This is a genomic window from Ensifer sp. 22460, from assembly GCF_052044935.1.
Classification (GTDB): domain Bacteria; phylum Pseudomonadota; class Alphaproteobacteria; order Rhizobiales; family Rhizobiaceae; genus Ensifer.
In genome coordinates this window covers 107,919-165,589 of sequence record NZ_JBQENZ010000003.1, presented here as the reverse complement: position 1 = coordinate 165,589, position 57,671 = coordinate 107,919, and the positions used below count along the sequence as shown (strand labels likewise).

49 protein-coding genes (2 of these 49 cut by a window edge) are annotated in these 57,671 nt (G+C 63.9%); 33 read left to right on the top strand and 16 right to left on the bottom strand.

The window, feature by feature from the left end; genetic code table 11:
- The 5 genes in view from ftsW to ACTJKM_RS05065 are tightly spaced (at most 29 nt apart) and all read left to right on the top strand, a layout consistent with a single transcriptional unit that may run on beyond the window.
- On the top strand, positions 1–558 hold the 3' portion of the coding sequence (gene ftsW, locus ACTJKM_RS05085) for a putative lipid II flippase FtsW (RefSeq protein ID WP_057253468.1). The gene continues 597 nt to the left of window position 1, outside the view; the window shows 558 of its 1,155 coding nt (coding positions 598–1,155); its start codon lies beyond the left edge, outside the window; it ends in the stop codon at positions 556–558.
- A 3-nt stretch (positions 559–561) separates the two neighbouring features.
- A complete protein-coding gene (gene murG, locus ACTJKM_RS05080; protein WP_058326755.1) occupies positions 562–1,686 on the top strand; it encodes an undecaprenyldiphospho-muramoylpentapeptide beta-N-acetylglucosaminyltransferase in 1,125 nt (374 codons plus the stop codon).
- Entirely contained in the window at positions 1,683–3,092 is a 1,410-nt protein-coding gene (gene murC, locus ACTJKM_RS05075) for a UDP-N-acetylmuramate--L-alanine ligase (protein ID WP_057253472.1), read from the top strand. The genes murG and murC overlap by 4 nt, the downstream gene beginning before the upstream one ends.
- A gap of 2 nt (positions 3,093–3,094) precedes the next feature.
- The gene (murB, locus tag ACTJKM_RS05070) at positions 3,095–4,069 is read left to right on the top strand and encodes a UDP-N-acetylmuramate dehydrogenase (protein WP_440659984.1); all 975 of its coding nucleotides are present in this window, start codon (positions 3,095–3,097) and stop codon (positions 4,067–4,069) included.
- Between the two features lie 29 nt (positions 4,070–4,098).
- Positions 4,099–4,611 (top strand): hypothetical protein, encoded by a 513-nt coding sequence (locus tag ACTJKM_RS05065; RefSeq protein ID WP_440659982.1) that lies wholly within the window; start codon positions 4,099–4,101, stop codon positions 4,609–4,611.
- Between the two features lie 104 nt (positions 4,612–4,715).
- Here ACTJKM_RS05065 and ACTJKM_RS05060 read toward each other — a convergent pair whose 3' ends face one another.
- Positions 4,716–6,026: an MFS transporter gene (locus tag ACTJKM_RS05060; protein WP_440659980.1), complete on the bottom strand. Its 1,311-nt coding sequence runs from the start codon at positions 6,024–6,026 to the stop codon at positions 4,716–4,718.
- 323 nt (positions 6,027–6,349) lie between these two features.
- Here ACTJKM_RS05060 and aqpZ point away from each other — a divergent pair, with 323 nt between their 5' ends.
- The 9 genes from aqpZ to ligA all read left to right on the top strand — a co-directional run bounded on the left by aqpZ (position 6,350) and on the right by ligA (position 18,683).
- Positions 6,350–7,036, top strand: coding sequence for an aquaporin Z (aqpZ, locus tag ACTJKM_RS05055; protein ID WP_440659978.1), 687 nt, complete (start codon positions 6,350–6,352; stop codon positions 7,034–7,036).
- A 307-nt stretch (positions 7,037–7,343) separates the two neighbouring features.
- A complete protein-coding gene (locus ACTJKM_RS05050) occupies positions 7,344–8,270 on the top strand; it encodes a D-alanine--D-alanine ligase (RefSeq protein ID WP_057253480.1) in 927 nt (308 codons plus the stop codon).
- Positions 8,258–9,208 (top strand): cell division protein FtsQ, encoded by a 951-nt coding sequence (ftsQ, locus tag ACTJKM_RS05045; protein WP_057253483.1) that lies wholly within the window; start codon positions 8,258–8,260, stop codon positions 9,206–9,208. Before ACTJKM_RS05050 ends, ftsQ begins: the two co-directional genes overlap by 13 nt.
- Positions 9,205–10,536, top strand: a complete 1,332-nt coding sequence (gene ftsA, locus ACTJKM_RS05040; protein WP_113540714.1) for a cell division protein FtsA — start codon at positions 9,205–9,207, stop codon at positions 10,534–10,536. Before ftsQ ends, ftsA begins: the two co-directional genes overlap by 4 nt.
- 106 nt (positions 10,537–10,642) lie before the next feature.
- Complete coding sequence (ftsZ, locus tag ACTJKM_RS05035; RefSeq protein WP_440659976.1) at positions 10,643–12,424, top strand: cell division protein FtsZ; 1,782 nt, start codon at positions 10,643–10,645, stop codon at positions 12,422–12,424.
- Positions 12,425–12,758: 334 nt separating this feature from the next.
- On the top strand, positions 12,759–13,712 hold the full coding sequence (gene lpxC, locus ACTJKM_RS05030) for a UDP-3-O-acyl-N-acetylglucosamine deacetylase (RefSeq protein WP_058321246.1): 954 nt from the start codon (positions 12,759–12,761) through the stop codon (positions 13,710–13,712).
- Between the two features lie 174 nt (positions 13,713–13,886).
- Positions 13,887–14,753: an outer membrane protein assembly factor BamD gene (locus ACTJKM_RS05025; protein ID WP_057253491.1), complete on the top strand. Its 867-nt coding sequence runs from the start codon at positions 13,887–13,889 to the stop codon at positions 14,751–14,753.
- 37 nt (positions 14,754–14,790) lie between these two features.
- Complete coding sequence (recN, locus tag ACTJKM_RS05020; protein ID WP_057253493.1) at positions 14,791–16,464, top strand: DNA repair protein RecN; 1,674 nt, start codon at positions 14,791–14,793, stop codon at positions 16,462–16,464.
- A 65-nt stretch (positions 16,465–16,529) separates the two neighbouring features.
- Entirely contained in the window at positions 16,530–18,683 is a 2,154-nt protein-coding gene (gene ligA / locus ACTJKM_RS05015) for an NAD-dependent DNA ligase LigA (protein WP_440659975.1), read from the top strand.
- A 380-nt stretch (positions 18,684–19,063) separates the two neighbouring features.
- Here ligA and ACTJKM_RS05010 read toward each other — a convergent pair whose 3' ends face one another.
- Together ACTJKM_RS05010 and ACTJKM_RS05005 are read right to left on the bottom strand one after the other, a co-directional pair.
- On the bottom strand, positions 19,064–19,471 hold the full coding sequence (locus tag ACTJKM_RS05010) for a VOC family protein (RefSeq protein ID WP_057253499.1): 408 nt from the start codon (positions 19,469–19,471) through the stop codon (positions 19,064–19,066).
- 165 nt (positions 19,472–19,636) lie between these two features.
- Positions 19,637–20,530 (bottom strand): LysR family transcriptional regulator, encoded by an 894-nt coding sequence (locus ACTJKM_RS05005; protein WP_440659974.1) that lies wholly within the window; start codon positions 20,528–20,530, stop codon positions 19,637–19,639.
- A 117-nt stretch (positions 20,531–20,647) separates the two neighbouring features.
- Here ACTJKM_RS05005 and ACTJKM_RS05000 point away from each other — a divergent pair, with 117 nt between their 5' ends.
- From ACTJKM_RS05000 to ACTJKM_RS04985, 4 genes are all read left to right on the top strand, one after another.
- Entirely contained in the window at positions 20,648–21,055 is a 408-nt protein-coding gene (locus ACTJKM_RS05000) for a (R)-mandelonitrile lyase (RefSeq protein WP_058321249.1), read from the top strand.
- A gap of 23 nt (positions 21,056–21,078) precedes the next feature.
- Positions 21,079–22,536, top strand: a complete 1,458-nt coding sequence (locus tag ACTJKM_RS04995) for an MFS transporter (RefSeq protein WP_063893332.1) — start codon at positions 21,079–21,081, stop codon at positions 22,534–22,536.
- A gap of 15 nt (positions 22,537–22,551) precedes the next feature.
- Complete coding sequence (locus ACTJKM_RS04990) at positions 22,552–23,505, top strand: aldo/keto reductase (RefSeq protein WP_440659973.1); 954 nt, start codon at positions 22,552–22,554, stop codon at positions 23,503–23,505.
- A 218-nt stretch (positions 23,506–23,723) separates the two neighbouring features.
- Positions 23,724–24,113 (top strand): VOC family protein, encoded by a 390-nt coding sequence (locus ACTJKM_RS04985; protein ID WP_110878460.1) that lies wholly within the window; start codon positions 23,724–23,726, stop codon positions 24,111–24,113.
- A gap of 36 nt (positions 24,114–24,149) precedes the next feature.
- Here ACTJKM_RS04985 and ACTJKM_RS04980 read toward each other — a convergent pair whose 3' ends face one another.
- Positions 24,150–24,449: a hypothetical protein gene (locus tag ACTJKM_RS04980; protein ID WP_440659972.1), complete on the bottom strand. Its 300-nt coding sequence runs from the start codon at positions 24,447–24,449 to the stop codon at positions 24,150–24,152.
- A gap of 249 nt (positions 24,450–24,698) precedes the next feature.
- Between ACTJKM_RS04980 and panC the strand changes: the two genes are divergently transcribed.
- The 5 genes from panC to ACTJKM_RS04955 all read left to right on the top strand — a co-directional run bounded on the left by panC (position 24,699) and on the right by ACTJKM_RS04955 (position 28,030).
- Entirely contained in the window at positions 24,699–25,574 is an 876-nt protein-coding gene (panC, locus tag ACTJKM_RS04975; RefSeq protein WP_440659971.1) for a pantoate--beta-alanine ligase, read from the top strand.
- A 1-nt stretch (position 25,575) separates the two neighbouring features.
- Complete coding sequence (gene panB, locus ACTJKM_RS04970; RefSeq protein ID WP_058321255.1) at positions 25,576–26,397, top strand: 3-methyl-2-oxobutanoate hydroxymethyltransferase; 822 nt, start codon at positions 25,576–25,578, stop codon at positions 26,395–26,397.
- A 213-nt stretch (positions 26,398–26,610) separates the two neighbouring features.
- Positions 26,611–27,327, top strand: a complete 717-nt coding sequence (locus ACTJKM_RS04965; RefSeq protein ID WP_440659970.1) for an AzlC family ABC transporter permease — start codon at positions 26,611–26,613, stop codon at positions 27,325–27,327.
- A 2-nt stretch (positions 27,328–27,329) separates the two neighbouring features.
- Positions 27,330–27,644, top strand: a complete 315-nt coding sequence (locus ACTJKM_RS04960) for an AzlD family protein (protein ID WP_057253515.1) — start codon at positions 27,330–27,332, stop codon at positions 27,642–27,644.
- A 146-nt stretch (positions 27,645–27,790) separates the two neighbouring features.
- Entirely contained in the window at positions 27,791–28,030 is a 240-nt protein-coding gene (locus tag ACTJKM_RS04955; protein ID WP_112994800.1) for a hypothetical protein, read from the top strand.
- Between the two features lie 122 nt (positions 28,031–28,152).
- On the opposite strand, the gene ACTJKM_RS04950 is transcribed toward ACTJKM_RS04955, so the two are convergent.
- The 4 genes from ACTJKM_RS04950 to ACTJKM_RS04935 form a co-directional block, all read right to left on the bottom strand.
- Positions 28,153–29,988, bottom strand: a complete 1,836-nt coding sequence (locus tag ACTJKM_RS04950; protein ID WP_440659968.1) for an aminopeptidase P family protein — start codon at positions 29,986–29,988, stop codon at positions 28,153–28,155.
- A gap of 778 nt (positions 29,989–30,766) precedes the next feature.
- On the bottom strand, positions 30,767–31,642 hold the full coding sequence (locus ACTJKM_RS04945) for a 50S ribosomal protein L11 methyltransferase (protein ID WP_113514397.1): 876 nt from the start codon (positions 31,640–31,642) through the stop codon (positions 30,767–30,769).
- 158 nt (positions 31,643–31,800) lie between these two features.
- The gene (locus tag ACTJKM_RS04940; protein ID WP_058321259.1) at positions 31,801–32,400 is read right to left on the bottom strand and encodes an SCO family protein; all 600 of its coding nucleotides are present in this window, start codon (positions 32,398–32,400) and stop codon (positions 31,801–31,803) included.
- A gap of 340 nt (positions 32,401–32,740) precedes the next feature.
- A complete protein-coding gene (locus ACTJKM_RS04935) occupies positions 32,741–32,899 on the bottom strand; it encodes a hypothetical protein (RefSeq protein WP_197417268.1) in 159 nt (52 codons plus the stop codon).
- Between the two features lie 369 nt (positions 32,900–33,268).
- On the opposite strand from ACTJKM_RS04935, the gene ACTJKM_RS04930 reads away from it, so the two are divergent.
- The 3 genes from ACTJKM_RS04930 (at position 33,269) to ACTJKM_RS04920 (ending at position 36,381) form a co-directional block, all read left to right on the top strand.
- The gene (locus ACTJKM_RS04930; RefSeq protein WP_440659967.1) at positions 33,269–35,371 is read left to right on the top strand and encodes a methyl-accepting chemotaxis protein; all 2,103 of its coding nucleotides are present in this window, start codon (positions 33,269–33,271) and stop codon (positions 35,369–35,371) included.
- 2 nt (positions 35,372–35,373) lie between these two features.
- Positions 35,374–35,838, top strand: coding sequence for a chemotaxis protein CheW (locus ACTJKM_RS04925; RefSeq protein WP_057253527.1), 465 nt, complete (start codon positions 35,374–35,376; stop codon positions 35,836–35,838).
- A 240-nt stretch (positions 35,839–36,078) separates the two neighbouring features.
- Entirely contained in the window at positions 36,079–36,381 is a 303-nt protein-coding gene (locus ACTJKM_RS04920) for a hypothetical protein (RefSeq protein ID WP_082640703.1), read from the top strand.
- A gap of 145 nt (positions 36,382–36,526) precedes the next feature.
- Here the strand turns inward: ACTJKM_RS04920 and ACTJKM_RS04915 are convergent, their stop codons facing one another.
- Both ACTJKM_RS04915 and ACTJKM_RS04910 read right to left on the bottom strand, forming a co-directional pair.
- Positions 36,527–37,024: a CreA family protein gene (locus tag ACTJKM_RS04915; RefSeq protein WP_058321262.1), complete on the bottom strand. Its 498-nt coding sequence runs from the start codon at positions 37,022–37,024 to the stop codon at positions 36,527–36,529.
- A 165-nt stretch (positions 37,025–37,189) separates the two neighbouring features.
- Positions 37,190–38,434 (bottom strand): diguanylate cyclase domain-containing protein, encoded by a 1,245-nt coding sequence (locus tag ACTJKM_RS04910; protein ID WP_440659965.1) that lies wholly within the window; start codon positions 38,432–38,434, stop codon positions 37,190–37,192.
- 403 nt (positions 38,435–38,837) lie between these two features.
- Here ACTJKM_RS04910 and ACTJKM_RS04905 point away from each other — a divergent pair, with 403 nt between their 5' ends.
- The 3 genes from ACTJKM_RS04905 (at position 38,838) to ACTJKM_RS04895 (ending at position 40,830) form a co-directional block, all read left to right on the top strand.
- On the top strand, positions 38,838–39,500 hold the full coding sequence (locus ACTJKM_RS04905) for a phosphoribosyltransferase (RefSeq protein ID WP_440659963.1): 663 nt from the start codon (positions 38,838–38,840) through the stop codon (positions 39,498–39,500).
- A gap of 164 nt (positions 39,501–39,664) precedes the next feature.
- Positions 39,665–40,303, top strand: coding sequence for a cysteine hydrolase (locus ACTJKM_RS04900; RefSeq protein ID WP_113514394.1), 639 nt, complete (start codon positions 39,665–39,667; stop codon positions 40,301–40,303).
- A gap of 65 nt (positions 40,304–40,368) precedes the next feature.
- Positions 40,369–40,830, top strand: a complete 462-nt coding sequence (locus ACTJKM_RS04895; RefSeq protein WP_113514393.1) for a GNAT family N-acetyltransferase — start codon at positions 40,369–40,371, stop codon at positions 40,828–40,830.
- An 84-nt stretch (positions 40,831–40,914) separates the two neighbouring features.
- On the opposite strand, the gene ACTJKM_RS04890 is transcribed toward ACTJKM_RS04895, so the two are convergent.
- From ACTJKM_RS04890 to ACTJKM_RS04875, 4 genes are all read right to left on the bottom strand, one after another.
- Entirely contained in the window at positions 40,915–42,165 is a 1,251-nt protein-coding gene (locus ACTJKM_RS04890; RefSeq protein WP_113514392.1) for an adenylate/guanylate cyclase domain-containing protein, read from the bottom strand.
- 156 nt (positions 42,166–42,321) lie between these two features.
- Entirely contained in the window at positions 42,322–44,787 is a 2,466-nt protein-coding gene (locus ACTJKM_RS04885; RefSeq protein WP_112946570.1) for a UvrD-helicase domain-containing protein, read from the bottom strand.
- A 188-nt stretch (positions 44,788–44,975) separates the two neighbouring features.
- Positions 44,976–45,383: a carboxymuconolactone decarboxylase family protein gene (locus ACTJKM_RS04880; RefSeq protein WP_093233690.1), complete on the bottom strand. Its 408-nt coding sequence runs from the start codon at positions 45,381–45,383 to the stop codon at positions 44,976–44,978.
- 57 nt (positions 45,384–45,440) lie between these two features.
- Positions 45,441–46,262: a cyclase family protein gene (locus ACTJKM_RS04875; protein WP_093233689.1), complete on the bottom strand. Its 822-nt coding sequence runs from the start codon at positions 46,260–46,262 to the stop codon at positions 45,441–45,443.
- 318 nt (positions 46,263–46,580) lie between these two features.
- On the opposite strand from ACTJKM_RS04875, the gene ACTJKM_RS04870 reads away from it, so the two are divergent.
- Both ACTJKM_RS04870 and ACTJKM_RS04865 read left to right on the top strand, forming a co-directional pair.
- Positions 46,581–47,765, top strand: a complete 1,185-nt coding sequence (locus tag ACTJKM_RS04870; protein WP_112994809.1) for an efflux RND transporter periplasmic adaptor subunit — start codon at positions 46,581–46,583, stop codon at positions 47,763–47,765.
- Positions 47,762–50,899, top strand: coding sequence for an efflux RND transporter permease subunit (locus ACTJKM_RS04865; RefSeq protein WP_113514391.1), 3,138 nt, complete (start codon positions 47,762–47,764; stop codon positions 50,897–50,899). The genes ACTJKM_RS04870 and ACTJKM_RS04865 overlap by 4 nt, the downstream gene beginning before the upstream one ends.
- 26 nt (positions 50,900–50,925) lie before the next feature.
- Here ACTJKM_RS04865 and ACTJKM_RS04860 read toward each other — a convergent pair whose 3' ends face one another.
- Positions 50,926–51,360 (bottom strand): DUF1772 domain-containing protein, encoded by a 435-nt coding sequence (locus ACTJKM_RS04860; RefSeq protein ID WP_057253547.1) that lies wholly within the window; start codon positions 51,358–51,360, stop codon positions 50,926–50,928.
- 324 nt (positions 51,361–51,684) lie between these two features.
- On the opposite strand from ACTJKM_RS04860, the gene ACTJKM_RS04855 reads away from it, so the two are divergent.
- Together ACTJKM_RS04855 and ACTJKM_RS04850 are read left to right on the top strand one after the other, a co-directional pair.
- Positions 51,685–53,091 carry an FAD-linked oxidase C-terminal domain-containing protein gene (locus ACTJKM_RS04855; protein ID WP_113514390.1) on the top strand — a complete coding sequence of 469 codons (1,407 nt, stop codon included), beginning with the start codon at positions 51,685–51,687 and terminating at the stop codon, positions 53,089–53,091.
- A 243-nt stretch (positions 53,092–53,334) separates the two neighbouring features.
- Positions 53,335–57,072 carry an AsmA family protein gene (locus ACTJKM_RS04850; protein ID WP_440660029.1) on the top strand — a complete coding sequence of 1,246 codons (3,738 nt, stop codon included), beginning with the start codon at positions 53,335–53,337 and terminating at the stop codon, positions 57,070–57,072.
- 223 nt (positions 57,073–57,295) lie between these two features.
- On the opposite strand, the gene ACTJKM_RS04845 is transcribed toward ACTJKM_RS04850, so the two are convergent.
- Positions 57,296–57,671, bottom strand: the 3' portion of a protein-coding gene (locus ACTJKM_RS04845; protein WP_113514386.1) for a cation transporter. Its footprint extends 206 nt past the window's final position; 376 of the gene's 582 nt are visible here — the last part of the coding sequence; the start codon falls outside the window, past its right edge; the stop codon is at positions 57,296–57,298.

The window sequence follows — 57,671 nt, the reverse complement described above, 5'->3', positions numbered from 1 at the left end:
GCGCTCGGCGGTTTCTTCGTCGCCTATACGATGCTGCCGCACGTGGCGGCCCGTATCGACAAGTTCCTGACCGGCGAGGGCGACACCTTCCAGATGGATACCGCACGCGAGGCGATCATTCGCGGCGACTGGTTCGGCCGGGGTCCTGGCGAAGGCATCGTCAAGCGCATCATCCCGGACAGCCATACCGACTTCGTCTTTTCCGTTGCGGCCGAGGAATTCGGCATCGTCTTTTGCATGGTCATCGTGCTGATCTTCGCCTTCCTGGTGATGCGCGGCCTCAACCATGCCTTCCGCGAACGCAACGACTTCAACCGGTTCGCCGTTGCCGGCCTGGTTCTCCAGATCGGCATCCAGTCGATGATCAACATCGGCGTGAACCTCGAACTGCTCCCGGCCAAGGGCATGACCCTGCCGCTGATCTCCTATGGTGGCTCGTCCATGGTGGCGATCTGCGTCACTGCCGGCTTCATCCTGGCTTTGACTCGTCACCGTCCGGAGAAGCGCGCCGTGGAGCGCAGCCTGTTTCGGTCCGGCATTGGTGTGCCGGCGGAGTAAAACATGACTAAAGGCATCATCCTGCTCGCCGCCGGCGGTACCGGCGGCCACCTGTTTCCGGCGGAGGCGCTGGCCCACGAACTGAAGGCCAATGGCTATTCGGTCCATCTCGTCACCGACAGCCGCGCAGAGCGTTATGCCGGCAAGTTCCCGGCCGACGAGGTGCATGTCGTGCCCTCGGCGACGATCGGCTCGAAGAACCCGATCAGTGTTGCGAAGTCGCTGTGGACGCTGTGGACCGGCATGCGTGCGGCGCGCAAGCTGATCGCGCGGCTGAAGCCCAAGGCTGTCGTCGGCTTCGGCGGCTATCCGACCGTTCCGCCGCTGCTTGCCGCCACCGGCATGGGCGTGCCGTCGATCATCCACGAGCAGAATGCCGTCATGGGCCGGGCCAACAAGGCACTGGCTTCGCGCGTCAAGGCGATCGCCGGCGGCTTCCTGCCGGAGGGTACGGGCGCCTTTGCTGCGAAGACCGTGACAACCGGCAATCCGGTGCGCCCGGCCGTGCTGGCCGCTGCCAATTCGCCCTATGCCGCCGCCAGCGGCGACGCGCCGTTCCATCTTGTCGTCTTCGGCGGCAGCCAGGGCGCGCAATATTTCTCCAAGGCAGTCCCGCAGGCGATCTGCCGGCTCGAGGACGACGTTCGTCAGCGGTTCCAGGTCACCCAGCAGGCGCGCCCGGAAGACAGGGACGGCGTGATCGCCACTTACGAGAAGCTTGGCGTACCGGCCGAGGTTTCGCCGTTCTTCACCGACATGGCCGAGCGCATCGCCGGTGCGCAACTCGTCATCTGCCGCTCCGGCGCCTCGACGGTTTCCGAGCTTGCGGTCATCGGTCGCCCGGCGATCCTGGTGCCCTATCCCTATGCGCTCGACCACGATCAGGCGGCCAATGCCGCAGCACTCGCCGCCAAGGGTGGCGCGCGGGTGATCGCTCAAGGTGAACTCACGGCCGACCGCCTTGCAGGCATCCTCAAGGATGCGATCGGCAACCCGCAATCGCTCGCCCAGATGGCGGCAAACGCCCGGGAAACCGGCAAGCCGGACGCAGCAAGCTTGCTTGCATCCCTCGTAGAGGCTATTGCCAGCGGTTTGACAGTCGAGAAATTCAGGGAAACACGCTCATGAAAATGCCGAAAACCATCGGGCTGGTCCATTTCATCGGTATCGGCGGCATCGGCATGAGCGGCATCGCCGAGGTCCTTCACAATCTCGGCCACCGCGTGCAGGGTTCCGACCAGGCCGACAGCGCCAATGTGCAGCGCTTGCGCGCCAAGGGCATCGAGGTCTTCGTCGGCCACAAGGCCGAAAATCTCGGCGACGCCGAAGTGATCGTCGTTTCGACCGCGATCAAGAAGGACAATCCGGAACTGATCGTCGCCCGCGAGAAATTCCTTCCCGTCGTGCGTCGCGCCGAAATGCTCGCCGAGCTCATGCGCTTCCGCAACGCGATCGCGATCGGCGGTACGCATGGCAAGACGACGACGACTTCCATGGTTGCGGCGCTGCTCGAAGCCGGCAATCTCGACCCGACGGTCATCAACGGCGGCATCATCAATGCCTATGGCACCAATGCCCGCATGGGCGAGGGCGAGTGGATGGTGGTGGAGGCCGACGAATCCGATGGCACTTTCCTGAAGCTGCCGGCCGATGTGGCCGTCGTCACCAATATCGACCCCGAACATCTCGACCACTACGGCAATTTCGACGCGGTGCGCGCCGCCTTCCGACAGTTCGTCGAGAACGTGCCGTTCTACGGTTTCGGCGTGCTCTGCCTCGATCATCCGGAAGTGCAGACCATGGTCGGCAATATCGAGGACCGCAAGGTCGTGACCTACGGCGAGAACCCGCAGGCCGACGTGCGTTTCCACAACATCCGCATGGAGAACGGCACCTCGATCTTCGACATCGAGATCCGCCGTCGCCGCACCGGTCAGGTGATCCCGATGAAGGATCTGCGCCTGCCGATGCCCGGGCGCCACAACGTATCGAACGCGACTGCGGCGATTGCGGTTGCGCAGCGCCTCGGCATCAGCCCGGAAGCGATCGCCAGGGGGCTTGCCTCTTTCAGCGGCGTCAAGCGCCGCTTCACGCTGACCGGCGAATGGAACGGCGTGCGCGTCTATGACGACTACGGCCACCATCCGGTCGAGATCAAGGCGGTCTTAAGGGCCGCGCGCGAGGCCTGCCAGGGGCGAATCATCGCCGTGCACCAGCCGCATCGCTACTCGCGCCTTTCGAGCCTGTTCCAGGAATTCTCCGCCTGCTTCAACGATGCCGACACGATCCTGATCGCGCCGGTCTATGCGGCCGGCGAAGAAGCGATACCGGGCGCGACGGCCGAGGAGCTGGTGGATCGCATCAAGGCCGGCGGCCATCGCGACGCCCGTTACGTCTCCGGTCCGGAAGCGATTGCGCCGGTTGTCAGCAAGATTGCACAGCCCGGCGATTTTGTGGTTCTCTTGGGGGCTGGCAGCATCACCTACTGGGCGGCTGCCCTGCCTAAGGAACTCGCGGATATTTCAGGAATTTGAGCATGAAACAGGTCAACGGTCAGAAACTACTGGAATCGCTCGGAAGCGGTGTCAGCGCTGTGCGCGGCCGCATCACGCCCGACGCGCCGATGGATCGCGTCACCTGGTTCCGCGCTGGCGGTCTTGCCGAGCTGATGTTCCAGCCGCACGATACGGATGATCTCGTCACCTTCCTGAAGCTGGTTCCGGCCGAAGTGCCGGTCATGGTCGTCGGCGTCGGCTCGAACCTGCTCGTGCGCGACGGTGGCATTCCCGGCGTCGTCATCCGTCTCTCGGCCAAGGGTTTCGGCGATCTCGAGCTCGTCGGTGAAAGCCGCATCAAGGCCGGTGCCATCTGCCCGGACAAGAACATTGCGGCCATGGCGCTCGATCACGGCATCGGCGGCTTCTACTTCTTCTACGGCATCCCCGGCTCGCTCGGCGGCGCACTGCGCATGAACGCCGGCGCCAACGGCACGGAGACCCGTGAGCGTGTCGTCGAGGTCCATGCGGTCGACCGCAAGGGCAACCAGCATGTGCTGTCGAATGCCGATATGGGCTACGCCTATCGCCATTCGTCGGCACCAAAGGATCTGATCTTCACCCATGCGGTCTTCGAAGGTTACGCCGAGGACAAGAACAAGATCCGCACCGACATGGATGCGGTGCGTCAACATCGCGAAACGGTCCAACCGATCCGCGAAAAGACCGGCGGTTCGACCTTCAAGAACCCGGAGGGCCACTCGGCCTGGAAGTTGATCGACGAAGCCGGGTGCCGGGGGCTCATGGTCGGCAGCGCGCAGATGTCGCCGCTGCACTGCAATTTCATGATCAATACCGGCCAGGCGACCGGCTACGAGCTCGAATATCTCGGCGAAACCGTGCGCCGGCAGGTGCTCGAACATTCGGGCGTCCGGCTCGAATGGGAAATCAAGCGCATCGGCACCTTCATGCCGGGCTACGAGATCAAGGAATTCCTCGGCCGCGGCATCGCCTGAGGCTGTTGCGAGGATGTTTTGGAGAGGCCGTGGCGGCGACGCTGCGGCCTTTCGTTTATCTGGCAGGCGGCATCGCCGCGCTTTTTGGAAGGACTATGGAACAAGAAACTCTGGCCCAAATTTCGGCCGCACTGAATGCGGGCTCGACGAATTACTCCGTCTTCCTGAGGCTGTACGAGGTGCAGCCTGTCCATCCGGTAGATTCAGACGCACTTGTGCAGATGGCGCTAGGGACAGGGGCCGAACTGGGCGGAATCGAACAAATTCAGCCTGAGCTCGTGTGGCCAACAGTGAAGGACGCTCTGCTCTATGCAGGGGATGCCGGCGCTGGTCCGTCCGACCTGGTACTCAAATCCGGAAAATTCAGATCGCTGATCGATCTTTTGGGGGAGCAGATCCATGCGATGGTCAAGGGCTCGACCATGATCGAGTCCTTCTGGCTTAGGAGCGGACATCCGGCCTATCCCGTGTTTTGTGACTTCGCGCTTATCTTCCGGCATGAGGAAGGTGCAGCCATCTTCATTGGCGCGAGTTCAGACTAGGCGGAGGTTTTGCCGACAAAGCCTGCCAAAAAGGAGAGCCGCAGCGTTGCCACTGCGGCTCTTCTTGTTTGTGGTCAGCCGCGCGTTGCGCGGCCAGTCCGATATCAGGCCGAAACCTCGTCTTCCGTCGACAGCACGAGGCAAAGCAGCGTGATGGCGGCGGCTGCCAGCAGGTAGTAGCCGACGTAATCCAGGCTGTAGTTGGTGGCGAGCCAGGTGGCGATGTAGGGCGCCAGAGACGCGCCGAAGATGCCGGCGAGATTAAAGGTCATCGACGCGCCGGTGTAGCGCACCGAGGTCGGGAAGGGGGCGGCAAGGGCTGCGCCGATCGGGCCATAGGTCAGGCCCATGAGGCCGAGGCCGATGATCGAGAACAGGAAGGCGCCGCCAAGGCCGCCGGCAAGCAGCGGGGCCATGAACAGGCCGAAGACGCCGATGCCGATGGTGGTGACGATCAGGATCAGGCGGCGGCCGAACCGGTCCGAAAGGATGCCGGCGACCGGGATCATCAGGCCGAAGAAGACGACGCCGGTCATCTGTACGACGAGGAACTGCTCGCGCGAGTAGCCGAGCTTTGCCGTGCCCCAGGAGAGCGAGAACACCGTCATCAGATAGAACAGCACGAAGGTCGCGAGCGCCACGAAGGTGCCGAGAACGAGGCTGCGCTTGTGGAAGCGGAAGATCTCGGCGATCGGAACCTGCACGCGCTCGTGCTTGTCGACAGCCTTCTGGAACTCCGGCGTCTCGGTGATCTTCAGGCGGACATAGAGGCCGACGGCGACCAAGAGGATGCTGGCGATGAAGGGTACGCGCCAGCCCCAGGCGAGGAAGGCTTCGTCGCTCATGACTTCGCCGAGGATGAGGAAGGTGCCGGCCGACAGGATGAAGCCGATCGGGGCGCCGAGCTGCGGGAACATGGCGTACCAGCTGCGCTTGCCCTCGGGCGCGTTTTCAGTGGCGAGCAGCACCGCGCCGCCCCATTCGCCGCCGAGGCCGAGGCCCTGGCCGAAACGGCAAAGGGCCAGGAGCAGGGGCGCTGCGACGCCGATCGTCGCATAGGTCGGCAAAAGGCCGATCACGACGGTGGATATGCCCATGGTCATCAGTGCCGCCACGAGCGTCGCCTTGCGGCCAACCTTGTCGCCGAAATGGCCGAAGATCACGGCGCCGAAGGGGCGGGCGAAGAAGGCGATCGAGAAGGTCGCGAAGGATTGCAGCATCGCCGAGGTCGGATCGGCCGAGGGGAAGAAGAGATGCGGGAAAACCAGCACCGCGGCGGTGGCGTAAACGTAGAAGTCGAAGAATTCGATGGTCGTGCCGACGAGGCTTGCGAACAGCACCCGGGCAGGGGAGTTCACTGCCGCGTGCTTCGATGCATTGTCCTTCGGCGACAGGGAGGTTGTCGCGTCTGTCATTATCATGGTTCCTGATATGGATTTCATACCGTCTTGGGAGGCGGATGAGGCCTATTAACGCAAGTTTTGGTATGGCGAAACCCGGAAGCCGTAAGAAATGCGAACGATATTGGCGTCATGCGCAGCATTATTCCGCTGGTGCATGGCTCTCTGCGGCAGAGGTTGGGTCTGCCTGTTCCTTGGGCAATATATTGAGCAGCGCTTGGTCGATTTCACCTTTTGCGCGCGTTTGACATCGCCTTACAACCCATCTTGACCGGAATCAAATTGTGGCAAACTCTGGGCACTTGAAGCGATCGGCTTCGTTTTTCAGGAGCGAATGCATGTTCAAAAGGCTTTCTGCGGAATTTCTGGGTACATTCTGGCTCGTTTTCGGCGGTTGCGGCAGCGCGGTGCTGGCGGCTGCCTTTCCTGAGGTCGGCATCGGCCTGCTCGGCGTTTCTTTTGCTTTTGGTCTCACCGTACTCACCATGGCCTATGCGGTCGGCGGCATCTCCGGTGGACACTTCAATCCGGCCGTTTCGGTTGGGCTGATGGTCGCCGGCAAGTTTCCGTCCCACAAGCTCGTCGGCTACGTTGTCTCCCAGGTGCTGGGCGCGATCGCCGCTGCCGGCGTGCTCTATCTGATCGCCAGCGGCAAGGCCGGTTTCCAGCTCGGTGGCTTTGCAGCCAACGGCTATGGCGAACACTCACCGGGCGGCTATTCGCTGACATCAGCGCTCGCTGCCGAGGTCATGCTGACCTTCTTCTTCCTGTTCATCATTCTCGGCTCCACCCATGGCCGCGTGCCGGCCGGCTTCGCGCCGATCGCCATCGGCCTGGCGCTCACCCTTATTCACCTGGTCTCGATCCCGGTGACGAACACTTCGGTCAACCCGGCCCGCTCAACGGGGCAGGCGCTCTTCGTCGGCGATTGGGCGCTGGCACAGCTGTGGCTTTTCTGGGTGGCGCCGATCGTCGGTGCGGCAATCGCCGGCATCGTCTGGAAGATCGTCGGCGACGACGACTGAGCGTTCGTCTCATTGTCCGAATGGAGCCCGCCGCCTCGTTTGCGGCGGGTTTTTCGTTTTTTTTGCTTGTTACGCAATAGATTCAGGATTGCTCTGCAACCCTTTGATCTCCCGCTAAAATGCCTTGTCGCCTATGCGCGTGCACGCACGGCGGGTGTTTCGTTTCCCGACTAAGGTTAACGAAAGTAAACGGTTCGTTAACCATAATGCCGTTCAAGTGACCCAATGGCACCGGTGACTCGCGGGGACCGGAATCAGCCAGACGCAAGGAAACCTTGCGATAGTGGCGTATTGTTTGGGGGTTTGAATGAGCGGCAAGCATGTGGCTGTCCTGATGGGCGGATTTTCTTCGGAGCGACCGGTTAGCCTGTCGTCCGGGGCTGCCTGCGCGGATGCCCTTGAGGCCGCCGGCTATCGCGTCACCCGAATCGACGTCGATCGCAACGTTGCCGAGGTGCTCGCGGCACTCCGGCCGGACGTCGCCTTCAATGCTCTTCATGGTCCGTTCGGCGAGGACGGCACGATCCAGGGCATTCTCGAATATCTGGAAATTCCCTACACCCATTCCGGTGTGCTCGCCTCGGCGCTCGCCATGGACAAGGCGCAGGCCAAGCACGTTGCTGCCGCCTCCGGCATTCCGGTTGCGGACGCGCAGGTGATGGATCGTCATGCCTTCGGTCCGAAGCACCCGATGAAGCCGCCCTATGTCGTCAAGCCGGTCCGCGAGGGCTCGAGCTTCGGCGTCGTCATCGTCAAGGAAGATCAGTCGCATCCGCCGCAGGTGGTAACCTCGAGCGAGTGGCGCTATGGCGACCGAATCATGGTCGAGCGTTATGTCGCCGGCCGCGAACTGACCTGTGGCGTCATGGGCGACAAGGCCCTTGGCGTGACCGAAATCATCCCGCAGGGTCATGCCTTCTACGATTATGACTCCAAGTACGTAAAAGGTGGTTCTCGCCACGTCATTCCGGCACAGATTTCACCAAATATTTACCAAAAAATACAAACACTCGCTCTGAAGGCGCATCAGGCAATCGGTTGCCGGGGCGTCAGCCGATCCGACTTTCGTTTCGATGACAGTTCCTCCGGTGAGGGCGAGCTGATCTGGCTGGAAATCAACACCCAGCCCGGCATGACGCCAACCTCCCTGGTGCCCGAGATGGCCGCGCATGCCGGCTATAGTTTCGGTGAGTTTTTGAGTTGGATGGTGGAGGAAGCGTCGTGTTTGCGTTGAGGGGCAGAAGGGGCAAGAGGGTTCGTCACCTCGATGGCGCTGCAGCCGTCGATGTGGACGGCGGCCGTGTGCTGCCGCGTCCGCTCCGTCGTGTCGTGCGCTTCTTCGTCAGTCTTGGTGCCGGCCGCGTTCGCTTTCCGGCCCATACCGGCACGATCTCGGCGCTCGCCTTTTTTGCTGCGACGGGCTTCTACGGCATGTCGCTCGGCGGTCATACACAGAACTTCGCGCAAGCTTCGACCACCGCCGCGGGATTTGCGATCGAAGACGTCAAGGTTTCCGGCAACGACCAGACCTCGGAGATCGATATCCTCCAGCAGCTCGGCCTGGACGGCACGACGTCGCTGGTGGCGCTCGATATCGCCGAGGCCCGCAAGCTGATCGCGGAAATGCCCTGGGTTCAGGGCGTGACGGTGCGCAAGGTCTATCCCGGCACGATCGAGGTCAACCTTACCGAGCGCAAGGCCTTTGGCATCTGGCAGCACGGCTCCGATCTTTCGCTGATCGAAAGAAGCGGCAGCGTGATTGCGCCGCTGCGCGACAACAAGTTTGCGGCGCTGCCGCTGTTCGTTGGCCGCGATGCCGAAACGGCGGCCGCCGATTTCTACGACGAGTTTTCCCGCTGGCCGGAGATCCGCTCGCGGGTGAGGGCCTTCGTTCGCGTCGCCGGTCGCCGTTGGGACCTGCGCCTCGATAACGGCATCATCGTCAAGTTGCCGGAGCACGACGTCGCCCAGGCGATGCAAGTGCTCTCCGACATGGAAAGCCAGCACCAGCTCCTGGAGCGCGACATCGCTGCCGTGGATCTGAGGCTGCAGGATCGAACCACAGTTCAGTTGACGCCGGGCGCAGTTACCCGGCGCGAAGTTGCCTTGAAGGCGAGGGATAAAATGCTGAAGGCGCAGGAGACCGAAAAGAAGAAAGAGGGGCGGATATGAGTTTGTTCGGTTCCTCCAGCTTTGGCCTGCCGCGCCTGAAGCCGCTTTCTTCGAAGCGGTCTCACGTCGTCTCGGTGCTAGATATCGGTTCGACCAAGGTGGTCTGCATGATCGGCCGGCTGACGCCGCGCGCCGAGAGCCAGATCCTGCCGAACCGCACCCACAACGTCGAAATCATCGGCATCGGCCATCAGAAGTCGCGGGGCGTCAAGAACGGTGTCGTCGCCGATCTCGATGCGGTCGAAAGCGTCGTGCGGCTCGCGGTCGACGCGGCCGAGCGTATGGCCGGGCTTACCATCGACAGCATGATCGTCAACGTTTCGGCCGGCCGGCTGCAGAGCGACGTCTACACCGCGACGATCGATCTCGGCGGCCAGGAAGTCGACGCCAACGATCTGCGCAAGGTTCTGTCGGCCGCCGGCCAGCAGTCGCTGCGGTCCGACCGCGCCATCCTGCACTCACTGCCTACGGGCTTCTCGCTCGATGGCGAACGCGGCATCCGTGATCCGCTCGCCATGTTCGGCGACGTTCTCGGCGTCGACATGCATGTGCTGACGGCCGAGCGTGCAGCGCTCAAGAACCTGGAACTCTGCGTCAACCGCGCTCACCTCTCGGTCGAGGGCATGGTGGCGACCCCCTATGCCAGCGGGCTTGCAGCGCTCGTCGACGACGAAGTCGAGCTCGGCTGTGCCGCGATCGACATGGGCGGCGGCACGACGACGATCTCGGTCTTTGCCGAAGGCAAACTGGTTCACGCTGACGCCGTCAGCCTCGGCGGCCACCACGTGACGACGGACCTCGCGCGCGGTCTTTCGACCCGCATCGAGGACGCCGAGCGGCTGAAGGTCGTGCACGGCTCGGCGCTGCCCAATAGCGCCGACGAGCGCGATATCGTCTCGGTTCCGCCGATCGGCGAGGACGACCGCGACCAGCCGACGCATGTGCCGCGCGCGCTCGTCTCGCGCATCGTGCGCGCCCGCATCGAAGAGACGCTCGAACTCATCCGCGACCGCATCCAGCGCTCGGGCTTCAGCCCGATCGTCGGCAAGCGCATCGTTCTGACGGGCGGCGCCAGCCAGCTCACGGGCCTGCCGGAAGCGGCGCGCCGCATCCTCGCCCGCAATGTTCGCATCGGCCGTCCGCTCGGGGTTTCCGGGCTGCCGGCGGCTGCCAAGGGCCCGGCCTTCTCCACGGCGGTCGGCCTGATGATCTATCCGCAGGTCGCCGACCTCGAGACCCATGCCTCCCACGGCGGCATGTTCTCGGCGCTCGGCGCCGGCAACGGCCGCATCGCCCGCATGGGGCAATGGCTGAAAGAGAGCTTTTGAGTGACGTTCGGCGCCGACAGGGACGGCGTCGGATGAAGGAAATGTTGGACTTTGAGAGATTTGGCCGGCTCGGCAAGGCGGCCAGAAAACAGAAGGAACGGGTACAATGACTATCAACTTGCAGAAGCCGGATATCACGGAGCTGAAGCCGCGCATCACCGTCTTTGGCGTGGGTGGTGGCGGTGGCAACGCCGTCAATAACATGATCACTGCAGGCCTCCAGGGCGTCGATTTCGTCGTCGCCAACACCGACGCCCAGGCACTGACCATGACCAAGGCCGAGCGCATCATCCAGATGGGCGTCGCCGTCACCGAAGGTCTCGGCGCCGGTTCGCAGCCGGAAGTCGGCCGCGCGGCCGCCGAAGAGTGCATCGATGAGATCATCGACCACCTGAACGGCACCCACATGTGCTTCGTCACCGCCGGCATGGGCGGCGGCACCGGCACGGGTGCAGCCCCGATCGTTGCCCAGGCCGCCCGCAACAAGGGCATCCTGACGGTCGGCGTCGTCACCAAGCCGTTCCATTTCGAAGGCGCGCGCCGCATGCGCCTCGCTGACCAGGGCATTGCCGAACTGCAGAAGTCGGTCGACACCCTGATCGTCATCCCGAACCAGAACCTCTTCCGCATCGCCAACGACCGCACCACCTTTGCGGACGCCTTCGCGATGGCCGACCAGGTTCTCTATTCGGGCGTTGCCTGCATCACAGACCTCATGGTCAAGGAAGGCCTCATCAACCTCGACTTCGCCGACGTCCGCTCGGTGATGCGTGAAATGGGCCGCGCCATGATGGGTACCGGCGAAGCTTCGGGCGAAGGCCGCGCACTGGCCGCTGCCGAAGCCGCGATTGCCAACCCGCTGCTCGACGAGACCTCGATGAAGGGCGCCCAGGGCCTCCTGATCTCGATCACCGGTGGCCGCGACCTGACGCTGTTCGAACTCGACGAAGCCGCAACCCGTATTCGCGAAGAAGTCGACCCGGATGCCAACATCATCCTCGGCGCGACGTTCGACGAAGAACTCGAAGGCCTGATCCGCGTCTCGGTCGTCGCCACCGGCATCGACCGTACGGCCGCGGAGGTGGCGGGTCGTTCCGCTGACTTTCGTCCGGTAGCAGCCAAGCCGGTCGTCCGTCCGTCGGCCGCCATTCCTGCCCAGCAGCCCGTTGCCCAGCACCAGCCGGCCCCGGTTCATCAGCCGGTAATGCAGCAGCCCGTCGCCCAGCCGGTGCAGCCGGTTCAGCAGCAGCCGTCTGTCGATCACATCGCGGCTGCGATCCGCGAAGCCGAAATGGAGCGCGAGCTCGATATCGCGACCCGCGCCGCCCAGGCACAGGTCCAGGCTCCGGCTCAGCCGGCGCATGACGAGAACTTCCGTCCCCAGAGCAAGCTTTTCGCCGGTGCAGCACCGGTAGAGGCCGCTCCGGTCATGCGCCAGCCGCAGCCGCAGATGCAGCCGGTTCAGGCCCAGCCTCAGCCGCAGCCGGTGATGCGCCAGGAGCCCGTTGCTCCGGTCATGCGCCAGCAGCCGGAACAGGTTCGCATGCCGAAGGTCGAAGACTTTCCGCCAGTCGTGAAGGCCGAGATGGACCGTCGCGCCCAGCCGGCAGCCCCGATCGCGGAAGAGCGTGGCCCGATGGGTCTCCTCAACCGCATCACCAGCTCGCTTGGCCTGCGTGAGCGCGAACAGACCCCGGCGGCCGCCGACATGACGGCTTCCGCACCGACCGCTGCTTCCCAGCAGCGCCGGCCGCTCTCGCCGGAAGCGAGCCTCTATGCGCCGCGTCGCGGCCAGCTTGACGATCACGGTCGCGTTTCGCAGCAGGCGCGCCCGCAAGAAGATGATCAGCTCGAAATCCCGGCGTTCCTGCGCCGTCAGTCGAACTGATTGGAAGGCCCGTTCCTTCACCTTGCCGAATGCCCGGGCAACTGCCCGGGCATTTTTGCATTTTCTTCATCATTTCAGATGTTTGATTCAATGTTGCGGACCGTCGCAAATACGTAACAAAGCGAAACGAACAGTGATTTGGAATGGTGCCTCCAAACTCCTATTTTCAGACTCGGAATTGGGGACGCATGCGATTCGATCAAGCGCTGTCTGTTCGAAACGCAGAGGATCGGATTTTGCTCCGAGACTCTCGGGCGCCTTGTTTGTGCCCTGAAGTTCGCTGCGTCTGCCAGCAGGTTTTGGCCATCGGCCACAGGTATTGAAAGTGACGAGAATGGGAATCGAATTGCTCGGGTTTCAGACGACGATTGCAAGCCCGGTAACGCTGAAGGGAAATGGCGTTCACTCGGGTGCAGAAGTGTCGATCACCTTCCATCCGGCGGAAGCCGATGCGGGCATCGTGTTCCAGCGCGTTCTCGCCAATGGCCGGATCAGCGAATACAAGGCGGTTTCCTCGCAGGTCGGCAACACCGATCTCTGCACCGTTCTCGGCATGTCGCCGGCGACGTCGATTGCCACGATCGAACATGTGATGGCCGCGATCTATGCGCTCGGCCTCGACAACCTGACGGTCGAAGTTCACGGCGCCGAAATGCCGATCATGGACGGCAGCTCCGAACCCTTCATCGACGCGATCGAGCAGGTGGGCGTTCGCGCCCTTGCAGTCAAGCGTCGCTACATCCGCATCGTCAAGCCGGTGCGCATCGAATCGGGCGCGTCCTGGTCGGAGTTCACGCCCTATGACGGCATGCGCTTCGAGGTCGAGATCGACTTCGATTGCCCGCTGATCGGTCGCCAGTCCTGGAAGGGCGACATGACGCCGTCCGTCTTCAAGCGCGAACTGTCGCGCGCCCGCACCTTCGGCTTCATGCGTGATGTCGAGCGGCTCTGGGCTGCCGGCTTTGCGCTCGGCTCCTCGCTCGAAAACTCGGTCGTCATCTCCGACGACAACACCGTCATCAACGTCGAGGGCCTGCGCTACACGGACGAGTTCGTTCGTCACAAGACGCTCGATGCGGTCGGCGATCTCTCGCTCGCCGGCGCGCCGTTCATCGGCTGCTACCGTTCCTACCGCGGCGGTCACAAGATGAACGCCAACGCACTGAAGGCGCTTCTCAGCGATCCGACGGCCTACGAAGTCGTCGAAACGGCGACCCCGCGTCAGCGCACCCGCGCCCGCGACATGGTTGCAGTTGCAGTTCCGGGCTTTGCGCCCTGGTCCGCATAAACAAAAAAAGTCATCATCTCCTCCAGTCGCCGGCCGAAAGGCCGGCATTTTCATGATAGGGCCGCCACAAATTTGCATGAATCACCGATCATGACGTTGCGGTCTCAAGGTAACTTGCTCTAAAAGCGCATGTCTGGCGGGGTCCAAGCCCGCAGCGTGGAACGGGAATATCCGATGGTTCTTGCAGTTTCTGTTGATCTGAGAAAGTCAGCGCGCGTCGCCGCCGTGATCGTCGCGGCCATTGCCGGCAGCGCCCTGATTACCGCCTGCCAGAACGATCCCGATATCGACATCACCAAGTTGACGGCGGAGACGGATCCGCCGGAAGTGCTCTACAATCAGGGCCTTGCCAACCTCAACGCCGGCAAGACGACGGAAGCGTCGCGCAAGTTCGAAGCGCTCGACCGCCAGCATCCGTTCTCGGAATATGCCCGCAAGGCGCTGGTGATGAACGCCTTCGTTTCCTACCGAAACGGGCAGTACCAGGAGGCGATCAACGCCACCGGTCGTTACCTCAATCTCTATCCGCAGTCGGAAGACGCGGCCTATGCGCAGTACATCCAGGGGCTGGCCTATACCAAGCAGATCCCCGCGGTGACGCAGGACCAGAAGCCGGCGATGAGAGCGATCGAGGCCATGCAGGCCGTCGTCGATCGCTATCCGGACTCCGAATATGTCGACGACGCCAAGTCGAAGATCCGCTTTGCCCGCGACCAACTCGCCGGCAAGGAAATGCAGGTCGGTCGCTACTATCTCGAGCGCAAGGAATATCTCGCGGCCGTATCGCGCTTCCGCGTCGTCATCGAGCAGTATCCGAACACCAACCAGGTGGAGGAAGCGCTGGCGCGCCTCACCGAGGCCTATTACGCGATGGGCGTGACCCAGGAGGCGCAGACCGCTGCTGCCGTTCTCGGCCACAACTATCCGGACAGCCAGTGGTACTCCGATTCCTTCAAGCTGCTGCAGTCTGGCGGCCTGGAGCCGCGTGAAAGCGGCAACTCCTGGATATCGCGCGCTGCCAAGAACCTCATCGGCGCCTGATCCTTATCAGCGCCCGTCAAGGAAGATACGAACCCGGATGCTCGCCCAGCTTTCGATCCGCGATATCGTCCTGATTGAACGGCTTGATCTGGCTTTCGACGCCGGGCTCTCGGTGCTGACCGGTGAAACCGGCGCCGGTAAGTCCATCCTGCTCGACAGCCTGTCGCTGGCCCTTGGCGGCCGTGGCGACGGCTCGCTGGTGCGCCATGGCTCCGACAAGGGGCAGGTGACAGCGGTCTTCGACGTGCCCGTCGGTCATTCGGCGCGGCTGATGCTGCACGAAAACGGCATCGACGATGATGGCGACCTGATCTTCCGCCGCGTGCAATCCGCTGACGGCCGCACCAAGGCCTATGTCAACGACCAGCCGATCAGCGTCCAGCTCATGCGCCAGCTCGGACAGACGCTCGTCGAGATCCACGGACAGCACGACGATCGCGCGCTTGTCGACATCGACGCGCACCGCACCTTGCTCGATGCCTTCGGCGGCACCTCCGACGAGGCGCAACATGTCGGCAATCTCTATCGCGCCTGGAAGGACGCCGAGCGCGGTCTGAAGAAGCATCGCGAACGCGTCGAAGCTGCCGCGCGCGAGGCGGATTTCCTGCGTTCTTCGGTCGAGGAACTGGAAAAGCTCAGCCCGCGCGACGGCGAAGAGGACGAGCTAGCCGAGAAGCGGGCGCGAATGATGAAGTCCGAGCGCATCGCCGGCGACATCAACGAAGCCTCCGAATTCTTGAATGGCAATGGTTCGCCGGTTCCGCTGATCGCCTCGCTTGTGCGCCGGCTCGAGCGCAAGAGCCATGAGGCGCCGGGTCTGCTGGAGGAAACCGTCGAGCTTCTCGACGGGGCGCTGAACCAGCTCTCGGACGCGCAGATGGCGGTCGAGCGGGCGCTGCGCAACACCGAGTTCGACCCGAAGGAGCTGGAGCGGGTGGAAGAACGGCTGTTTGCGCTTCGTGGTGCCAGCCGCAAATATTCCGTCCCGGTCGCCGAGCTTCCGGCGCTCGCCGTGCGCATGATCTCCGATCTTGCCGATCTCGATGCCGGCGAGGAAAGACTGAAGCAGCTCGAAGGCCAGGTCGGTGTTGCCAAGGCAGCCTTCGACGCGTCGGCGCGCTCGCTCTCGGAAAAGCGGCAGCGCACGGCGTCGGCACTCTCCGCCGCCGTCATGGACGAATTGCCAGCGCTGAAGCTCGAACGTGCACGCTTCATGGTGGAAGTTCAAAGCGATGCGACGCAGGCGACGGCCGACGGCATCGATCTCGTCGAATTTCATGTCCAGACCAATCCCGGCACGCGGCCGGGGCCGATCATGAAGGTCGCCTCGGGCGGCGAGCTCTCGCGCTTTCTCTTGGCGCTGAAGGTGGCGCTTGCTGATCGCGGCTCGGCGCCGACTCTCGTCTTCGACGAAATCGACACCGGTGTCGGTGGTGCCGTGGCGGATGCCATCGGCCAGCGGCTGAAGCGGCTTTCCGGCACCGTCCAGGTGCTTTCCGTCACGCACGCGCCGCAGGTGGCGGCGCGGGCCGCAACGCATCTCCTGATCTCCAAGGGTCCCTCGGCCGAGAAGGCCGAGACGATCGCAACCCGCGTCGCCCGCATGGACGACAAGGCGCGCACCGAGGAAATCGCCCGCATGCTCGCCGGCGCCTCGATTACCGAAGAGGCGAGGGCCGCAGCGGCGCGCCTGCTGGCGGGCAACGGCTAGCCACAGGCTCTTTTCTTTCGCGATGGTTGCTCTACAAAACGACTCCGAATCCGGAGTCGTCGCGCATGTCCAATGAACTGAAACCCGTCGAGAATCTCAACGAATCGGAAGCGGCCGCGGAGCTGGCCTTTCTCGCCGCCGAGCTTGCCCGTCACGATGCGCTCTATCACGGCCAAGACGCGCCGGAGATTTCTGATGCGGACTATGACGCGCTGAAGCGGCGCAACGATGCGATCGAGGCGCAGTTTCCGGCGCTCATCCGCGAGGACAGCCCGTCGAGGAAGGTGGGTGCGGCGCCGTCCGTCACCTTCCAGCCGGTCGTCCACGCCCGGCCGATGCTTTCGCTCGACAACACGTTCTCAGACGAAGACGCCCGCGATTTCGTCGCATCGGTCTATCGCTTCCTCGGGCAGCTTCCGGACAATTCGATTGCGTTCACGGCGGAGCCGAAGATCGACGGTCTGTCGATGTCGCTGCGCTACGAGAACCGGCGGCTGATGACGGCCGCCACGCGCGGCGACGGCACGACCGGCGAAAACGTCACCGCCAATATCCGCACCATCGGCATGATCCCGCAGACGCTGCCGGCGGGCGCGCCCGATGTGGTCGAGGTGCGCGGCGAAATCTACATGGCGAAATCCGACTTTGCCGCGCTCAACGCCGAAATGGCGGCGCAGGGCAAGCCGCTCTACGTCAACCCGCGCAACACCGCTTCCGGCTCTCTGCGCCAGCTCGACGCCAAGGTGACGGCCAGCCGCAAGCTGCGCTTCTTCGCCTATGCCTGGGGCGAGATCTCGGCGATGCCGGCCGACACGCAAATGGGCATGGTCGAGGTGTTCAAGTCCTGGGGCTTCCCGGTCAACCCGCTGATGCAGCGGCTGACCTCGGCCGACGCGCTGCTCGAACACTACCATCACATCGAGCGCGAGCGGCCGGATCTCGACTACGATATCGACGGCGTCGTCTACAAGGTTGACCGGCTCGACCTGCAGGCCCGCCTCGGCTTCCGCTCGCGTTCGCCGCGCTGGGCAACTGCGCACAAGTTCCCGGCCGAGCAGGCGTTTACGCGGCTGACGGCGATCGACATCCAGGTGGGCCGCACCGGTGCGCTGACGCCGGTGGCGCGGCTGGAGCCGATCACCGTCGGCGGCGTCGTCGTCACCAACGCGACGCTGCACAACGAGGACTACATCAAGGGCCTCGGCAATTCCGGCGAGCCGATTCGCGAGGGCCGCGATATCCGCATCGGCGACATGGTGATCGTCCAGCGCGCCGGCGACGTCATTCCCCAGATCGTCGATGTGGTTATGGACGAGCGCAAGGAAGGGGCCGAACCCTACCGCTTCCCGACCACATGCCCGGTCTGCGGCAGCCATGCGGTGCGCGACATCAACGAGAAGACCGGCAAGGTGGATGCGGTGCGCCGCTGCACCGGCGGTTTCGTCTGCCGGGCCCAGGCCGTCGAGCACTTGAAGCATTTCGTCTCGCGCAACGCCTACGACATCGAGGGCCTCGGTTCGAAGCAGATCGAGTTCTTCTTCGAAAGCGAAGACCCGACGCTCATGATCCGCACGGCGCCCGATATCTTCACGCTGGAAAAGCGCCAGGAGACGTCGCTGACCAAGCTCGAAAACATCGACGGATTCGGCCGGGTCAGCGTGCGCAAGCTCTATGAGGCGATCAACACGCGCCGCGCGATCGCACTTCATCGCTTCATCTATGCGCTCGGCATCCGCCATGTGGGCGAGACGACGGCGAAGCTGCTTGCGCGCTCTTACGGCAGCTACGAGCACTTCGGTGCGGCAATGGGCGAAGCGGCGACGTTTTCGGGCGACGCCTGGAACGAACTCAACAGCATCGACGGCATCGGCGAGGTCGTCGCCCGCGCCATCGTCGAGTTCTACAAGGAGCCGCGCAATCTCGAAGTCGTCACGCGCCTGCTGTCCGAAGTGACGCCGGAGGCGGCGGAAGCACCGGTTGCAAGCGACAGCCCGGTCGCCGGCAAGACGGTTGTCTTCACCGGTTCGCTCGAAAAGATGACCCGTGATGAGGCCAAGGCCAAGGCCGAGAGCCTGGGCGCCAAGGTGGCCGGGTCGGTCTCGAAGAAGACCGATATCGTCGTTGCCGGACCGGGTGCCGGCTCCAAGCTCGACAAGGCCCGCGAACTCGGCGTCGAGACCATGGACGAGGACGAGTGGCTGGCGCTGATCGGCGGGTAGGGCCGCGCATCGGTCGGTTGCCAAGTGAGTCTTTCGCGGCGCGGACGCGCCGCGGCTGGATTCCTGTGACGAGCACAGGAATGAGGGGAGGAGGACGGCTCCCAAGATCAGCGCCAGACAAGGCGACTCCCTCGCGGCTGACCTTGTGATCGGAAAGTCGACAATCTCGCTCTCACTGATCTCGGGCGTGGAGATTTCCCAATGGACGGGTCTACGGTTCACCCTCATTCCTGTGCTCGTCACAGGAATCCAGCCGCGCGGCGTCGGCCGCGCGAGAAGACTCAATATTCCGGGGAAATCCCAAGGCCTCGGTGCCTCGTCACAAACAAGAAACCGCCCGGTTATATTGAGCGGCCCTCGTCTTTATGCCAGTTCGGCCATCAGCCCTGCTGCTGCGCCGCTTCCTGGTCCATCCACATGAACTCCCAGACGTGGCCGTCGAGGTCCTGGAAGGAGATGCCGTACATGAAGCCGTAGTCGATCGCCGGCTTCCAGGGCTTGGCGCCAGCGGCGAGCGCCTTGGCGAGCATGTCGTCGACTTCGGCGCGGCTCCCGGCCGAAAGGGCGGTGATGACTTCGGTTCCCTTCCGGGCGTCGCTGATCTCGCCGGTGATGAAGTCACGGAACTTCGGCTCGGTCAAAAGCATGACGAAGATATTGTCCGAGATCACCGTGCAGGCGGCGGTGTCATCGGAGAACTGCTCGTTGAAGGTGAAGCCGAGGGCAGCGAAGAACGCGCGCGAGGCCTTCAGATCCTTGACCGGCAGGTTTACGAAAATCATGCGCATGAAATGCTCCTTGGGAATGGATTTTGTGTCTACGGACTAAGGACGAATGCCGATCGACGATTCCGACACCGGCTCAAACATTTTTTTAGCTGGAGAGATGTGGGGCGCAACCCCGGGTTTTCAACAGCAATTGCGGGTCGTGCGGAGGAGCCGGTCTTGCCGCCATTACCCCCGATACCGCAGCGCCTCCACCAGCACAGCAAAGGCCGGTGAGGACTGGCGGCGGCTGGGGTAATAGAGGTGGTAGCCGGGGAACGGGTCGCACCAGTCTTCGAGCACGCGGATGAGGCGACCTTCGGCGATGTGGGTGAGGGCCGATTCCTCCGGGACGAAGGCAAGGCCGAAGCTGGCGAGGCAGGCGGTAAGCCGGTGCGCCAGCCGGCTGAAGACGAGCTGTCCGTCGACGCGGACTTTTAGCTCGCGGCCGTCCTTTTCGAACTCCCAGGCATAGATGCCGCCGTAGGTCGGAAGCCTCAGGTTGATGCAGCGGTGCTGGGTCAGGTCCTGAGGGACGACGGGCTTCGGATGCTTTTCGAAATAGCTGGGCGCGCCGACGACCGCCATGCGCATGTCCGGCCCGATGCGCACGGCGATCATGTCCTTGGCGACCTGCTCGCCAAGCCGGACACCGGCGTCGTAGCGTTCGGCGACGATATCGGTGAGGCCGTAGTCGATGACGATCTCGACCTTGATATCGGGATAATCGGGCAGAAGCTTTTCGAGCTTCGGCCAGAGCACGGTCTCTGCCGCGTGCTCGGCAGTGGTGATGCGCACCGTGCCTGCGGGTTTGTCCCTCACGTCGCTCAAGGCGGTGAGCTCGGTTTCCAACTGCTCGAAGTGCGGGACGAGGGTGGCAAGCAGCCGCTCGCCGGCCTCGGTCGGGGAGACGCTGCGCGTGGTGCGGGTGAGCAGGCGCACGCCAAGCCGTGCTTCGAGCGCCCGCATGGTGTGGCTGAGCGCCGATTGCGAAACGCCGAGCTGGGCGGCAGCCCTTGTGAAGCTGCGCTCGCGCGCCACCGCCGCGAAGGCGATCAGGTCATTGATGTTCTCGCGCAGCATTCATGAATCTCTCTCATAGGTCCATGCCGTTTATACCATCTAATTGTTGGCGGCGGCCATCGCTAGATTGTGCACAGCAACAGAACGGGTCGTCCGGTTCGCCAAGGAGAAGACCTCATGGAGATCAAGAGAAGCGGTTCGCAGCCTTCGGCCCGGGGGACAGAGGACTGGTTCAGCGGCACCGTGCGCATCGACCCGTTGTTTCCCGTGCGCGAGCCGGCGCGCACTGCCGGCAATGCCGTCACCTTCGAGCCCGGCGCCCGCACGGCCTGGCATACGCATCCGCTCGGCCAGGTCCTGATCGTCGTTTCCGGCTGCGGCCGGGTGCAGCGGGAGGGCGGGCCAATCGAGGAGATCCGGCCGGGCGATGTCGTCTGGTTCGAGCCCGGCGAGAAGCACTGGCACGGGGCGGCACCGACGACCGCCCTGACCCATATCGCCATCCAGGAGACGCTCGACGGCAAGGCGGTCGACTGGATGGAAAAGGTGACGGACGCGCAATACGGCGCTGCGCAGGCGGAGTAGGCACGACGATGGACGTCACGTCGATGAAACACCTTTCAGCCCGCAAGACGGCGGTGCTGGCGATCGTCATCGTCAGCTACCTGATGATCGTGCTCGATATCTCGATCGTGATCACCGGCCTGCCGAAGATTCGCGACGAGCTGCAGTTCAGCGACGCCGGGCTTTCCTGGGTGCACAGCGCCTATACGCTCGCCTTTGGCGGCTTCCTGCTGCTGGGCGCGCGGGCGGGCGACATTCTCGGCCGGCGTCGGCTGTTCATTGCCGGGCTTGCCATCTTCACAGCGGCCTCCGTCGTGATCGGGCTGGCACCGTCGCCGGAATGGCTGCTTGGCGCGCGCGCCGTGCAAGGCTTCGGCTCGGCGATCCTCGCCCCCGCCACGCTGGCGCTGATCCAGACGTATTTTTCCGAGGGACCTGAACGCACGCGGGCGGTCGCCTATTACAGTTCGGTCGCCGGCATCGGCGCGAGCTTCGGCATGGTGCTCGGCGGTCTGCTTGCCGGCTGGCTCAGCTGGCGGGTCGGTTTCTTCATCAACCTGCCGATCGGCATCGCCCTGATGCTCGCGGCGCACAAGTACGTCGGCGAAACGGAACGGCGCACGGGTGAATTCGACCTTGCGGGCGCCGTAAGCTCGACGCTCGGCATGACGGCGCTGGTCTATGGCATCGTCCGTTCGGCGGAGGAGGGGGCGTACGATCCGCTGACGCTCGCAGCGCTTGCCATGGGTCTTCTGCTTCTTGCGCTCTTCGTGGTCAACGAGCATCGCGCCCGGCAGCCGATCATGCCGCTCCGGCTCTTTGCCAACCGCGAGAGGGTCGGCGCCTATCTGGCGCGTGTCCTGTTCCTCGCCGCGATGATCGGGTTCTTTTTCTTCTTCACCCAGTATCTGCAAGGTGTTCGGCACTTCGACCCGCTTGCCTCCGGCCTTGCCTTCATTCCGGCAACATCAGTCAATTTCGTTGCGGCGATCTTGGTTCCAAGGCTTAGCCCACGTTTCGGCAACCGCCGCCTGCTTGCCTTTGGCCTGATCTCCGCGCTGATCGGCATGGTCTCTATCAGCCAGATCTCGGCCGACACGTCCTTTCTCTTCGGCATGGCGCCGCCCTTGATGCTGATCGGGCTTGGCCAGGGCTTCACTCTGAGCCCGCTGACGGTCGCCGGCATTGCCGGTATCGCTCCCGGTGACGCGGGGGCGGCGGGCGGTGTGGTCAATGTCGCCCACCAGCTCGGCAACTCGCTCGGTCTCAGCGTGCTGGTCGCTGTCGCAGCACTCGGTGCCGATGGGCTTGATGGCAGCGCTCTGCTTGCCCATCGGGTCGATAATGTTCTCATCGGTTGCACGGTCCTGCTGGCGCTGGCGCTTGCCGTCGTCGCGCTGATCGTGCGGCCGCACAATGCAAAGCGGGTGGAGCGTCCGGCGATCGGACGGTCCGTCGCCTGCCAGAATTGCCGCTCGGTTTCCCCAGACCTCGCGGCCTGATCAAGGAGCAAGACAATGCAGAAACGTAGGCTAGGAAAAAGCGATCTCGAAGTCTCGGCCATCGGCTTTGGCTGCATGGGCCTCAGCTACGGTTATGGCCCGGCAACGGAGCGCAGTGAGGCGATCAGGCTGATCCGCGCGGCGCATGAACGCGGCGTGACCTTCTTCGACAGCGCCGAAGCCTATACCGGTAACGAGGATCTGGTCGGCGAGGCGCTGGCCCCGTTCCGCGGTGAGGTGGTGATCGCCACCAAGTTCGGCTTCGTCAACGGCGATGTCAGCCAGGGCATGGACAGCCGGCCGCAGCGCATCCGCGAGGTCGCCGAGACGGCATTGAAGCGTTTACGGACCGACCGCATCGACCTCTTCTACAAGCACCGCGTCGATCCCAATGTGCCGATCGAGGACGTCGCAGGCACGGTGAAAAAGCTGATCGCGGAAGGCAAGGTCGGCCATTTCGGCCTGTCGGAGGCGGGCGCCGATTCGATCCGCCGGGCGCATGCGGTTCAGCCGGTGACGGCGCTGCAGAGCGAATATTCGCTCTGGTGGCGGGAGCCGGAAACCGAAATCCTGCCGCTCCTCGAAGAGCTCGGCATCGGCTTTGTGCCCTTCAGTCCGCTTGGCAAGGGATTTTTGACAGGCGCGATCAACCAGAACACGACCTTCGACCAAAGCGATTTTCGCCGGAGGCGCGCAGAGCCAATCAGGCGCTGGTTGATCTCTTGGGCGTTTGCCGAGGCCAAGGGTGTGACGAAAGCGCAGATCGCGCTTTCCTGGCTGCTAGCGCAAAAGCCATGGATCGCGCCCATTCCCGGCACGACAAAGCTGCATCGGCTCGAGGAAAACCTCGGCGCTGCCGATGTCATTCTGACGGCCGAAGAGCTTGGCGACATCCAGGCGGCGCTCTCCGCCGTCGAGGTGCAGGGCGCCCGCTATCCGCAGCATCTGCAGCAGCGCGTTGGGAAGTAGGCGAACTCGACAGATATCCTTCCATCAGGCGCGTACTCTAGAGCGCCGCGCGTCTTCTCAGACACGCAAAGGCCGCTGTAGCACTTTGATTTTCTGTATGTTTTTGTCCTTTCGTCGACCGCGGCTAAGGGAAACATGCAGTAGCCTGCGCGCCTGATAGGCTTTCCGTTGACTGCAGCTTCCGGCACGATCGGGGAATCGAATGGCGGGAGGAACGCATGCGCTTGAACCAGGTGACTGTCACCATGCCGGACCTCGATGCCGGCTGGGATTTCTATCGCCGCCTCGGGCTCACGCCTATCGTCGACGCCCGGCCGCATTATGTTCGGTTTCTCTGCCCGGTTGGGGAGGCAACCTTTTCCCTGCACGAGGGAAACGCGACCGGCGGTGGCACGACCGTCTATTTCGAATGCGACGATCTGGATGTGACCGTCAACCGGCTGACCGAGGCCGGCATCGTCTTTGCGCGTGCGCCTGAGGACAAGAGCTGGCGGTGGCGAGAAGCCGAGCTATTCGATCCCGGCGGCAACCGCATCGTGCTCTATTTCGCAGGCGCGAACCGGATCGATCCGCCCTGGCGGCTGCCGCAAGACGCAGCGGTCAGGTGACGGCGCCCTCAAGAACAGCGCTGCGAGCGTTGCCGCTCAGCTCAGCGTGCACACACCATTGGCGCCGCCTTTGCCGGTGTAGGAGACGCTGGGTGAGCTGTCGGGATTGATGCCCAAGGAGATGGTGACGCCGGCACCGTGCGCCTCGTAATAGTTCTCGTTGAACACCTTGAGCTTGGCTTCCTTGCCGTTGATATAGACCCGGCCGCCTTCATCGGCGTGGACCTCGATCTTGCCGGGGCAGGTGGCGTTGACGAGCGGGATCTTCGCTTCGGTCGCACCGGCGCAGGCAAGTGTCGGGACAAGAATGCCGAGAAGGCGCAGGCAGGGTTTCATCTCGCTCTCCAGCGTGGGTTGCAGTGGCGTCGATGGCCAGCCGTGACAGGCTGCCGATGGAAGTCAAGCGCGGCTGAGCGTCATCAACCTGTCATCAATCCGATTGTTTTTTTGCGCTGCACAAGATAGAGGATTGCAGCCGAATTTTGTGCAAATGCCTTTTCGCGGAGCAGGGTCGTCGCCAGTCCCGAAGGCAGCGCGCCAGCACCCTTAAGGGCAGGGCGCCGGCGCGGATTGGAGGGTCCGGACATGAAGACTTTCACCACGATTGCCGAGCTGCGTGCAGCACTTGCCGAACATCGCCGGGCAGGCAAATCGGTCGGTTTCGTGCCGACCATGGGCTACCTGCATGTCGGCCATATGGAGCTGATGCGGCGTGCCCGCGAAGAAAACGACATCGTCGTCGCCAGCATCTTCGTCAATCCGCTGCAGTTTGGCGCCAACGAAGATCTCTCGAAATATCCGCGCGATCTCGCACGCGACCAAGCGATGCTGGACGAAGGCAAGGTCGACTATCTCTTTGCGCCCGGTGTTGCCGACATGTATCCGCGGCCGATGGAAACCGTCGTCGATGTGCCGACGCTTGGCAGCGAGCTTGAGGGCTCGGTTCGTCCCGGCCATTTCGCCGGCGTTGCCACCGTCGTCACCAAGCTCTTCAACATCGTCCAGCCGGACCGCGCCTATTTCGGCGAGAAGGATTTCCAGCAGCTGCAGATCATCCGCCGCATGGTCGCTGATCTCGCCCAGCCGGTGACCGTCATCGGCGTGCCGACCGTGCGCGAGGCCGATGGGCTCGCCTGTTCGTCGCGCAATGTCTATCTGACGGCAGAGGAGCGCCGCGCTGCGGCGATCGTACCGAAGGCGCTGGACGAGGCGCAGCGCCTGGTGGCGTCGGGCGTCAGCGACGTGGCGGCGCTCGAAAATGCCGTCACCGAATTTCTGTCGAGCGAATCGCTGGCCAGGCCAGAGGTCGTGGCCGTGCGCGATCCCGAGACGCTCGAAACCATCGAGACGATCGGCGACCGGCCGGTGCTGCTCCTGCTCTTCGTTCGCTTCGGCACGACGAAGCTGCTCGACAACCGCGTGATCGCCCCGAAATCCGCGTCATTTGCAAAGGTTGCCTGACATGAGCGTCCAGACCGCCAAGCGCCGGCTCAGCCCCGCCAACATCGAAGCGCTGAAAGGCGAGCGTCCGATCGTCAGCCTCACGGCCTATACGACGCCGATCGCAAGGCTGCTCGATCCGCATGTCGATTTCCTGCTTGTTGGCGATTCCGTCGGCATGGTGCTTTATGGTCTGGACACGACGGTCGGCGTGACGCTCGAGATGATGATCGCCCATGGCCAGGCGGTCATGCGCGGCTCGGAGCGCGCCTGCGTCGTTATCGACATGCCCTTCGGCTCCTATCAGGAATCGAAGGAGCAGGCGTTCCGCAGTGCGGCGCGCATCCTGAAGGAAACCGGCTGCAGCGCGGTGAAGCTCGAAGGCGGCGCCGAGATGGCCGAGACGGTCGAGTTCCTCGTCAGCCGCGGTATTCCGGTGCTCGGCCATGTCGGGTTGATGCCGCAGCTCGTCAACACGACGGGCGGCTATCGCTCGGTCGGCCGCAACGACAAGGAAGTGGCGAAGATCCACCGCGATGCCAAGGCGATCGACGATGCCGGAGCCTTTGGCATCGTGATCGAGGGCACGGTCGAGCCGGTTGCGCGCGACATCACCGCGGAACTGCGCTCGCCGACCATCGGCATCGGCGCATCGCCCGCCTGCGACGGGCAGATCCTCGTTTCCGACGACATGCTCGGCCTCTTCAATGATTTCAAGCCGCGCTTCGTCAAACACTTCGCCGAGCTCGCGCCGGCGATCTCTAGGGCTGCCGAGGATTACGCGGCCGAAGTGAAGGCGCGCACCTTCCCGGGCATCGAGCACACGTTCCAGGTCAAGAAGTAGGACGGCGGCCCCGCACGGGCCCTTGAAACTGACAGACAAGACGCACCGGTTTTCCCGATCGGTGCGCCTTTTGTTCAAGCCTCGTTCGCCAAGGCATCATAAAATTCAATCAATGTATCAGTGCATTTGAATTGTTGCCGGGGGCGCAAGCGCCTATCAGTCCGGCACCGGCCACAGCGTGCGATGTCATCGCTTCGGCCGGCGGAGGTTTCCATGACAAAAGACGAATTCTGGGAAGGCGTGCGTGGCGGCTTTCCCATCATGCTGGCGGCGTCACCCTTCGGCGCGCTGTTCGGGGCGCTTGCGGTCGACAATGGCTTTACCATTGCCGACGCGGTGTTCATGAGCGCGAGCGTCTATGCCGGCGCCAGCCAGATGGTCGGCATCGAGCTCTTCGGCAACCACGTCCAGCCCTGGCTGGTGGTGCTCTCGGTGTTCGCGGTCAATTTCCGCCACGTGCTCTATTCCGCCTCGATCGCCAAATATGTCCGGCATTTCACCTTAGGGCAGAAGTTTCTTGCCTTCTTCCTGCTGGTCGATCCGCAATATGCCGAGACGGAGAAGCGCGGCGAGCGCGGCCTGCCGATCAGCTTTTCCTGGTATCTCGGCTTCGGCCTGGTGATCTACATTCCGTGGATCATCAACACGCTGGTCGGGGCGATCTTCGGGCAGATGATCGGTGATCCCAAGGCGATCGGCCTCGATGTGCTGCTGCCGGTCTATTTCATGGGGCTGGTCATGGGGTTCCGCAAGCGCGACCGGTTCCTTCCGATCGTCACAGTCTCGGGGTTGGCATCGGTCGCCGGCATGCATTTCGTCGGTTCGCCCTGGCATGTGAGCATCGGCGCACTCGCCGGCATCGTGCTTGCCGCCTGCCTGCCGCCGAGCGGGACGGCTGCCGCACCGACCGGCGTCGAGAAGGAGGCCTGAGCATGGACCCGCAACACCTCAACCTCATCTACCTGATCATTGCGGCTGCGGTCGCGACCTTCCTGACACGTGTCGGCGGCTACATCCTCATCACCCAGATGAAGCAGATCCCGCCACGGCTTGAAGCGGCGCTGAATGCGGTGCCGGCGGCGGTCCTGACGACGCTGGTGGCGCCGGCCTTCGTCTATGGCGGGCTCGATGTGACGATCGCCATGTTCGTCGCCTTCGCCATCGCGCTCGGCCTCAACCTGTCGACCCTGCGCATGCTGGTAATCGGCTGGGTGGTGGTGATGCTGATCCGGCATGTGGTGATGTAGGTCAGCCGTCCGCGACACCCGTTTTAATTGGCGGCGAAGGGCAGCTGGATTATCATCCTTCCGTTGCCGGAGAGGCACGACAGAGCCGCACGCGCCATCTGGGCTGCCTCTGCAAGGCGCGGCCTCCCGGCGGTGGAGGAGCGACCATGTTAACCAGGATCTCGATTGCCCTTTTGCTGGCGCTCGCGCCGGCAACCGCCTTTGCCAATCAATGCCCGACCATGATGGCTGCGATCGATGCGGCGATGCCGACGGCCTCTCTTTCCGAGGCCGACATGGCCAAGGTGAAGGAGCTGCGCGCGAAGGGTGAGGAACAGCACAAGGCCGGCGATCACGCCGCCTCCGAGGCGACGCTCGGCGAAGCGAAGAAGCTGTTGGGAATCTAAGCGCAGAGGCCTGGTTCTCCGGCCCATTGCCGCCCCTTGAGCCTCGTAGCAAAGAGGCGGCTGCGGGCGCGCAATGCCTGTTGCCTGGGCTCCCATTCAGGAGCCCAGGCGGAACGCCTGACTCAGCGTGAAAGCGCTTCCGTTGCGGCTTTCAGCCAGTCGCGGGTCTCGTCGCTGGTCAGCAGCGGCATCAGCTTTTCGCGCGTCTCGGCGTGATAGGCGTTCAGCCAATCGAGTTCCTCGTCCGTCAACAGCGCCGGCAATACCAGACGGCGGTCGATCGGGCAGTAGGTGATGGTGTCGAAGCCGAGCATCGGCAGGTCGCCGCCGTCCACCATCGTTGCCGGCTGCACCACCACGAGGTTTTCGATGCGGATGCCGAAGGCGCCAGGGCGGTAGTAGCCGGGCTCGTTGGAGAGGATCATGCCAGGAAGCAGCTCCTGGGTGGAAAGCCGGGCGATGCGCTGCGGGCCTTCATGCACCGAGAGATAGGAGCCGACGCCGTGGCCGGTGCCGTGGGCATAGTCGGCGCCCGCCTTCCAGAGCGCGATGCGGGCCAAGGGGTCGAGATCGACGCCGCGCGACCCCTTGGGGAAACGGGCTATGCTGATCGCGATCATGCCCTTCAGCACCAGGGTGAAGAAGCGCTTCTGCTCTTCGGGAACCGCACCGATCGCCACCGTGCGGGTGATGTCGGTGGTGCCGTTGATGTATTGCGCGCCGGAATCGATCAGGAACATGGTGCCCGCTTCGATCGGCTGGTCGGTGGCGGTGGTGACGCGGTAGTGCATGATCGCCGCATGCGCGCCGGCGCCGGAGATCGTGTCGAAGGAGATGTCCTTGAGCGGGTTCTGCATGCGTTCGCCGACGGTGGCGCGGGCCGCTTCCAGCTGGTTGGTGGCGGCGATCTCGGTGACGGTTCCCGGCTGCTGGCTGTCGAGCCAGGCGAGAAACTCGACCATGGCGGCGCCGTCCTGCAGGTGGGCGCGGGTCGAGCCGTCGATCTCGGCCTGGTTCTTCTGGGCACGTGGCAGGCGGGCGGGATCGACCGCTTCGACCACCTTGCCGCCCTTGGAGCGGATCAGCTCGGAGATGGCGAAGGAAGCGAGATCCGGATCGAGCATGACCGACGCGCCAGCGGCACCCAGCGCCCTCAGGCTATCGTCGAAGGTGGCGGGGGCGACGATGTCGGCGATCTGGGTGAGGTAGGCTTCCTGCTCGATGCCGGTCTTGCGCTTGTCGAGGAAGAGCTCGGCGCGGCCGTCGGCGTGGATAATGGCGCGGGCCAGCGGATGCGGCGTATGCGGCACGTCGCTGCCGCGGATGTTGAAGGCCCAGGCGACGGAGGAGGGGTCCGTCAAGACCACGGCGCTGGTATCGGCCTTGGAAAGACCCGCCGCGATTCTTGCGATCTTGTCCTTGGCGAGTTCGCCGGCATGCTCGATCGGCTGGATGCTGACCTTGCCGAGCGGCGCCGCGGGACGGTTTGTCCAGATCCTGTCGAGCGGGTTGTGATCGAGGAAAACGAGCGAGCCACTGATGACGGCGAGCGCCTTTTCCAGCCGGCGGACTTCCGCACCGGTGTGCACCCAGGGATCGATGCCGAGCTTGAAGCCCATGGAGCCATGGTTTTCCAGCCAGAGATGCGGCGGTTCGCCGATGAGGTCACCGCCGGTGAAAACGCTGCCGTCGACCTGTTCCTTGAGTTGGGTGACGTAACGCCCATCGACGAAGACGACGGCTTCACGCTGCGTTACGAGGGCAACGCCTGCCGAGCCGGTGAAGCCGGTCAGCCAGGACAGACGCTCCGACGAGGCGGGCACGTATTCACCCTGGAATTCGTCGGCGCGGGGCACGAGAAAGCCGTCGATGCCGAGGGCCGCGAAGGACGCGCGCAGGGCCTCGGTGCGCTCCTTGCCGAATTGCGGCGTGGAGGTGACTTCAAAAGACTGAAACATGGGGGAATTCCGGTAGATTGAGCGGTAAACCGCGGGAAAGATGTGCAGCCATGTTAGCGGAAATCGCCCGTGCCGGGAAAGAGGCGATATCCTGCGATCCAGTACACAGTGACGCTTCTGGTTGCAGCTTGGCAGGAGAGCAATTGCCCATTTACCATACATATGCGCTCAGCGCATGGCACCCATGCTAAGAAGCCTCTTTCTCTATCGGAATGATAGTTTATAAGCCGCCTCAACGAACACGGACGAACATCCGGTGGTTCAAAAGACTGCGGTTCCGAGAATAGTTGGTCATTCTGTTCTCCTCCTCCCTCAAGGGTGGCCAGCTTCGGAACGGTAGACGCCCGCTCGAGCACTCCTCCTCCTCAGGCTCGCGGGCATGGTTGGCCACAAGCCAACCAGCAGGCGATGCCCCTGGCATCGCCTTTGTTTCGAAAGGCCGCCCGTCATGATAGACGTGGCGGCCTTTTCGTTTTTTCCAGTTTGTTTTGGGTTCGGTGAGAAGACGGCGCGTGCTCTGGCCCGTTCCAATCGCTGCGTTTCTGAAAATGCCCCTCACCCTAACCCTCTCCCCGCAGGCGGGGCGAGGGGACGTGCCCGATAGCGCCGGTTTCGCGCCGAAGCTTAAGCCGTCGGTTGGGACGTGGCTGAGAGTAGCCGCAACGAGTCGGAAGTTAACCGGTGGATGAAGCGGTGCGGCAGGTCCCTTCGCCCCGCATGCGGGGAGAAGGTTCCGGCAGGCGGATGAGGGGCAGCTTCAAGCGTCCGCGCCTACGCCTCACTTCTCCAAATGAATCGTCACCCAGCCGTTCCGCCAGATGGTGCGCACGTGGCGCAGGTGCTGGCCGTTGTAATGGGCAAGCACCTTCCAGCGCTGTTCGGCGAGAATGCCGGACAGGATCACCGAGCCGCCGGGGGCGAGATTGGCGACGAGCTGCGGCGCCATCTTCATCAGCGGGCGCGCGAGGATGTTGGCGATGATCAGATCGAACGGGCCGTTGGTGCTGAAGGCGGTCGAGTGGAAGCCGGGGGCGGTGGCAAAGGTCGTGCCGGTGACGACGCCGTTGACCCGGGCGTTTTCTTCCGCGACGCGGGTGGCGATCGGGTCGATGTCGGTGGCAAGCACCGGCACGTGCATGAGCTTCCAGGCGGCGATCGCAAGCACGCCGCTGCCGGTGCCGAGATCGAGCACGTTGCGCACGGTGCGGGTGCGGGCAACCGTGGCGAGCACTTCGAGGCAGCCGGCGGTGGTGCCGTGATGGCCGGTGCCGAAGGCCTGGCCTGCGTCGATCTCGATGGCGATCTCGCCGGTCTTCACCTTGTCGCGGTCATGCGAGCCGTGCACGACGAAGCGGCCGGCGCGCACGGGCGCCAGGCCCTCGAGCGACTTGGCGATCCAGTCGATGTCCGGCAGCACTTCGCGCTCGATCGGGAGATGGGCGAAGTCTTCGGCCAGTGCGTCAGTGAGGCGTTCGTTCACGCTCTCCTCGTCGACTGCCATCATGTAGATCGAGGCTTCCCAGACGTCGCGCTTCTCGTCGACTTCCGTCGTGCCGATGGCAAAGTCCTCTTCGCCGAAGACTTCGCTCAGGCGGTCGAGCACGGCTTCCGCCTGCTTCTCGGTGGTGGTGACGAAAAGTCTGATCTCGCTCAAGGCCCTGTCCTTCGGCTGGGAAATCCGCCGCCCGCATCAAACCGTGGAGGGGTGCGCTAAGCGTCGGCAATCGTGCGCTGTGCGCTATCACGATTGCCCCGCAAACGCAAAGCGCCGGGCAGGGCCGGCGCTTGCAATCGATCGGTCAAGGGCGACGGTTAGCCCTTGGTCAGATTTTCCAGCTTCTTGACCGCCGTTTCCGGGTTTTCCTCATAGGCGATGGTGCCGGAGAAATGGCCGTTGGCGTCGAGCAGGAACACGGAGGCCGTGTGGTCCATCGTGTAGTCGCCGTTGGGCTGGGCAGCGTCGACCGGCACCTTCTTGGCGTAGACGCGGAAACCCTTGACCATCTCCATCACCTTGTCGGCCGGGCCGGAAATGCCGGTGATGCGCTTGGAAACGTTGGAGACGTACTGGCCGAGGATTTCGGGCGTGTCGCGCTCGGGATCGACGGTGATGAAATAGGCCTGCAGCTTGTTGCCTTCCGGGTCGACCTTTTCCAGCCAGCCGTTCAGTTCGAACAGCGTCGTCGGGCAGACTTCCGGGCAATGGGTGAAGCCGAAGAAAAGCGCGGTCGGCTTGCCGGTAAACGCCTTCTCGGTAATCTCCTTGCCGTCCTGCGAGACCAGCGTGAAGGGAACGCCGAAGGGGCCGGTGGCGGCCTGCTGCTTCGACTGGGTCATTTCATAGGTCAGCCACCCCAAGATGCCCGCCATGACGACGACGGCGGCCCAGAGGACGATGCGGATGGTTTTCATGCGTGCTACCGATTTTGTTGGGGCCGAAGACGGCCATGTCCGGTTGATAGGCCCTTGATACCGCCTTCACCGGGGCCGCGCAAATGGGACAATTGCCGCAGGTTGTGGCCGGGTTGGGGCCGCGGAGGTGCTTTCAGCCCCTCATCCGGCCTGCCGGCCACCTTCTCCCCGCAGGCGGGGCGAAGGAACCTCGCCGGACCGTCTCGTTCCAATCGCTGCACTAACATTCGAGGCGAAGAACCGTGCGGTTGCGCCGCTGATGCTCCCGTCCCCCCTCCCCGCAAGCGGGGAGAGGGTTAGGGTGAGGGGCGGAGGCGGGCTTCGAAGCTGTCGGGCCGTCCTAGAAGCACCAGGAAAGGCCGGATTGGGCGAGCGCCAGGAAGATATCGGCGCCATTTTCGATCCAGCCGCGGAAGGCGAGCAGGAGCACAACCGCGATCGCAGCCGCAAGGCTTGCGGCGAGGGGAAGGCGGATCGAGCGCTGGGTCTTCGTGTTCATGGCGTCATCATAACAGCTCGCGCGGCAAGGGGAAGCCGGGCGATTTGCCGGGTGCGGCCGGAAGGCGCGTTCCGGTCGGTGCAGGAAACGGTGGAAAACCGCGCCTGAGGTTCCATTCGATTGTGCCCGCAAATGCCGGGAAACCAGAGCTTGCAGCGCATATGCGCAAACATTGAAATAGCCGATTTCGCTGGGGATTGGGCGACCGCCTTAGCGAATGCTTAAGGTCTGTTTGACACTGTTTTTCCACGCGGTCGGAGTGTTCGTGCTCCGATATGACATGAGGTCAGCCAGCTTTATCGGCCCCGGTTTTCCGTATCGATCGTAGGAGGACTCCGCTTCACGCGGATCCGTGACCATGGACTCCCTATGACTGCCACATCTCCTTCCCTGAAACGCAATCTTTCCGTGAGCCAGCGGCTGGCGACGCTTGCCGGCGCCGCTTTTGTCGGTTTTGGCTCCGTGCTCGGGGTGGGCTGGTACCAGGGCAGCCAAGCCAATAACGCCTTGCAGGGCGCTGTCGCGGCGCAGAACGGCCTGACGACCGTCGATGAGGTCCATCTGGCGACGACCAATCTCGTGCTCAACGCGATGGATAGCATCATCGACAGAGAAGAGGGCGCGATCCAGCCGGCGCGCGCCGCCAGCATTGCCGAGATCCTGAAGCTGCTCGAAACGAAGTCCGTCGAGATCCAGGCGCTTGCCAAGCTCTTGGACCGCAGCGAGGTGCTTTCGACCTTCGACGCCGATGTCGCGGAACTGCGCAAGGCGATCGGCACCGACCTGAAGACGTTGATCGAAGGCAAGGCTTCGGCCGACGACTTCGGCAAGATCGATGATGCGATCGATGGCGCCGGCGAACGGGTCGCCACGGCTTTGACCGGACTTTCCGAAGCGGCGACCGAGTTGGTGCAGACGCGCGTTGCCGAGGCGCGCACTGTGTCCGACCAGGCGTTCCAGCTTCAGGTGGCGGCTGGGCTGCTGGCGATGGCCACACTGCTTTATCTGCTCTGGTTCCACGGCAGCACGCTCCGCGCCGGCATCCTCGGCCTGCGCAACGGCATGCAGCGGATCCAGAACGGCGATCTTTCAACCAAGGTCGAGGCGCTCGACCGCGGCGACGAAATCGGCGCGATGGCGCGCTCGGTCGATCTCTTCCGTCTTTCGGCCATCGAGAAGCAATCGCTCGAACAGAGCGCCGCACTCAGCCGGCGGGAAATCGAGAAGGAACGCGAAGATCAGCAGAGCGAGCGCGAGGAAGCGGTGCGCCGTATCCAGGCGGCGATCGACAATCTCGGCCGTGCCCTGACCCAGCTTGCCGATGGCGATCTTGCCGTGGCGATCGAGCGGCCCTTCGACGGCAATCTCGATCAGCTCCGCCAGAACTTCAACCAGACGGTCGAGCGGCTGCGCGTGGTGCTTTCGAGCGTCAAGGAGAATGCGCTCTCGATCGAATCGAACGGTCGCCAGATGCGCACGGCCGCCGACGATCTCGCGCGTCGCACCGAGCGGCAGGCCGCCTCGCTGGAGCAGACGTCGGCAGCCCTCGACGAAATCACCGTCACGGTCCGCACCGCGACCCAGCGCGCCGAAGAGGCAAGCCGCATGGTCGGCGAGACGCGCACCAATGCGGAGGAATCCGGCCGGATTGTCGGTGAGGCGATCGCCGCCATGGCGCGGATCGAAAGCGCCTCGAACGAGATCGGCAAGATCATCAACGTCATCGACGAGATTGCCTTCCAGACCAACCTTCTGGCGCTGAATGCCGGCGTCGAGGCGGCCCGCGCCGGTGAGGCCGGCAAGGGCTTTGCGGTCGTGGCGCAGGAAGTGCGCGAACTGGCGCAGCGCGCCGCCGGTGCCGCCAAGGATATCAAGGCGCTGGTCAGCCGCTCCGGCAACGAGGTCGGCAGCGGCGTCAAGCTCGTCCAGGCGACGGGCGAGGCGCTCGGCCGGATCGGCGCCGATGTCGCACGCATCAACGAACACATGACCTCGATCGTCATGGCTGCGCGCGAACAGTCGACCGGCCTCAACGAGATCAGCACCGCCGTCGGCCAGCTCGACCAGATGACGCAGCAGAATGCCGCCATGGTCGAGCAGACCAACGCGTCGAGCCACACGCTGGCGCAGGACGCCGAGCGCCTGACCGGCCTCGTCGGCCAGTTCCGCGAAGGCCACACGATGCAGCGCGCCATGCCCACCTTGGCGCCGGCCCCGGTGGCGCCGCCGGCAAGGGCGGCAATTGCTTCGGTGCAGACGAAAGCCCCTTCGGCTTCTGCCGTTCAACGGCCGGCCGCCAAGGGCACCGGCGAACCGGTGCCGCTGCGCAAGATCGGCACCGCCAAAATGGCCTCGTTTCCAACTCCATCTCCCGCAAAGGCCCTGATGGGCAAGCTGGCGGGCGCATTCGGCAACAAACCGGGCTCTGTGCCGTCGACGACGGCTTCCGGTGAGAACTGGGAAGAATTCTGATCATGACCAACGCACTCAAGCAGTCCGGTGCCTATCTCGAAATCGTGTCGTTCCATCTCGGCGACCAGGAATTCTGCATCGATATCATGGCGATCCGCGAAATCCGCGGCTGGGCGCCGGTGACGCCGATGCCGCATACGCCGCCTTACGTGCTCGGCCTCATCAACCTGCGCGGCGCGGTGATCCCGGTCATCGACATGGCCGCCCGCCTCGGCATGAAAATGACGGAGCCGTCGGAACGCTCGGCGATCATCGTCACCGACATCGCGGGCAAGCTCGTCGGCCTGCTGGTCGAGCAGGTCTCCGACATGATGACGATCAAGAGCGAAGCCCTGCAGCCGGCGCCCGAGATCATTCCGGAAGCGCAGCGCGCCTTCTGCCGCGGCATCGTCGCTCTGGAAAAGACGATGGTCTGCTTCCTCAACCTCGACACGGTCATTGCCGACGAGCTGGCCCAGGCCGCCTGAGTTCGACACCTGGCAGAATTGACGGGCACCCCGGCGGGATCTCCGCCGGGGTGTTTTGCGTCTCGGCAGGTAGTGGATCGCGCCGGTCAAATTAAACTTCGGCAATGATCTTCACGCTTGGGCGATACCATTGTGACAAATCGTCATGTGGCGAGCTGGAATACTTGTACTAACTTACCGTTGTTGCTGAGTGCCCGAACGGAGGCCGGGTGCTCGGTCCCGACAACAGGAGTTGGACTCATGACAATCTCTGTAAGGAAACTTGTAGCCGCGCTCTCCGTAACGATGTTGATGGCTGGCCCGGCTCTGGCTGATAGCTACTATCAGGGCATCGACGCCAACAATCCTCCCGGAACGCGGAACACGCAAAAGGCCATGCCGCTGATGAGGCGGCCCTCTGCCACGGTTGACACGATGTCGACGGGCAGCATCAACAGAACCTCCACACCGACCCCCGTCTATCGCGATCGTCAGCCTTTCGGCGGCTATCAGGGCGGTGACGGCGAATATTATCAGGGCATCGTCCCGCCGAACTCCTACTAGAGCAGCGGAAGTGGAATGGGGTGCTCCCAGACACTTCGCCCTGTTCCGCCCTGATGAGGTTTCGCGAGCGCCCGTGAAGGGGCGGGCGCTTCGCACCCTTTGAGACGGATATCCTTGCAGGCTGACGCAGGCGGCAGGGGAGCGCTTACTGCGGCTTTCCGTTCTGCCAGGTCACCGTCTGGCCGTAGAGCGGAATGGTGGAGATCGACATCTTGGCCGAGCCGTCGGTCAATTCACGCGAATGCGCGAGATAGATCAGCGTATCGTTCTTCCGGTCGTAAATCCTTGTGACCAGCAGGTTCTTCCAGACAAGCGAAAGCCCTGAGCGAAACACTTCCTCGCCTTCCTTCGATAGCTCGATGTCGCCGATTTCGATCGGGCCGGTCTGCCGGCAGGCGATCGAGTTGTTCGATGGGTCCTCGAACCAGTTGCCGTTCTTCAGCCTGTCGATGACGCTGCGGTCGAAATAGGTGACGTGGCAGGTGACGCCCTTGATCTTCGGGTCGGTGACGGCATCGATCATGATATCGTTTCCGAGCCAGTCGACGCCGACCTCGCCGACCGTTTCGGCGCGGGCGGGCGGGGCGGTCACCGTAACGGCGGCGAGACCGGCAACGAAGAGAGCGTGAACAGCACGCAACATGGATGTCCTCCTGCAGCGACGCGCGTCACTGAGACGCGTGAGCGGTCGCCGTAGCGTTTCGAATGGCTGCATGTTTCGTCCGCGAACCGGTTGCGGTCCAAGGAGACATGCATTGGCCAAGCTCACATAGGTTCGGGAAGCGGCATTACAAGCCGTGGGGGGCAGTCAGCCGGTATCGCGCAGCAGCCGCGGCTCGAAGCTTCGGCTATCGGCGGCACGCATCTGTGCGGCTGCGGCCGCCAGCGCCCGCGCGCTCGCGTCCGGCTGGAAGCGGCCGGCAATCGTGCAGCGGTCGCGCCCGTCGGCCTTGGCATCGTAGAGCGCCATGTCGGCGCGGATCATGATGTCGCTGATCGTGTCGCCCGGCACAGCCTCGGCCAGACCGATGCTCACCGTCAGCCGGATCGGCCGATCGAAGCGGCCGATCGGCGTATCGCGCACCACGCGGCCGATCTCCTCGGCAAGCGTAAAAGCGGCATCTTCCGTGCAATTGGGCAGGACAATGCCGAACTCTTCGCCGCCGATGCGCCCCAGAGTGCCGCGGCCGGTGAGACAGGTGGCGACGGTTCCGGCAAAATGGCCGAGGGCGGTGTCGCCGACCGCATGGCCATAGCGATCGTTGATCTGCTTGAAGTAATCGAGATCGAGCAGCAGGAAGGATACCGGCTGTTGCCGCGCGAGACTGGTGGTGAGGGCGCGCTGGCCGAGATCAAGCAGGGCACGTCGCGACAGAACCCCCGTCAATTCGTCGCGGGCGATCGTGGTCTTGAGCTCGGTGATCACCCGGTTCTGGATCATCAGGATCACGCCCAGGAACAGCGCAGGCAGGTAGAAGTAACGCATGACGGCGCAGGCGAAATCCCAGCTGACGGGTGCAGGCGAAACCGATGCGGTCGCGTGGACGGCGGGCGAAAACACGGTGACCGCGAGCAGCGTCGAGCAGCCGGTTGCCACGCAGGCGATGACGCAGAGCCGCTCTATCGGCCCGGGCGCCTGGCGCCGGTGCTGCGAACAGACGGCGATGATCAGCACGAAGGCGGCGGCAATGCCGATGACGGAGAGTGCATGCAAGGTGGTGCTCTTGGCACCGAATGCGGCAATCAACAGCGCGACGAACGCCAGGGACGCGGCCGCGACGAGGGACGTCGAGGTGCGTCTCTGAACGCCGAGTGCGTGGTGAAAGCCGCAGAGCACGAGCAGGCAGGCGCCGGCCAGGAACACGAAGCCGATCAGGGACAGAGGCTGCAGCGTCGGAAACGCGGAGAGCATCATGAACAGGGTCGCGGCACTGGCCACCGCACAGGCCGCGGCGAAGTCCGTGCCGCCCTCGATCATCGAGGCCCGCAGCGAAATCAGGACCGGGAGCATCGCCAGGAGGGCAATGATCGATATGGCAGGGAGAAAGCTCATTTCGAAACGGCCTGTCGTGCTAAAGTCAACAAAGGCGGCTTGCGTCTCAGCCAGATATGCAAGGCCAATTGGTAGCGAGGGCGCCTTAACGAAACCCGGTGGAATCCGTTGCAATTTTACCGATTGGTCGGGATTGGCACGGTTGTTCACATGCGCACCCCGGCAACCGATAGATGGTGGATTGTCCCGGCCTTCAGGCGCGCCAGGATAAGAGACCCGTGGATGTCCTTTGGCCGATGCGAGGACCGCGCGAGACGACATGGAAACCGGGCCTGACAGCAAACGCCGGACGCGGGGGAACCCGAGCGGGTTTTCCTCATTTCGCGTCTGCGGGCCAAGTTCCTCCTCGTCCACTGGACGGGGATCCGACCCGCGGCGGCGGTGGAAACCTGGGAGAGATGAGGTGTTTACATGGCTCTTCGAAGACAGGGCGGATGCCGGACGGCAGCTCGCTGAGACGATCGCGGGCGAGACGCTGATCGATCCGCTGCTGGTGGCGCTGCCGCGCGGCGGCGTGCCGGTTGCCTATGAGATCGCGGTTCGCATCGGCGCGCCGCTCGACATCCTGATCGTGCGCAAGATCGGCGCGCCGGGGCACGCGGAATTCGGGCTCGGCGCGCTGGTCGACGGCGAGGAGCCTGAACTGGTTCTCAACCGCCAGGCGATCCGGCTTGTGCGTCCGGCAAAGGGCTATCTGGAGGCGGAAACCCAACGCCAGCATGCCGAAATCCTGCGGCGCCGTACCCTCTACTTCGGCGATCGCACGCCGATCTCACCCAGGGATCGTGACGTGATCCTCGTCGACGACGGAATTGCCACCGGCGGGACCGTGCGCGCGGCGATCAGGGCGTTGCGCCGGGCAAGCCCACGCCGCCTGATCCTTGCGGTTCCGGTGGCGCCGAAAAGCGAAATCGCCGAGCTGCGCAGCTCCGTCGACCTCGTCATCTGCCTCGCCACCCCCTTTGCCTTCCGCGCCGTCGGCCTGCACTACCGCGACTTCGAGCAGACGAGCGATGAGGAAGTGATCGCGTTGATGAAGAAGGCACGGCGGGAAGACGAGAGTTGAATGCGTCGACGCTGGCGCCTCGGTTGCCGTGAACGCCGAAACCCGTCCGAATAGTTGCATGAAGCGCGCTCAGCCGTATTGCAACGGAAGGCCTCACGCGCCACATTCCCGGCGCGTGATGTTGGCGGAGTGGGCGCCGGAGGAGGCGACCCCGAGGAGAGATTATGGCCGCGAAGCTGGAAATTGGAAAGACGCTCGAGGATTTCTGTCGTCCGGAGCGCATGGCGCTGGTCGTCTACGACATGCAGGTGGGTATCACCAGGCAGATGAAGAATGGCGCCGAGATTACCGGCCAGGTGCTGAAGGTGCTGGATGCAGCGCGGGCAGGCGGCTTTCCGGTGATCTTCCTTCGGCACCTCTCAATGCCGAAGCCGCTGATGGGCGCCTTCCAGACGCGCCAGGCGATGGCGTGGCAGCGGACGGACGATCCGGATGCGGTGCATCCCTGGTTCCTGCGCGGCACGCCGGGCTTCGAGCTCGTGCCAGAGCTTCAGCCCCGCGAGGACGAGGCGATCCTCGACAAGATCACGTTCTCCGCCTTCGAGGGCACGCCGCTTGCCATGATCCTGCGTGATCTCGGGCTCACCTCCTTTGCGATTTGCGGCATCGCCACCGAAATCGGCATCGACCCGACCGTGCGCCACGCCACCGACCTTGGTCTCGTGCCGGTGGTGGTGCGCGACGCTTGCGGTGCAGGGCATCATGAGGCCGGCGAACGCTCGATGGAAAACATCGTCTTCATGGGCGATGCGATCATGACCGACGTTCAGGCGATCACGGCGGCGATGACCAAGGGGCGATGACCAGAGGGTAGGGCGGCAGTGCCGCTGCCGCCGCCTGTTCTATTCAACCCACTACGGAACCTGCAATGACCGAAAACCTCCGCATCCGCCCGATAACCAGAGCTGACTATGAGCAATGGCTGCCGCTCTGGGATGGCTACAACGCCTTTTACGGCCGATCCGGCGAAACCGCGCTCGACCCCGCGATCACTGCCATGACCTGGTCGCGCTTCTTCGATGCCTATGAGCCTGTTCATGCGCTGGTGGCCGAGAGCGAGGGGCGGCTGATTGGGCTCACCCATTACCTCTTTCACCGCAGCACGACGGCGATCCAGCCGAATTGTTATCTGCAGGACCTCTTCACCAACACGCAGGCACGCGGAAAGGGCGTCGGGCGGGCACTGATCGAGGGCGTCTACGAGGCGGCGCGGGCGGCCGGCTCGCCACGGGTCTACTGGCAGACGCACGAGACCAACGAGACGGCGATGGCGCTCTACGACAAGGTGGCGGAGAAGTCGGGATTTATCGTCTATCGCAAGATGGTTTGAGGCGCTTACGGCGCGTCGCGATCTTTTCGCACGACGTTATCGCAAAACTGCTGCGCACGGCGCGGCAAAGCGGTGTGCGGCACCTCACATATCCGCCTTTGCGAGGTTGCCGACTTCGTTTGTACCGGCGCTCGGCAACTGCATGGTCCAGATTTCGGTCAAGCCGAAGCCCTTGATGTCTTCATGGCCCGAGCATTCGAATTGGAAGTGCTCGTTCAGGCGCCGCCTGATCTCCGCGGTCGTCGTGATGCAGCCGGGCTTGCCGATCGCTTCCAGGCGCGCGGCGAGGTTCACCGGCGCCCCCCAGACGTCGTAGGCGTATTTCGTTCGCCCAAGCACGCCGGCCGTCACCGATCCCGACGCCATGCCGGTGCGAAGCCTCAGCACGACATCGTAGCGTTCGCCGATCTCGCGGGCAGCGGCGATGGCGCCGAAGCCGAACGCGGCGGCCGCCTTCTCGGGGGCGGGGTGTCGGGCGGGCACGCCGGCCACCGCAAGATAGGCATCGCCAATGGTCTTGATCTTCTCAACACCGACCGCCGCCGCCAGCCGATCGAATTCGCTGAAGAGTTCGTTGAGCAGGCTCACGGTCCTTTCCGGTCCCAGGCTGTTTGACAGGCTCACGAACTGGACGATGTCGGTCAGGACTACGGTCGCGTGTTCGAATTCGTTGATGATCGTTTCCCGCTCATTCCTCAGCAGGCGCGCCACGATCTCGTCCGGCATGATCGACGCCATGAGGCGGGCCAGCCGCCCTTGTGCTTCTCTCGCCAAGTGGAAGGCATAGTAGATCGTGGCGAAGCACATGAGGGTGAGGGTGACGATCGATGAGGAATAGATGAGCTGCAGGAAGCCGCTGGCGTCATAGACGCCTGATCGCGCCTCCGGGAACGCGATGGATGCCGCGATGACCGTGATTGTGGCTGTGGCGCTCAAGACCGCCACCAGGGCGACGTTCTGGAACCCAAGGATCGCGAAGGCGACCGGCGTTGCGCCGAGCAGCGTCAAAAGCACGCCGGAGTCTCTGCCGACATAGGAGGCGATCCACACGAGGATCACGACGCAGATCCCGAACTCCCAAAGTCCTGACGCCACGCGCCCGAACCGATGAAAGAGGGGCGTCAGCGCGGCGGCCGCCGCCAGAGCGAGATTGGCATAGACGAGCGGGACCAGACTTGGTTCGCCGTGGAGTGCGTAGATGAGAGCAAAGCCCGTGGTGGTGACGACGATCACGCACGCCGCGACATTCGCAACGAGAATGCCTTCGCGGTCATCCTCGGCAGCATTTGAAGCGCCTACCTCCAGCAGGCCGCGAACAGCGCTCGTCCAGGACATGTCTCCATCCACTTCGCGTCGAGGGAGATCGGTACAAGGTTTCGTTCAAACGCGAGAATTGTGCTTGCAATTATTAGTGCACTTCGCCGGTCGACGCCATGAGATCGCCGGTTGCGCGGTTACTTGGGAATGCACGTGAGGAGGGCTCTGACCTCCTCACACCTTCTCGACAAACCCATCCAGCACGCGCTTCTGGCCGGCGCGGTCGAAGTCGATGGTGAGCTTGTTGCCTTCGATCGCGGCGATGTTGCCGTTGCCGAACTTGATGTGGAAGACGCGGTCGCCGACCGAGAAGCGCGAGGGTTCCGTGGCTGTCGATTTTGCCACCAGCTCGCCGTCGATCGTGCGGCCGCGCGGGCCGCTTTCGCCGTAGCCGATGCGTTCGACCGCGTGGCCGGAGCGGGTGCCCCAGTTGTCGCGGGTGGCGTCGGAACGGTGCTGCTGGGCGCGCTTCCAGCCCGGTGTCGAATAGGTGTTCTGGAAGGGATCGGCCTTGTCGAAGCGTGACTGGCCGTAACCGCCGCGGCCATAGCCGCCATAGGATTGCTCGCTCTCGGCCACGTCGACATGGGCGAGCGGCAGCTCTTCGAGGAAGCGCGAGGGCAGCGTCGATTGCCAAAGGCCGTGGATGCGACGGTTGGAGACGAACCAGATGTGGCAGCGGTGCTTGGCGCGGGTGATGCCGACATAGGCAAGGCGCCGTTCTTCTTCCAGGCCGGAGCGGCCGCCTTCGTCGAGCGCGCGCTGGTGCGGGAAGAGACCTTCCTCCCAGCCGGGCAGGAAAACGGTGTCGAACTCCAGCCCCTTGGCCGAGTGCAGCGTCATGATCGACACGGCGTCGAGGTTTTCGTTCTGCTCGGCATCCATGACGAGGGCGACGTGTTCGAGGAAGCCGCGCAGGCTCTCGAAGGCTTCCATCGAGCGGATGAGTTCCTTGAGGTTTTCCAGCCGTCCGGGGGCCTCGGCCGACTTGTCGTTCTGCCACATGGCGGTATAGCCGCTCTCGTCGAGGATCTGCTCGGCAAGCTCGGTGTGCACGGTGGTTTCCAGCAGGCTCTGCCAGCGGCGGAAATCGGTGACGACGTCGAAGAGGGCTTTCCGCGCCCTCGGCTTCAACTCGTCGGTCTCGATGATGTCACTGGCGGCAGCCAGCATCGGGATATCGCGAGCGCGGGCATAGTCGTGCAGGGTGCGCACGGTGGTGTCACCGAGGCCACGCTTCGGCGTGTTGACGATGCGCTCGAAGGCGAGGTCGTCGGCCGGCTGGCAGACGAGGCGGAAATAGGCCATCGCATCGCGGATTTCGAGGCGCTCGTAGAAGCGCGGGCCGCCGATGACGCGGTAGTTGAGGCCAAGCGTGACGAAGCGGTCTTCGAACTCGCGCATCTGGAACGATGCGCGCACCAGGATCGCCATGTCGTTGAGCTTGTGGCTCTTGCGCTGCAGCTGTTCGATTTCCTCGCCGACGGCGCGGGCCTCCTCTTCGGAATCCCAGGCGGCGTGCACCTGCACCTTCTCATCATCCGGATCGGTGCGGTCGGTAAAGAGCGTCTTGCCGAGACGGCCCTCATTGTGGGCGATCAGGTGGCCGGCGGCACCGAGGATGTGCTCGGTCGAGCGATAGTTGCGCTCGAGCTTGATGACCTTGGCGCCCGGGAAATCCTTCTCGAAGCGCAGGATGTTGTCCACTTCCGCGCCGCGCCAACCATAGATCGACTGGTCGTCGTCGCCGACGCAGCAGACATTCTGCGGAACGCCCTTCGGCCGCTGGGCCAAGAGCCGCAGCCACATGTACTGCGCCGTGTTGGTATCCTGGTACTCGTCGACGAGGATGTAGCGGAACTTGTCGTGATAATCCTTCAGCACGTCCGCATGGTTACGGAAAATGCGGATCGGGTGCAGGAGCAGATCGCCGAAGTCGCAGGCGTTCAGTGTCAGCAGCCGGTTCTGGTAGGCGGCGTAGAGTTCGCGGCCCTTGCCGTTGGCAAAGGCGCGGGCGTCACCCTCAGGGATCTGCGCGGGATCGAGGCCCTTGTTCTTCCAGCCGTCGATCATGCCGGCGAACTGCTTGGCCGGCCAGCGCTTGTCGTCGATGCCTTCGGCCTGGATGAGCTGCTTGATCAGCCGCACCACGTCATCGGTGTCGAGAATGGTGAAATCGGAGCGCAGGCCGACGAGCTCGGCATGGCGACGGAGCAGCTTGACGCCGATCGAGTGGAAGGTGCCGAGCCAGGGCATGCCTTCGACCGCATGGCCGACGAGCACGCCGATGCGCTCCTTCATCTCGCGCGCCGCCTTGTTGGTGAAGGTCACCGCAAGGATTTGCGAAGGGAAGGCGCGGTTGGTCGAAAGGATGTGGGCGATGCGGGTCGTCAGCACGCGGGTCTTGCCGGTGCCGGCGCCGGCAAGCACAAGCACGGGACCGTCAAGCGTTTCGACCGCCTCGGCCTGTTCCGGGTTGAGGCCGGAGAGATAATCCGGGCGCGGCTGGGCGCGATCGCGCGCAGCCATGGCGCGCGCGGCAATACCGCCGGCGGCGGGGATACCTCCGGGGGCTGGCGGCTGCTTGCGCGGCGCCGGCTCCTCGTCGAAGAAAGGAATGTCGTCGAAACCACTCATCATGCGGCTCAATGTAGTGATTCGGTGGGGAAAGGCCAGAAAGGATGTTCTTCTTTTATTCCGTTTTCTGCGCCAGCCGCACCAAGCCTGTGGAAAGACAGGCGATTTCGAGACCGCTTATTCTTGGTCGCACGTTTTGATTTGTCGCATGTCGTATCGCAAAACCGCTGCGCACTTTTGCGCGGTATGCTTTATCCCGCCGTCTTATCAAAGACGGTATCGACCGGGACCTGCAGCGCTGTGGCAAGCTGGTTGGTGCGGGCGGCGAGCGAGATCACCCGCAAGAGGTCCGCATGCTCGGCATCGCTCAGGCCCTTCGCCCTTGCCGCGGCCGTATGGGAATGGGCGCAGTAGCCGCAGCCATTGGTGACGGACACGGCGATATAGAGCATCTCTTTCACCAGCGGATCGAGCGCAGAAGGCGTTGCCATCACCGCCTTGACGTCGCCCCAGGTCTGCTCCAGCAGGCCCGGGTCGAAGGCGAGCCACAGCCACATATTGTTGATGAAATCGGATTTGCGCGTGGCGCGGATATCGTCGAACACGGCTTTGACGCGCGGGTCGGCTTCCGGGTTCTTCGGCGGCGTAACGGTGCTCATGGGCTCTCCTGCATGGTGTTGCCGGCGGCCCTGCGCCGCCGGATTGAAGAGTATGGATCAAGCAAGGGCGAAGACGCGCGCCGGGCCGCCGGTGCCGCCGCGATGCTTCGGCGCGCCGAGAATGAGCGTCGCGCCTTTGGCCGGCAGCTTGTCGAGATTGGCGGCGGCCTCCAGCCCCCAGCGGCCCGCGGGCAGCCAGGCATAATGCGTGGCGAAATCCGGTGAGGGGCCATGGTCGAGCGAAAGTGTGTCGACGGCAATGCCGGCGGCCTTGCTCTCCTCGATGAGATACTTCGCCGCCTCGGCGTGAAAGCCGGGGAAGTGCAACTTGCCGCCGCCATCGGCATTGCGGAATTTCTCCGTGCCCATATGCGCGCCCCAGCCCGAAAGCATGGCGACGCAGGCGTTTTCCGGGATCTCGCCATTGGCGGCGACCCAGGCCTTGAGGTCGTCGGGCGTCACCTGCGCATCGGCGTCGGCCGTTGCCTTCTCGCGGATATCGACGATGCAGAGCGGCACGACGAGCTTTTCCACCGGCAGCTCGGCGACCGACAGGCCATCGGCGGAGAAGTGCAGGGGCGCATCGACATGGGTGCCGGTGTGTTCGTTTATGCGCAGTTCGAACAGATTGAACTTTTCTTTGGCGTAGCTGAACTTTTGCTCGCGGAAGAACTGCTGCTGGCCGAAGAAGGTCGGGAAATCCTCGTGCAGTTCGTGGGTCAAGTCCGTGACGCTACTATGTCCCTGAGCCAATGCCGGGGGTGCTGCACCGACGCTCGCGGCGGCGAGGCTGGCGGTTCCAACTGCAGCGGCTTTGAAGAAGCTGCGGCGCGACAGCATGCGCGCCTTCACCGTTTCCATCACACAGGCATCGCACATCGTTCTTGCTCTCCTTCAAGAAACTTGAAAACCAGACGGCGAAACCGCTCGAAAAAGCGGCCGGCGGTTGCAGGATAGCGCGACCGACGCCGCTGTAAATGCCGGCCTATGCAGCAAAGTGCGGTTCACGCTGAAAGCTGCGCTGGAATTGCTCTGCACGTCATCATGCCGCCACCAAATTCGCTTTTATTACAATTGCGTAATGATGGCATTCCGTCATTGCCCCGACGCGCGCGAACGGGGATACTCCGCCCAATCGGAACGAACCGCCGGCCGCGCCGCGCTGGGGCGTGTTTTATGCTTAATCTGGAGACTTGAATGCGGGTTTGGAAACAGCTTGCGGTGAGCGCCGCTGTGCTTCTCGTGGGCGCAACCGTCTGGCTGCGGTTCGTACCCGGCGCAGGTGAGACGCTCGCCGCCATCGGCGTTTCGCACCCGCTGATCGATGCCCTGTCCAAGCCCGGCGCCGGTGGCGGTGAGGGTGGCGAGCGCGGCAATGGCCGCGGCCAGGGTGGCAACAATGCCATCCTCGTCATGGTCCGGCCTTCGGCGACCGCTGTCGTCAACGACCGGCTGAACGCGATCGGCAACGGCGAAGCGATCCACTCGGTCACCGTGACGCCGACGGCAACCGGCAACCTCACCGAAATTCTCGTCCGCTCCGGCGAAAAGGTGGCCCAGGGCCAGGTGATCGCCAAGCTCGACAGCGACGACCAGAAGATCGCCGCCGACCAGGCGCGGCTGAACCGCGACAGCGCCCGCGAAAAGGTCGAGCGCTACCGCAATCTCAGCAACGCACGCGCTATGACCGCCGTCGAAGTGCGCGACGCCGAAATCGCCATGCAGACAGCGGAGCTGGCGCTGAAGACTGCCGAACTCGACCTCAAGCGCCGCGATATCGTCGCACCGTCCAAGGGTGTGGTCGGCATCATCACCGTCAATGTCGGCGACTATGTCACGACCACGACGCCGATCGCCGTTGTCGACGACCGCTCGGAAATTCTCGTCGATTTCTGGGTACCGGAGCGCTTCGCCAACAAGATCACCGTCGGCCAGCCGGTCACCGCCTTTGCGATCGCCCAGCCGGGCAGCCAGCTCGATGGCGCAATCCACGCGATCGACAACCGCCTCGATCAGGCAAGCCGCACGCTGCGTGTGCGCGCACGGCTCGAAAACCCTGACGACATGCTGAGGGCGGGCATGTCCTTTTCCGTTACCGTCGCGTTTGACGGCGACACCTATCCGACCGTCGATCCGCTGGCGATCCAGTGGAGCTCGGAAGGCTCCTACATCTGGCGCGTTGCCGGCGATAAGAGCGAAAAGGTGCCGGTGAAGATCATCCAGCGCAATCCGGACAAGGTGCTTGTCGACGCGGCCCTTAACGAAGGCGACGAGATCGTGACCGAAGGCGTGCAGCGCCTGCGCGACGGCGGCGAAGTGCGCATCGCCGGTCGCGAGCGCAAGCAGGAGCCTGCCCAGAAGGTCGCGGAGGAAACCAAGTGAGCGGCGGCGAAGGGCACAGTAAAACGTCCGCCCGCGAGCGCGGCAAGACCGGCTTTACCGCACTCTTCATCCGCCGGCCGATTTTCGCGCTGGTGGTCAACACGCTGATCGTCGTTGCCGGCCTTGCCGCCTGGAACGGCATCGAGATCCGCGAACTGCCGCAGGTCGACCAGCCCGTCATCTCGGTGACCACCACGCTCGATGGCGCCGCCCCCGAGACGATGGACCGCGAGGTGACCTCGGTGGTTGAGGGCGCCGTTTCGCGCGTGCAGGGCATCCGCGACATCTCGTCGACCTCATCCTTCGGCCGCAGCCGCGTGACGCTGCAATTCTCCGACACCACCGATATCGGCCAGGCCTCGAACGACATTCGCGATGCGCTCGGCCGGGTGCGCAACCAGTTGCCCGACAATGTCGACGAGCCGAGCATCGTCAAAGCCGACGCCGACAGCCAGCCGATCATGCGGCTGGCGCTCACCTCCGACACGATGTCGATGGAAGACATGACGCTGCTCGTCGAAAACGAGATCAGCGACCGGCTGGCTGCCGTCGAAGGCGTCGCCGACGTTGCCGTCTATGGCGACCAGGAGAAGATCTTCCGCATCGACCTCGACCAGGCGAAGCTCGCCGGGCGCGGGGTGACGGTCGCAAACCTCAGGACCGCGCTCGCCAACGCCTCCTATGACGTGCCGGCCGGCAAGCTGACCAGCGCCAGCCAGGACATCTCGGTGCGCGCCACGGCCGACCTGCAGACGCCGGAGCAGTTTGAAAACCTGATCCTCGTCAACAATGTGCGCCTGCGTGACGTGGCCACCGTGACGCTCGGTCCCGATACCGGCACGACGGCGCTGCGCTCCAACGGCCGCCAGGGCATCGGCCTCGGCATCGTCCGCCAGGCGCAGTCCAATACGGTCGATATTTCCGAGGGCGTGCGCAAGGTCGTCGATACGATCCAGACGCAGATCCTGCCGGAGGGCACGCAACTCAGGATCACCAGCGACGATGCGGTCTTCATCAACGGCGCCATTCACGAGGTGGAGATCGCCCTGATCGTCGCGGTCTTCATCGTGACGCTGGTCATCTACCTGTTCCTGCTCGACTGGCGGGCGACGCTGATCCCGACGATCAGCATGCCGATCGCGCTGATCGGCACGGTGGCGGCGATCTATCTCGCGGGCTTCTCCATCAACATCCTGACGCTGCTGGCGATCGTTCTTGCGACCGGGCTTGTCGTCGACGATGCCATCGTGGTGCTCGAAAACATCGTGCGGCGGCGCGCCGAGGGGCTCGGTCCACGGGCGGCCGCCGTGCATGGCACGCTCGAAGTGTTCTTCGCGGTGCTGGCGACGACGGCGACGCTTGCTGCCGTCTTCGTGCCGCTGTCGTTCCTGCCGGGGCAGACCGGCGGTCTGTTCCGCGAGTTCGGCTTCGTGCTCGCCTTCTCGATCCTGCTTTCCTCCTTCGTGTCGCTGACACTCTGCCCGATGCTTGCCTCGCGCATGCTGACGAAAGAGACGCATACGGTGCCGGGCCCGATGGCGCGGTTCGGCGCGCGGGCGGCCGGTTTCTATCGGGTGACGCTTCGCGCCTGCCTCAACTCGCCGCTGATCGTCTTTGTCGTTGCCGCCTTCTTCACGGTGATGGGGGCCGCCGGCTTCCTGACGCTGAAATCGGAGCTGACGCCGACAGAAGACCGCTCGCAGGTGATGATGCGCATCAACGCGCCGCAGGGCGTCTCACTCGACTATGCCCAGGCGCAGATGCGCCGCATCGAGGACGGCCTGCAGCCGCTCGTCAAATCCGGCGAGATCGACAACATCTTCTCGATTTCGGGGCAGGGCGGTTCGGTCAACAGCGGTTTCATGGTGCTGACGCTCGCCTCCTGGGAGAAGCGCGACCGCAGCCAGCAGGAGATCGTCGCCGAGATCAACAGGGTGACGGCGCGCATTCCATCGGTCCGCGTCTTCGCCATGCAGCCGAACAGTCTCGGCATTCGCGGCGCCGGCAGCGGCCTGCAGGTGGCGCTCGTCGGCAACGACTACAACAAGCTCGGCGATGCGGCGGCGAAACTGGTGCGCCAGATGGAAGACACCGGCCGCTTCGAAAACGTGCGGCTCAATTACGAGGCCAACCAGGCACAGCTGTCGATCACCATCGACCGCGAGCGCGCCTCCGACATGGGCGTCGATATCGGCGGCCTTGCCTGGGCGCTGCAGGCCATGCTCGACGGCAACAGCGTCGTCGATGTCTATGTCGACGGCGAATCCTACCCGGTGAAGCTGCTCTCCTCCACCAATCCGGTCAACGACCCGACCGATCTGCAAAACATCTTCCTGAAGGCCGGCGACGGCAAGATCGTGCCGATGTCGACCATCGCCAGCGTCGAGGAGATGGCGGTGGCGCCGCAGCTCTCGCGGGAATCGCAGCTTCGCGCCGTCTCGCTCTCCGCGGGCCTCAAGTCGGACCTTGCCCTCGGCGAAGCGCTGACCATGGTCGAGCAGATGGCCGAACCGCTGCTGCCGCCGGGCTCGCGCATCATGCCGCTCGCCGAGGCCGCGACGCTCAACGAAAACGCCAATGGCCTCTTCGTCACCTTCGGCTTTGCGCTCGTCATCATCTTCCTGGTGCTGGCCGCCCAGTTCGAAAGCTTCGTCAGCGGCCTCATCATCATGTCGACGGTGCCGCTGGGGCTCGCCTGCGCGGTCTTCGCGATGATCATGACCGGCAATACGCTCAACATCTACAGCCAGATTGGTCTCGTCATGCTCGTCGGCATCATGGCGAAGAACGGCATCCTCATCGTCGAGTTCGCTAACCAGCTGCGTGACCGCGGCCAGGACGTGCGCTCGGCGATCGAGAATGCCGCCAATATCCGCCTGCGCCCGGTGATGATGACGATGATCGCCACCATCGTCGGCGCGGTGCCGCTGGTGCTGGCAAGCGGCGCGGGTGCCGAAGCACGCATTGCGCTCGGCTGGGTGCTCGTCGGCGGTCTCGGGCTGGCGGTGATCGTCACGCTCTACCTGACGCCGGTCGCCTATCTGGTGATCGCGCGCTTCACCAAGCCGCATGCGGACGAGGAGCGCAAGCTGCACGAAGAGATGGATGCGGCGGCGGCGCTGGAGGCGCATTGAGCCGGTAACTGGCGGACATTCCTACGCTACATTTCGAGCCAGGCGGCAATGAGAAAGATCGTTGCCGCCAGCCCGCCGAGTGCGGTTCGCCCGGCATGGAGCCTGCCCCAGCGCTTGAGCAGGCTGCGGCTTTCCTCGCCGGTCTCCTCCGGCCGCGTTGCCTCCAGCTTGCGATTGACCGGCATGACGAAGAGCAGCGTATAGGGCCAGTTCAGGATGATGATGGCGGCACCCATGCCCCAGAGCACATGGCCAGTCCTTCCCCAGGCGGCAGCGCCGAGCAGGCCCGAGATGAGGGCGAGCGTCGCCTGCATTTCGAAAGCGCGGCGGTAGGAAGGAACCCACTGCGCCAGTGCGGCGCGATCGTCGAGATGGAGCCTTGCCGGCTGTTCGGCCAGATTGATGTAGATGGCGGCGCCGAAAAAGATCGACGCGGTGAGCAAAGCGGTGAGACCCAGCATTGCCTCTCTCCCTTCACGCCAACATGATAATCCAATGCCCGCAATTGAGTAGGTGTTTTCTGCGGCTTTTGCCCTCATACGTGGCATTGCCGAAAGGATCTTCAGTGGTTCGCCCGCCGTCAGATGACGCATCGAGATGGCGCGACGCAGCCTCTTGTGACAGTCCGGTCTCACGTCAGGCGTTTTCCTGCGCTACGTTCCCCAAGAAGTGCGCGAGCGTCTGGACAAAGTGATTCCGATTTGCACAGTAGCGCCTTGAAATGACTGCGCTTCCCGGGCATCTGCAAAGGGGATGCCGCAGATGCAAGAGGAAGGACGTTTTCCGTGGCATTGAAGGCGATCAGAGCTGGCGTGAGAAACGAGGCCGGCATCACGGCGGCGAAGGAAGAACTGGGCATCCGCTTCGGCGACCGGTTCCAGACGGGCGAGGCGATCCGCGCCCAGCACGCCCACACCACCACCTACATTCCGGCACAGCTTCCCGATGCGGTGGTGTTTGCCGAAAGCGCCGAAGACGTTCGTGAGATCGTTCGGATTGCGGCCCGGCACAAGGTGCCGCTGATCCCCTTCGGCACCGGCTCTTCGCTCGAGGGCCATATCAATGCGCCGAATGGCGGCATCTCGGTCGATCTTCAGCGCATGAACAAGGTGCTGGAGGTTAATGCAGAGGATCTCGACTGCCGGGTGGAGCCTGGCATTACCCGCGAAGAGCTCAACACCTATCTGCGCGACACCGGTCTCTTCTTCCCGATCGACCCCGGTGCCAATGCCTCGATCGGCGGCATGGCCTCGACGCGGGCTTCGGGCACCAATGCGGTGCGCTACGGCACGATGAAGGACAATGTGCTGGCGCTGACTGTCGTGACGGCCGACGGGCGCGAGATCCGCACCGCTCACCGGGCCCGCAAGTCTTCGGCCGGCTACGATCTGACGCGGCTCTTCGTCGGCGCGGAAGGCACGCTCGGCATCATCACTTCGATCACGCTGAGGCTGCAGGGCATCCCGGAGGTCATTTCCGGCGGCGTCTGCCCGTTCCCGACGATCGAAGACGCCTGCAACGCGGTGATCCTCACCATCCAGTCGGGCATTCCGGTGGCGCGCATCGAGCTTCTCGATGCGCTGCAGATGAAGGCCTGCAATGGCTATTCCGGCCTTTCCTATGCCGAAACGCCGACGCTCTTCGTCGAGTTTCACGGCAGCGCCGAGAGTGTCGAGCTGCAATCGCGCCAGTTTGGCGAAATCGCTTCGGAGTTCGGTTCGTCAGGCTTCCAGTGGACGACCAATCCGGAAGAGCGAGCGCGGCTCTGGAAGGCGCGGCACAATGCCTATTGGGCGCAGAAGAGCCTGATGCCGGGTGCGGCGATCCTGTCGACCGACGTCTGCGTGCCGATCTCGCGGCTGGCGGATTGCGTCGTGGCGACCCAGGAGGACAGCGCCGCCCACGGGCTGACGGCGCCGATCGTCGGGCATGCCGGTGACGGGAATTTCCATGTCGGCCTGCTGTTCGACGACAAGGACGCAGCCGACGTGGCGCGCGCCGAGGCTTTTGTCGAGCGGCTGAACGCCCGGGCGCTCGCAATGGATGGCACCTGTACCGGCGAACACGGCATCGGCCAGGGAAAGATGCCGTTTCTGGAAGTTGAGCTTGGTGATGCGCTGGACCTGATGCGGCAGGTCAAGCGTTCGCTCGATCCGGACAACATCTTCAACCCAGGCAAGATCTTCGCCTGAGGCGGAACCCCGCGCGGGGGCGTCTGGTTTTGGCCCAATTTTTCGGGCAATGCGCCGGCGCCAAAGTGTGGTACTGCATAGTTCCGAAGTCGGAATCGACCTTGACCGAATTATGCGGCAAATCAGAGCGTCAGGGCGCGAGCCTCTGGCGGTCAAGTGATGCGCGGCGCGCAACGCGCCGATGAATTGAATGGGAATGTAGGCACGGTGCTTTCGCGAATTCTGCTTGCCGTCGGTGGACTTGTGGTCGTTGCGCTCTTCGCGGCGCTGATCGCTCCGTGGTTCATTGACTGGACGGATTTTCGCAAGGAGTTCGAGCGCGAGGCGAGCCGCATCATGGGCAAGCCGGTCGTCGTGCATGGCAGCGTCGATGCGCGGCTGATCCCGTTCCCGACCGTGACGCTCAACGACGTGCGCGTCGGCGCCAGCGAAGACGGTGATCCACTGATCCGGGTGGCGCAGTTTTCCATGAGCGCGGAACTGGCGCCGTTCTTGAGCGGCGAGGCGCTGATCTTCGACATGCGGCTCGACCGGCCGAAGGCCAAGGTAAGGTTGTTGCCGGATGGTACGCTCGACTGGGCACGCGGTCGCCGCACCTCGATCCCGGCCAAGACCGTCGTGCTCGAAAACGTCGAGATCACCAATGGCCAGATCGAATTTGTCGACGAGCAAACCGGCCGAACCCGTCGCGTGAGCGGGCTTGCCGCCGATGTTTCCGCCCGCTCGCTTACCGGTCCCTGGAAAGTAGAGGGGCGTGCGGCGCTCGACGGCGAAGCCGGCAGCTTCTCCTTTACCAGCAACGAGGTGGACGCAGCGGGGGCGCTCAGCCTCAAGGCAAGGGTGACGCCCGACAAGCGCCCCTTCGGCGTCGAGACCGACGGCGCGCTGAAGATCGTCGATTTCAAGCCGGTTTACAGCGGCCGCTTCACCCTGACGGAAAACCGGCAGGGCGAGGAGAAGGATGACGCGCGGGCGCCGTTGCGCATCAACGGTGATTTCCAGCTTACCAACGAAAGCATCCGCGTTCCGGATTATCGCTTCGAGGTAGGCTCGTCGGACGACCCCTATGTGGTGACCGGCGAGGCGACGCTCGATACCGGGAAGGACCAGAAGTTCCTGCTGATCGCCGACGGCCAGCAGATCGACGTCAGCCGCATCGGTCCCAGCCGCAATGCCAAGACCGGCCGCGACCCGGCGATCTCCATGCGCCAGCGACTGGAGGCGATGCTCGCTATTGCTGCCGAGATTCCCATTCCGCAGGTGCCGGGCCGGGCCAGCCTGAAGCTGCCGGCGATCGTCGTCGGCGACACGACGGTGCGCGACGTGCGCATCGACGTCCAGCCCGATGGCGCCGGCTGGGTGATCGACAATGTCGTGGCGCTCTTGCCGGGGCGCACGCAACTCGAAGCGAAGGGGCGGCTGAACCTTAAGGGACAGCGCAGCTTCCGCGGCGACCTGCTGCTCGCCTCCAACCAGCCCTCCGGTCTTGCGAACTGGCTGGCGGGCTCGGTCGACCCGGCGATCCGCAAGCTGAAGACCGCCGGCTTTTCGGCCAAGGTGAACCTGACCGATACGCTGCAGCAGTTCGAAAACCTCGAATTGGCCGCAGGTGAGGCAAGCCTCAAGGGTCGGCTCGAACGGCAGTCCTTCGCCGAGCAGCAGCCGAACCTCTCGCTACAGCTCAAGGGCAACCGCATCGATTTCGAGGCGCTTCAGGCGCTGACTGGACTGGTGGCGGGCGATGCTTCTACGCAGACGCTGCTTCAGCATGCGATCGCCGCCGACCTCTCGGCCGACGAGTTCTCCGCCTTCGGTGAAGAAGCCAAGGACGTGCAGGCGGTGTTGACGCTGAAGAACGGCCAGCTCCAGGCCGAACGCTTGGCGATCGGCTCGCTCGCCGGCGCTCAGCTGGCTTTCTCCGGTCGGGCTAGCGGCGATCTGGAAAAGCCCGTCGTCTCGGCCAAGATGAAACTTGCCGCCAAGAACCTGACGCCATTCCTGGAAATGATCGGCCGGCACGCGGTCAACCATCCGGCGCTGCGACAGCTGATCAAGGCCGGGCCCTATTATAGCGACGCGGCTTTCGACGTGACGCTGACGGCCGGCAACAAGGAAGGCAATGCGCCGGCGACCTTCGGCATCTTCGGCACGGCGAACGGCACCAAGATTGCGGCCAGCTACCAGGCGCCGGATATGGTGCAGGCGCTGACCGGCAAGGCGATGCTGCTCGAAGCGACGCTTGAAAACCCTGAAACCCGCCTGCTTCTCGGGCAGACCGGTTTTGATCCCTTGCCCTTCGATGCGGACGCCAACGGCATCCTCTCGGTCAAGCTGCAAAGCACCGAAGGGTCGAAGGCCAACGGCACGGTGACCTTCACCACCGAGAAGTCGTCGCTGGCAGCCAAGGGCAATGTCGATCTTTCCCGCGACCACTTCCTCGAAGGCCAGGCAAAAGTCACGCTCCAGACCCAGGACGTCGAGCCCTATCTGCTGCTGCAGGGGGTCGCGCTGCCGCAGATGGGGAGCGGCCTGCCACTGACGATCTCGGCCGATGTCGCCGCAAGCCCGGAGGCGATCGCGCTGACGGCGGTCGAGGGCAAGGCAGACAACAACGCCTTTACCGGCACCTTGACCGTGGACCGCAAATCGCCGGGCGCCGCCGCCGGCCAGCTCACCGTCGATACGCTCGATCTTGCCTGGCTGGGCGAGGGCATCCTGGGCGCGGTCGAGGATGCGAACGGCGCGTTCTCGAAGAGCGCCCTGGCGCAGCCGGCCTGGACCGGCCTCAACGTCGCGCTCGACGTGCAGGCAGGAAAATTCTGGCCGGGCGTCTACGGCGCGATCACGAGCTTTGCCGGCAAGATGGAGTGGAAGGGCGACGAGCTTTCCCTGACCGATGCCACCGGCGACTGGCTGGGTGGCAAGCTTGCCGGGCGGGTGCAGGTCGGGAACGCCAACGGCTCCGGGTTCCTGCGCTCGCGCCTGGACGTCAAGGGCGGTGACCTGACCCAGGCGGGCTGGACCCATGCCGGCGCACCGGTGGCGACCGGGACATTCGATCTTTCCGTCGCGCTGGAAGCATCCGGCGCAACACCGGAGGCGATGGCCCATGCGGCAAGCGGTTCCGGCACCGCGACCTTCAACGGCATGACGCTGAACGGCATCAACAGTGCGGCTTTGCCGCAGTTGATTGCTGCCGCGGATGGCCAAAAGAGGCAGATTTCCGCGGACAGCATCCGCAGCGCGGCGGAAGCGGCCGTGTTCTCCGGCCAATCGGTGGTCGGCGTCGTCAAGGCTCCCTTCAGCGTCGCCGGCGGCGTGCTGAGGGTGCAGAACGTTACGGCTGGCGATGGCAGTGCCGCCTTCATGGGCGCAGCGGCGCTTGACCTTGCGGCCGGCCGGATCGATGGCGGCATCGACCTGACCTTCCGGCCCGGCGAGGAAGCGCTTGCCGGTACCGAACCACGCGTGCGGATCGGCTATGCCGGCCTGCTGGAGGCGCCGGGCGTCAGCCTCGACGTGGCCGATCTGGCCAATTTCCTGTCGCTGCGCGCCTTCGAACGCGAGCGCCGCCGGGTCGAGATCCTGCAGGCGAACGTGCTGGAGAAGCAGCGGCTGCGCCGCGAAGTGGCGCTTTACAAGGCGAAGGTGGAAGGACGCGAACTCGAACGGCGACGTGCCATTGCCGACGAGCGCCGGCGTGCTGCCGGGGCTGCGGAAGCGGCCCGCGTCAAGGCTGAAGTGGAAGCGCGCGCCGAGGCCGAGCGCAAGGCCGAAGCGGAGCGCAGGGCCGAAGCCGAACGGCAGGCCGAAGCTGCGCGCCGGGCACAACAGGGGCCATCGCGCGTGCGCGGTGCCGGCCAGGAACAGCAGCCGATCCCGCCGCAGAGCGGCTCCGACGATGTCCAGGGCGGCAGCACCGGGCGGGCACCCGGCCAGAAGCTGGACTTCGACGTGCTGCCCGACGTCACGGTGCAATAACCAGCGCTCGAATCTGAAACGATAGGCCCGCCTCCTGAGGTGGTTTTCCGTGCGTTGCGCCCGTGCAGGTCCGGCGGGCCTTGCAGGCCTATCGAGAGCCACAAGAGGCTCCAGATGAACTAAAGCGCGTCGCGATCTTTCAAATTCGCTCCTTGCGCTTTAAGTTCTTGATATTTCGCATGTCGTTGTCGCAAAACCGCTGCGCACTTTTGCGCGACAGGCTTTAGACCGCGACGTCGTGTTCCTCGCGCGCAGCTTCCCAGACTTCCCGCGCGGCATCCAGGTTCATCAGTGCAATCCCCAGGCCAACGATCAAATCCGGCCAAGCTGATTGCCACAGGTAAGCTGTCGCCAGACCCGCGCCGATGATCGCGACATTGGCGAAAGCATCGTTGCGGGCAGACAGGAACGCAGCCCGTGTGAGGCTGCCGCTCGTATGACGGTAAGCGACAAGAAGGTACGCGCAGAACAGGTTGGTCAGGAGAGCGCCAAAGCCAGCCAGGGACAGGGCAAAGGGCTCAGGCGGGATTGGATCCATGAACTTCGCCCACGCCGTCCATAAAAAAGCCAGCGCAGGGACAAGCAGAATGAATGCCATT

Bases quoted from the DNA above. Each gene is read 5' to 3' on its own strand.
- murG (WP_058326755.1), top strand. From the start codon at position 562: ATGACTAAAGGCATCATCCTGCTCGCCGCCGGCGGTACCGGCGGCCAC.
- murC (WP_057253472.1), top strand. From the start codon at position 1,683: ATGAAAATGCCGAAAACCATCGGGCTGGTCCATTTCATCGGTATCGGC.
- murB (WP_440659984.1), top strand. From the start codon at position 3,095: ATGAAACAGGTCAACGGTCAGAAACTACTGGAATCGCTCGGAAGCGGT.
- ACTJKM_RS05060 (WP_440659980.1), bottom strand. From the start codon at position 6,026: ATGACAGACGCGACAACCTCCCTGTCGCCGAAGGACAATGCATCGAAG.
- aqpZ (WP_440659978.1), top strand. From the start codon at position 6,350: ATGTTCAAAAGGCTTTCTGCGGAATTTCTGGGTACATTCTGGCTCGTT.
- ACTJKM_RS05050 (WP_057253480.1), top strand. From the start codon at position 7,344: ATGAGCGGCAAGCATGTGGCTGTCCTGATGGGCGGATTTTCTTCGGAG.
- ftsA (WP_113540714.1), top strand. From the start codon at position 9,205: ATGAGTTTGTTCGGTTCCTCCAGCTTTGGCCTGCCGCGCCTGAAGCCG.
- ftsZ (WP_440659976.1), top strand. From the start codon at position 10,643: ATGACTATCAACTTGCAGAAGCCGGATATCACGGAGCTGAAGCCGCGC.
- lpxC (WP_058321246.1), top strand. From the start codon at position 12,759: ATGGGAATCGAATTGCTCGGGTTTCAGACGACGATTGCAAGCCCGGTA.
- ACTJKM_RS05025 (WP_057253491.1), top strand. From the start codon at position 13,887: ATGGTTCTTGCAGTTTCTGTTGATCTGAGAAAGTCAGCGCGCGTCGCC.
- recN (WP_057253493.1), top strand. From the start codon at position 14,791: ATGCTCGCCCAGCTTTCGATCCGCGATATCGTCCTGATTGAACGGCTT.
- ligA (WP_440659975.1), top strand. From the start codon at position 16,530: ATGTCCAATGAACTGAAACCCGTCGAGAATCTCAACGAATCGGAAGCG.
- ACTJKM_RS05010 (WP_057253499.1), bottom strand. From the start codon at position 19,471: ATGCGCATGATTTTCGTAAACCTGCCGGTCAAGGATCTGAAGGCCTCG.
- ACTJKM_RS05005 (WP_440659974.1), bottom strand. From the start codon at position 20,530: ATGCTGCGCGAGAACATCAATGACCTGATCGCCTTCGCGGCGGTGGCG.
- ACTJKM_RS05000 (WP_058321249.1), top strand. From the start codon at position 20,648: ATGGAGATCAAGAGAAGCGGTTCGCAGCCTTCGGCCCGGGGGACAGAG.
- ACTJKM_RS04995 (WP_063893332.1), top strand. From the start codon at position 21,079: ATGAAACACCTTTCAGCCCGCAAGACGGCGGTGCTGGCGATCGTCATC.
- ACTJKM_RS04990 (WP_440659973.1), top strand. From the start codon at position 22,552: ATGCAGAAACGTAGGCTAGGAAAAAGCGATCTCGAAGTCTCGGCCATC.
- ACTJKM_RS04985 (WP_110878460.1), top strand. From the start codon at position 23,724: ATGCGCTTGAACCAGGTGACTGTCACCATGCCGGACCTCGATGCCGGC.
- ACTJKM_RS04980 (WP_440659972.1), bottom strand. From the start codon at position 24,449: ATGAAACCCTGCCTGCGCCTTCTCGGCATTCTTGTCCCGACACTTGCC.
- panC (WP_440659971.1), top strand. From the start codon at position 24,699: ATGAAGACTTTCACCACGATTGCCGAGCTGCGTGCAGCACTTGCCGAA.
- panB (WP_058321255.1), top strand. From the start codon at position 25,576: ATGAGCGTCCAGACCGCCAAGCGCCGGCTCAGCCCCGCCAACATCGAA.
- ACTJKM_RS04965 (WP_440659970.1), top strand. From the start codon at position 26,611: ATGACAAAAGACGAATTCTGGGAAGGCGTGCGTGGCGGCTTTCCCATC.
- ACTJKM_RS04960 (WP_057253515.1), top strand. From the start codon at position 27,330: ATGGACCCGCAACACCTCAACCTCATCTACCTGATCATTGCGGCTGCG.
- ACTJKM_RS04955 (WP_112994800.1), top strand. From the start codon at position 27,791: ATGTTAACCAGGATCTCGATTGCCCTTTTGCTGGCGCTCGCGCCGGCA.
- ACTJKM_RS04950 (WP_440659968.1), bottom strand. From the start codon at position 29,988: ATGTTTCAGTCTTTTGAAGTCACCTCCACGCCGCAATTCGGCAAGGAG.
- ACTJKM_RS04940 (WP_058321259.1), bottom strand. From the start codon at position 32,400: ATGAAAACCATCCGCATCGTCCTCTGGGCCGCCGTCGTCGTCATGGCG.
- ACTJKM_RS04935 (WP_197417268.1), bottom strand. From the start codon at position 32,899: ATGAACACGAAGACCCAGCGCTCGATCCGCCTTCCCCTCGCCGCAAGC.
- ACTJKM_RS04930 (WP_440659967.1), top strand. From the start codon at position 33,269: ATGACTGCCACATCTCCTTCCCTGAAACGCAATCTTTCCGTGAGCCAG.
- ACTJKM_RS04925 (WP_057253527.1), top strand. From the start codon at position 35,374: ATGACCAACGCACTCAAGCAGTCCGGTGCCTATCTCGAAATCGTGTCG.
- ACTJKM_RS04920 (WP_082640703.1), top strand. From the start codon at position 36,079: ATGACAATCTCTGTAAGGAAACTTGTAGCCGCGCTCTCCGTAACGATG.
- ACTJKM_RS04915 (WP_058321262.1), bottom strand. From the start codon at position 37,024: ATGTTGCGTGCTGTTCACGCTCTCTTCGTTGCCGGTCTCGCCGCCGTT.
- ACTJKM_RS04910 (WP_440659965.1), bottom strand. From the start codon at position 38,434: ATGAGCTTTCTCCCTGCCATATCGATCATTGCCCTCCTGGCGATGCTC.
- ACTJKM_RS04900 (WP_113514394.1), top strand. From the start codon at position 39,665: ATGGCCGCGAAGCTGGAAATTGGAAAGACGCTCGAGGATTTCTGTCGT.
- ACTJKM_RS04895 (WP_113514393.1), top strand. From the start codon at position 40,369: ATGACCGAAAACCTCCGCATCCGCCCGATAACCAGAGCTGACTATGAG.
- ACTJKM_RS04890 (WP_113514392.1), bottom strand. From the start codon at position 42,165: ATGTCCTGGACGAGCGCTGTTCGCGGCCTGCTGGAGGTAGGCGCTTCA.
- ACTJKM_RS04885 (WP_112946570.1), bottom strand. From the start codon at position 44,787: ATGATGAGTGGTTTCGACGACATTCCTTTCTTCGACGAGGAGCCGGCG.
- ACTJKM_RS04880 (WP_093233690.1), bottom strand. From the start codon at position 45,383: ATGAGCACCGTTACGCCGCCGAAGAACCCGGAAGCCGACCCGCGCGTC.
- ACTJKM_RS04875 (WP_093233689.1), bottom strand. From the start codon at position 46,262: ATGTGCGATGCCTGTGTGATGGAAACGGTGAAGGCGCGCATGCTGTCG.
- ACTJKM_RS04870 (WP_112994809.1), top strand. From the start codon at position 46,581: ATGCGGGTTTGGAAACAGCTTGCGGTGAGCGCCGCTGTGCTTCTCGTG.
- ACTJKM_RS04860 (WP_057253547.1), bottom strand. From the start codon at position 51,360: ATGCTGGGTCTCACCGCTTTGCTCACCGCGTCGATCTTTTTCGGCGCC.